Here is a 57671-nt window from a genome sequence, read left to right as displayed (position 1 = left end):
ACGCCGGTGTCCTTACCGTTTTCGGTGACGGTCAGGTTGTTTTGCAGGTTGTTGATCATCCCCAGCGTGGAGAATTTGGTGACGGTAAACTCCCCGCCCTCCTGGGCGTTGATCGCACTGACCATCATGCTGACGCCGTCTTTGCTCAGCATCTGTCCGACTTCACCGCGCGCGCTAAAGCCCGCGTCGCTGGTTAACTGATACTGTTTCGGGCCAAGCACCGTCAGGGTAAAGGTCTGATCGGCTGCCCCTTTTGGCAGTACGAAGTCAGTGACCTTCACCGTGTCGTTGCTTCTGCCCATCAGCCGATCCCAGCCCGCACCAAAGATTGGAAAGGTATTTTTGGTGACGGAGATATCGAGCCCAAGGTCGTGAACCGTTTTACCCAGCACCAGACGTGACTGGATGAGCTGGATTTCAGCGTCAGAGGCCGGCGGCTTGTTCGCCAGCGCGGAGCCAATGTCCTGCACCAGCGAGTTACCGGTATTCTGCTCGATCTGCACCAGCGCATCGGCGCTGTAGATAGGGGTGGCGAACAGCGTATAGACGACGGCCGCCGCGGCAAACACGGCGGTAATGCCCAGCACCCACCACTTTGCCTCGATAACCGTGCCAACCAGGCGCCCAATATCAATTTCATCACTGCCCGAAGTCGGGGCGGCAGAAGGTTTTGTTTTTTCTGTCATTGTTATCCCTGCTGAGCTTTCAGTGCCTGCGCCCACTGTTGGGCAGACTGGTCAAGTAAGGTGTAAACCGCCTCGAAAGCCTCATGGCTTTTGCGATATGGATCGGGAATTTCACGCTCATTGTCCCAGTGTCCAAACAGCATCACCTTACCGCGCATCTCCGGAGCGATATCGCACAGCGCTTGAATATGGCGTTTTTCCATCGCCAGAATCAGGTCATACTCACGGCACATGCGGCCAGTGACCTGGCGGGCAACATGCCCGTCGAGAGAGAGGTGATGGTCCCGCGCCACGCTCATTGCGCGCTCATCGGCACCTTTACCGACCAGTGCACCCAGCCCTGCCGAATCAACGGTCAGTTCGGGCTGGTAGTGTTTCAACAACCGTTCAGCCGTAGGGGAACGGCAAATGTTCCCCACGCATACCACCAGAATTTTGTTAAACATCGCGGATTACCAGGTATGAATGTCGCGCGCCGTATCCGTCATGTAGCGAACGCCACTGATGGTTGGCAGCAACTGGTTGATCAGACGGTTCCAGCGGGCAACCGGTGCGGTAGTGACATACACCACGTCGTATGGCTGGAGACGGAACTCCGTCGCCATCACCAGAGAGGTCGCATCGGACATATCCAGCTGGTAGATGTTGGCAATCTTGCCTTTCGCGCTGCCCTCACCTTTCAGCGGACGGATCACAAAGATACCGGTCGCGTTAGAGGTCGTCAGATCGATACCCTCAGCATTGCCCAGCGCTTCGGTCAGCGTCATACCGCTGAAGTCCATCTTGAGGGTGCTCTGTTTCTTCACTTCACCCATCACGAAGACTTTAAGATCGTCATTGCGTGGTACATAGAGGATGTCGCCCGGATAAAGCAGGCGGTTCTGGGTCAGATCGCCGTTTTGCATCAGCGCCTGCAGCGAAATGCGCTGCTCTTTCCCGTTGTGGGTCAGTACCACGTTGCGCCAGTCGGCGCCGTCGGTTAACCCGCCAGCGGCGTTAATGGCGTCCAGCACGGTCAGAGGAACGTTGGTGATGGCCTGCTGACCAGATTTGTTCACCTGGCCGGAGATATAGGCTTTTTGCGAGCGGAATGCGGCGATATTAACGTCCACCTGCGGATCGGCGATGTACTGCGCTAAGCGGCCGGTAATATCACTGCGGATCTCGGCAAGCGTTTTCCCTGCTACATGGACTTTACCAATGTAGGGATAGAACATGGTGCCATCTGACTGCACCCAGTTACCGGTGTCGCTTGAGCTGCGGTACTGGCCCGCTGGCGTGGTCAGTTCGGGGTGATCCCAGACGGTCACGTTAATGACGTCTCCAGGCCCTACGCGATACTGGTAGGAAGCAATTTCCTGGTCCAGTGACATATTTGGCTGGGCAACGTTTGGACGTGGGCGTAATTGTTCGACCAGACGAGGCGTAAGTGGATAAACATTCACCATTTTGTCGAGATCAAAATCGGCATCCTGTTGCTTGATCACATCCTTGCCCATTGTAGACATATTGCTTCCGGGAAAGACCGTGCAACCGCTCATCAAGGTCACAGACACCAATAATGGCATCAATTTCATTTTGGAGTTCATCATTGATTATTTATCACTTTGGCAGAGTAATTATCCTGTGCAATTTAAATACGTGTGAATCTAAAATGCATTAAGAATGTAGCTAATTAAATAAAAATATAAGTGGCATCATTCCTAAAAAAAACGCTATTTGGCCAGTCACTGTTGACAACGTAATCATGGCCCACCCACACACATTCAGGCACGCTACCGCCCTTGGCTTCCAGCTACCAATACGCTATAACACAATGAATTACAGGCAAAAAACCGCAATAATTTTTTGCTGGTGAAATAAATGAAGCATTCAAAATACGCAGGCACTATTTCGTTAATCGCCCAAAAAAAACATCAATCCTTAACGGGAGATATCCTTTTTTAGGCTAATAATCTTGTAACAGTTAATCCCAAAACAGGCAAGAAAACGGGTTCCGAACGTCAACTTTTAAGAATTTATTTAGAAATGCACTTTATTTTTAAGAATTTCTTTATGTTGACAGCGTTATGATTGACCATCTTTTAATGCGATATTTCTTAATTTTGTTATTTCGGATAAATACAGATTTTCTGGATAAATTAAAACTATTATACCCGGCAGTTTTAATTTAATGATTATTGAGAGAAATCTCATACTGACATTGCATTTTCCCACAGCTTTATCCATGATCGAATTGTGTCATTAGTCATGTTACAGAAGGTATTGCTACTACTATGGAATGGATTGCCGATCCCTCAATCTGGGCCGGGCTGGTTACGCTGGTTGTCATCGAGCTGGTGCTCGGGATTGATAATCTGGTTTTTATCGCCATCCTCGCTGAAAAACTGCCCCCTTCCCAGCGCGATCGCGCGCGCGTAACGGGGCTGCTGCTGGCGATGGTGATGCGCTTACTGCTGCTGGCCTCTATTTCCTGGCTGGTCACGCTCACTCAGCCTCTGTTCTCCATTCACGGTCTGAGCTTTAGCGCCCGCGATCTGATCATGCTCTTCGGCGGGCTATTCCTGCTGTTCAAAGCCACCGTGGAGCTCAACGAGCGGCTGGAAGGCAAAGACAGCGAGAACCCGACCCAGCGCCGCGGAGCAAAATTCTGGCCGGTGGTCGCGCAAATCGTGGTGCTGGATGCGGTTTTCTCCCTGGACTCGGTGATCACCGCCGTCGGGATGGTGGACCACCTTGCGGTGATGATGGCCGCGGTCATTATTGCCATCACGCTGATGGTCATGGCCAGCAAGGCACTGACCCGCTTCGTGAACAGTCACCCGACCATCGTTATCCTTTGCCTGAGCTTCCTGCTGATGATTGGCTTCAGCCTGGTGGCCGACGGTTTTGGCTTCCATATTCCGAAAGGCTACCTCTATGCCGCCATCGGGTTCTCCGTCATGATTGAAGCGCTTAACCAGCTGGCGATATTCAACCGCCGTCGCTTCCTTTCCGCCAATCAGACTCTGCGTCAGCGCACAGCCGACACGGTCATGCGTCTGTTAAGCGGCAAGAAAGAGGATGCGGAGCTGGACGCCGAATCCTCCGCCATGCTGGCCGACCACAGCGACGGGCAGATCTTTGACCCGCAGGAACGACGGATGATTGAGCGAGTGCTCAATCTGAACCAGCGTACGGTCAGCAGCATTATGACGTCGCGGCATGACATTGAGCATATTGACCTGACGGCCCCGGAAGCGCACATTCGCGCCCTGCTGGATAAAAACCAGCACACCCGGGTGGTGGTGACCGGCGGGGAAGCGGAAGAGGAGCTATTGGGCGTGGTACACGTCATTGATCTGCTCCAGCAGCAGCTCCACGGTGAGCCGCTCAATCTCCGCGCTCTGGTTCGCCAGCCGCTGGTCTTCCCGGAGGGGCTGCCGTTGCTTTCCGCCCTTGAGCAATTCCGTAACGCGCGCACCCACTTTGCCTTTGTGGTGGATGAGTTTGGTTCGGTGGAAGGGCTGGTAACGCTCAGCGACGTGATGGAAACCATTGCCGGTAATCTGCCAAACGAGGTGGATGAGATTGACGCCCGCCACGACATTCAGAAAAACGCCGACGGCTCGTGGACGGCTAACGGCCATATGCCGCTGGAAGACCTGGTGCAATATGTGCCGCTGCCGCTGGATGATAAACGGGAATACCACACCATTGCCGGTCTGCTGATGGAGTATTTGCAGCGTATCCCACAGCCGGGGGAAGAGGTTCAGGTCGGCGACTATCGGCTTAAAACGCTCCAGATTGAAAACCATCGCGTGCAGAAGGTTCAGCTGATACCGCTGCGGGAAGAGGAAGAACTGGATTTTGAGGTGTGAAAAAGCCGGGTGGCGTTTCGCTCACCCGGCCTGCGGTGTTCGGTTTTTGTAGGCCGGGTAAGGCGAAGCCGCCCCCCGGCGCAACAGGCATCAAAGCTTATCCAGCAGCTTCTTCACATCCTTGCCGTCCTGTGAATCTTTATTACGATCCGCCCAGCCGCTGAGTCGACGTTTCGCTTCATCCTGCAGATGCTTACGCAGGATCTGATCCACCTGCAGACTGTAATTCAGGGCCTGCCATTTGCCGTATACGCTCAATGGGACCGGCGTCTCTTTCAGGAAGTCAATGAGCTTGCTTTCGCCCTGCCAGCCGGAAAGTACCCGCACGTTAAAGCGCGTGTCCGCCGTCTCTTTGACCAGATCCAGCTTACCCTCGCCCGTTACTGATAAGAGTGAAGAGGTACCCTGCATTCCGTCGAGAGAGAGTTGTCCGTTGTTCAGCGTCAGGTCCGTGGTGAAGCTGTCGAGGCGCGTGGCACTGTCGTAGTCCTCCTGGGCCTTCACATCGCTGCTGCGCTCCACCGCCTGCTGCACCAGCTGCTGGAAGTTAAGCCCTTCCATACGGGAGTTTTTCAGATCAAGATGCGCCTGCCCCTGCCACTCGCGGCGGAAAGCATCGGCATCAATTTTCGTGCCGGAGAAATCACCCGCGAGCGTCAACTGCCCCGTCAGAGAGATCGGGTAGTTAAACGCGGTCAGGATGGTCCCTATCTCAACGTTATCGAGACGCGGCTGGAATTCGGCGCTGGCAACGTCTTTACGGACATCCAGCGTGCCGGGCATTGAGAGGTGTCCTGCGCCCATCTTGCCGCTCAGTTCGGAGATCACCAGCAAACCGTTATGGTTAAACATCTGGCTGCTCACGTCGGTAAAGTCCATGCCGCGCCAGCGCAGGCTGGTGGCTTTCAGCAGAATATCCGCCGTGAATCCGCGCAGAGCGTTATAGTCAGGTTGATCGAGATTCGACGAAATAACCGGACGTGATACCGGTGCCTGGCTTTGCCCCGTCTGCGTCGCCTCGCTGTCCGTGGCGCTGGCTGGCAGAGGTGGCATCAGGTTTTCCAGGTTGAGCTTGTCAAATTGCAGATTCAGCACCCACTTCGGCTTCTCTTCAAAGGTGACGCTCGCCTGCCCCTTCAGGCTACTGTCATTTGCCTGCAGGTTGAGATTATCCAGCTCCAGCTGTTTTTGTTCCTCACGCCACACGGCCTGCAGCGTCCCCTGACCGGCGATCCCCTGGGTGGGCAGATTGGCCCCCGTCAGCTGCCAGTTAAGCTGCTGGATGTTCGCCGTGAGCTGATGCGGATAGTCTGACGCATTTACATTAGCATTCAACGACAGCGTCAGATCCCGCTGATCGCGGTTCACGCGCCCGCTGAATTCCACCGATGCAAGATGGTGCTCATCCTGTTCCATCTGCAGATTAATGTTGCGAACGGTGACCAGCTCTTCGTGCTCATGCTGGAAAACCAGCACGCTATCGGCCACTTTCAGTTTGCCAATATCAAAGGACCAGCCAGTATCAGACGGTTCATCAGGCAGGGTATTTTCACGCGGTGCCACCGGCGCGTTGGCATCACGGACAGCTTCAGTTTGCGGGGTGAGCTGAATCACCGCGCCTTTCAGCATCACCTGATTCACCTGCAGCTGATGGGAAATGAGCGGGATCAGCGCCACATCAAGGCGCATGTTGTCTGCGGACACCAGCGGCTGGGACGCCCCCGGCGCCGTGAGCGACATGCGGCCAGAGAGAATGCTGAGCTGCGGCCAGACGTGCCAGCGCAGCGGCCCGTCCAGCTTCAGTTGATAACCACTGCGTGCCTCAACCTGCCGCACCATATACGCGCGGAAGTCGTTAGGGTTAACCAGCAGAACCAACGCCGAAAGGCCAGCCACCAGCACCACCAGCAAAATCATCAGCGTTGTCAGAACTCTTCTCATGGCATCCTCAATGGACTAACGATCAGTCTTTATCAATACGGCTGGCAACCGCACCCTGCTGGTCGCGATATTTTGCGTCCTGACGGCGGTTATACGGCCTGTCTGCCGGGCCTGACAGCGGTTCAAAACTTAACGCGCCGATCATCATCCCCGGACGAAGCGCCAGCGGCAATTTACCGGCATTGAAGAATTCCAGCACAATACGGCCCGACCAGCCTGGATCGATACGGTGCGCGGTCACGTGTACCATCAGTCCCAGTCGCGCCAGCGAAGAACGGCCGTCAAGCCAGCCGACGAGGTCCGCAGGCAGGGTGACGGATTCAAACGTTACCGCCAGCGCCAGTTCACCCGGATGCAGATAAAAGGCTTCGCCATCTTCGATTACGATTTCGTCACTCATCACGCGATCGAGCGCGGCGCTGACTTCGTCCTTCGGTCCGCTGAGGTCAATGAACGGTGCGGTATGGCCGCTAAAGGTGCGGAATTTATTCCCCAACCGGACATCGACGGTCACCCCATTGATACGCTCAACAGGTGGACGTGGGGTAATAGACAAACGGCCTTCATCCAGCCAGGCTTCAATATCGCGATCACAAAGACGCATGCCTTTTTCTCCTTTCATGCATCGTACCCTGAGCCGGTAAGCGCTCAGGGTAAAACCAGGTTATCTCTGAACGGTACACAATTCACGCGGCTTATTCAAAAAACTGGCTGATTTTCGCTTTTAAGATATCGATCGCGATGCGGTTTTTACCCCCGCGCGGCACGATGATATCGGCGTATTGTTTGGAGGGCTCAATAAACTGCAGGAACATCGGGCGGACCGTTTTCTGGTATTGCGCCATCACGGAGTCCATTGAGCGGCCGCGTTCATTAACGTCACGCTTGATGCGGCGCATCAGGCAAATATCCAGCGGGGTATCGACGAAAATCGAGAAGTTCATGGATTCACGCAGGCGGGCGTCGGTCAGCAGCAGGATGCCTTCAAGGATAATGACCTTTTTCGGCTCGATGCGGATCGTTTCCTGGGTGCGGGTATGTTCTACGTAACTGTAAACGGGCAGTTCGATCGCCTGGCCGCTCTTAAGCGCTTCTAAATGCTGGAACAGCAGGCTGTGATCCATCGCATTAGGGTGGTCATAGTTCGTTTTAACGCGCTCTTCCATCGACAGATGGGATTGATCTTTGTAATAGCTGTCTTCGGGAATGACGCCGATATGCTCATCACCTACTTGTTCACGCAGTTCGCGATAAAGCGTACTGGCAATTAGACTTTTACCTGAAGCCGATGCGCCGGCGATGCCTATAATGACGCACTGATGAGACTTATCAGTCATAAATTTAGCGACCTGATTAACCTGGATGTAAAGGAAGGACGACGCCGGAGCGTCAAACGCGGCAATTATAGGGATTTCGCGGGCGTGATACCAGTCGAATACTCAGGTTCTGCGAGACTGACCGAAAACTGGCGAGTTATTCCCTGAATGAAATTTAAATGCGCATTTTTTCGCCGCTTACCCGTTTTTTTTCACGGAGTAAGTATTTAATAAGTCTGTGTTGTCAAATTCTGAGCGGTCACCATATGAATTGTAAATTGTTTGTACTAGCATAAACCAAATTATCAAATTCACGCGTTCGGACATCTTCTTCCCTGACGGCATGGCGTCTCTGGATAAAGCGGTAATGAATAAACAATACCAGCGGGTTTTGGTGACCACCCCACATCCTTTATTACGACTTGTCTGTCTGGGCCTGGTCACCTTTATCTTTACCTTATTTTCGCTGGAGCTCACCCGCTTCGGCACCCTGCTGGCCCCGCTCTGGTTTCCCACCGCCATTATGATGGTGGCGTTTTACCGCCATGCCGGAAAAATGTGGCCGGGCATTGCCCTGGCCTGTTCGTTCGGCAATATTCTGGCCTCATGGATGCTGTTCTCCTGGGGGTCGGTCAGCCTCATCTACCCTGCGGTCAACGTCATTGAGGCCGTTATCGGCGCGCTGTTCCTGCGTAAATGGCTCCCGTGGTACAACCCGCTGCAGAATCTGAACGACTGGATCCGCGTGGCCATCGGCAGCGCGCTGGTGCCGCCACTGATGGGCGGCATTCTGGTGTCTCTGCTGGCACCCGGCTCTGAGCCCCTGCGTAATTTCTTCGTCTGGGTGTTGTCAGAAGCCATTGGCGCGCTGGCACTGGTGCCACTGGGGCTGTTATTTAAGCCGCATTATCTGCTGCGCCACCGTGACCCGCGATTGCTGCTGGAAACGCTGACCACGCTGGCCGTGACGTTAGCCCTCAGTTGGGCAGCCATCACCTGGCTGCCGTGGCCCTTCACCTGCGTGATCGTTCTGCTGATGTGGAGCGCCGTGCGCCTGCCGCGGATGGAAGCGTTCATGGTGTTTCTGGTCACCGTGATGGTGGTGTCGCTGATGATTGCCCGCAATCCTCTGGCGCTGACCACCCAGCACGCCGGGCCGATGCTGAACGCCCCCTGGCTGCCGTTCCTGATGCTGCTCCTGCCCGCTAACGTCATGACCATGGTGATGTACGCCTTCCGCGCCGAACGCAAACATATCACCGAAAGCGAAGAGCGCTTTCGTAACGCGATGGAATATTCCGCCATCGGAATGGCGCTGGTCAGCATTGAAGGCAAATGGCTTCAGGCTAACAAGGCGCTGTGCAATTTCCTCGGCTACAGCCAGACGGAGCTTCAGTCGTTGACCTTCCAGCAGCTCACCTGGCCAGAAGATCTGAATACCGACCTCGAGCAGCTCGAACAGCTGGTCAACGGCGAGATCAATACCTACTCCCTCGAAAAGCGCTATTACACCCGCGACGGGGAAGTGGTCTGGGCGCTTCTTGCCGTCTCCGTGGTGCGTCATGCCGACGGCTCGCCGCTCTATTTTATTGCCCAGATTGAAGACATTAACGATCTGAAGCAGACCGAATGGGTCAATAAGCGCCTGATGGAGCGCATTACGCTGGCTAACGAAGCCGGGGGCATCGGCATCTGGGAGTGGGATCTGGAACCCGACATTATCAGCTGGGATAAGCGGATGTTTGAGCTCTATGAAATACCGCCGCACATCAAGCCCACCTGGCAGCTCTGGCACGACACGATGCTGCCGGAGGATCGCGTCCACGCTGAGCAGGTGCTGCGGGACTCCCTGATTTCCCGCCTGCCGTTTAAGCTGGAATTCCGCATCCGCGTGAAGGAAGGCGTGCGTCATATTCGCTCCCTGGCGAACCGGGTGCTCAATAAGCAGGGGGAAGTTGAACGGCTGCTCGGCATCAACATGGACATGACCGAGGTTAAGCAGCTTAACGAGGCCCTCTTCCAGGAAAAAGAGCGTCTGCACATTACCCTCGACTCCATCGGTGAAGCGGTGCTGTGCACCGATATCAACATGAACGTCACCTTTATGAACCCGGTCGCGGAGAAAATGAGCGGCTGGCTGCAGACCGAGGCTATCGGCCAGCCGATCCTGAAGGTGTTACACATTACCTTCGGTGAAAAAGGACCGCTGATGGAGAATATTCACAGCGGCGATATGTCCCGTTCCGATATCGATCAGGATGTGGTGCTGAACTGCCGTACTGGCGGCAATTATGATATCCACTACAGCATTACGCCGCTCAGCACGCTGGATGGACAGAATATTGGCTCGGTGATCGTCATTCAGGACGTCACCGAGTCGCGCAAAATGCTGCGCCAGCTAAGCTACAGCGCCTCCCACGATGCCCTGACCCATCTGGCAAACCGGGTCAGCTTCGAAAACCATCTCAAACGGCTCTTGCAGACCGTTCGCGAAACGCGCCAGCGCCATGCCCTGGTGTTTATCGACCTCGATCGCTTCAAAGCCGTCAACGACACGGCTGGCCACGCCGCGGGTGATGCCCTGCTGCGGGAACTGGCTTCCCTGATGTTGACCATGCTCCGCTCCAGCGACGTGCTGGCGCGTCTGGGCGGGGACGAGTTCGGGTTACTGTTACCGGACTGCAACCTGGAAAGCGCGCGCTATATCGCCGGTCGCCTGATTCATGCCATCAACGACTATCACTTTATGTGGGAAGGCCGCCTGCACCGGATCGGCGCCAGCGCCGGCATCACGCTGATTGATGAAAATAACCATCAGGCGTCGGAGATCATGTCGCAGGCGGACATTGCCTGTTACGCCTCAAAAAACAGCGGGCGCGGCATTGTGACGGTGTATGAACCCCAGCAGGAGCGGGATCACCACACGCGCAGCATGATGTCGCTTGATGAACAGTGGCACATGATTAAAGACAATCATCTGATGATGATTGCCCGCAGCGTCGCCTCCCCGCGCATCCCGGAGAGCAGTAATTTCTGGCTGCTGTCGTTACGCCTGTGGACCAGCCAGGGCGAAGTTCAGGAAGAGCATGCCTTCCGCTCGGGTCTGGCGGAGCCTGAGCTTCTGCACGCCCTCGACAGACGGATCTTTAGCGAGTTTTTCCGCACCTATGCCACCCAGATCGCCAGTAAAGGCATGGGCGTGGCGCTGCCGCTCTCGGAGGCCGGTTTAGCCAGCGTGACGCTGGTCGATGAACTGCTCGACCTGCTGGATAAAAGCCCGATGCCGGGCCGTCTGCTGCATCTGGTTATCTCTGCCGATGTGGTGTGCAACCCGGATAAAAACCTGCATCGGGGTCTGCAAAAGCTTCGCCAGGCGGGCTGCCGCGTGATCTTCAGCCAGGTGGGACGCGACATGAACGTCTTTACCCACCTGACCGCGAATATGGCCGACTATCTGATGCTGGATGCAGAGGTGGTAACCAACGTGTATGGCAATCTGATGGATGAGATGATGGTGACCATTGTTCAGGGCCACGCCCAGCGTGTGGGAATGAAAACTATCGCGGGCCCCTGTAACCAGCCCATCATGATGGATACGCTCTCCGGCATCGGCATCGATTTTATCTTTGGTGACACCATCGCCGAGCCGCAGCCATTAGATCTTCTGCTCAACACCAGCTATTTCGCCATCAACTGACGGTGCCCAGCCGTCGGTATACCAGATGTGCAGCAGCGCGTAGGAGCGCCACGGCTTCCAGCGTTCGGCATAACGACGAATTTGCGCGGGCGTCATTCCGGCGAAGCGCTGTTTAATCAGGTAATCATCCGGCAGAAACACATCTTTCGCCTGCCAGCCGCGCAGGGCCAGATAATTTGCCGTCCAGCGCCCTATCCCCGGCCGCTGCTGTAACGCCTTCATCCCCTCTTCTGTATTCGCGGGCGGGGAAAGCGGAAACGTTCCGTCGATAACCGACTGCGCCAGATGAATCAGCGACTCCGCGCGCTTTAGCGGCATACCCAACGCCTTCAGCGCCAGCGGGTCCGCTGCCGCCAGCGCCTGCGGCGTGGGGAAGCAGAGATAGCCCGGACAGTCCGCCACCGGTTCGCCACAGAGCGCCACCACGCGTGACGCCAGCTTCGCCGCCATCGCCACGCTCACCAGCTGCCCGAGGATCGCCCGGACGCCCTGCTCGTACGCATCCATCGCCCCCGGTAAACGCAAGCCTGGCCTTGCAGCACCGAGTTCGCCCAGCGTTTCTGCTATTTGCTGCGGGTTACAGCGGAGATCGAACAGGCGTTCGATGCGTTCAAGACACGCCTGCGCAACCGGAATTAACCCCTGGCTGAGCGTCACGCTCAGCGTATGGCTGGCAATATCCGGCGTCACGCGGAAAATCCCCTGATGCCCCTCGCAGGCAAAACTGCGCTCATAGTAATCGTTGGTGACGGTTTCAATGCCCGTTACCGCGCGCGCGCCAAGAAAACCAAACATCCACTGCCAGTCATAAGGGGGAAGCCAGGTGAGGGTATACATCGTTGCTCCTTTTTTAGTGTAATCAGCATAAACGTAAAGACCCTGTTTTGCCTTGCTTTCATATTCCTGTTGTCGCCATGCAGACATTTCGTTAAAGTCTCGCCCCTTCTCACCGGCATGGGGATTCATCGTGTTTATTGGATTTGACTACGGTACGGCAAACTGCTCGGTTGCGATTATGCAAGACGGACAGCCACGGCTCCTGAAGATGGAAAAAGAGAGCACGCTGCTGCCGTCTATGCTCTGCGCACCGACGCGTGAAGCGGTGAGCGAGTGGCTGTTCCGCCACCATCAGGTTCCGGCCACGGCGGCGGAGACCCAGGCGCTGCTGCGCCGTGCGGTCAGCTTTAACCGCGAGGAGGACATCGACGTTACGCCCTCCAGCGTGCAGTTCGGCCTCGCCTCGCTCGGGCACTACATTGAAGACCCCGAAGAGGTCTACTTCGTTAAGTCGCCAAAATCCTTCCTCGGCGCCAGCGGCCTGAAGCCGCAGCAGGTCGCGCTGTTCGAAGATCTGGTGTGTGCGATGATGCTGCACATCCGCAACCAGGCGCAGACGCAGGTCTCCGACGCGATTACCCAGGCGGTGATTGGCCGCCCGATCAACTTCCAGGGGCTGGGCGGCGACGAGGCCAACCAGCAGGCGCAGGGGATCCTGGAGCGCGCGGCGCACCGCGCAGGCTTCCGCGACGTGGTATTCCAGTATGAGCCGGTTGCCGCAGGGCTGGACTTCGAAGCCACGCTGACGGAAGAGAAGCGCGTGCTGGTCGTGGACATCGGCGGGGGCACGACGGACTGCTCGCTGCTGCTGATGGGGCCGCAGTGGCATCGCCGTCGCGATCGTGAAAACAGCCTGCTCGGGCACAGCGGCTGCCGCGTGGGCGGTAACGATCTGGATATCGCCCTGGCCTTCAAGAGCCTGATGCCGCTGCTCGGCATGGGGGGGCAAACCGAAAAAGGCATCGCCCTGCCGATCCTGCCGTGGTGGAACGCGATTGCCATCAACGACGTGCCTGCGCAGAGTGATTTTTACAGCACCGCCAACGGCCGCTTCCTTAACGATCTGGTGCGCGATGCCCAGGACGGCGAAAAGGTCGCCCTGCTCTATAAAGTGTGGCGTCAGCGTCTGAGCTACCGCGTGGTGCGTACGGCGGAAGAGAGCAAAATCGCCCTGTCCGACCGCGCTGAACATGCGGTTTCCCTGCCGTTTATCAGTGACGAACTGGCCACCGCCATTTCGCAGGACGGGCTGGAGACGGCGCTCGCGCAGCCGCTGCAGCGCATTCTGGAACAGGTGCAGCTCGCGCAGGAGAACGGCAAAGAGAAGCCGGACGTCATCTACCTGACCGGCGGTAGCGCCCGTTCACCGCTGATTAAGAAAGCGCTGGCCGAACAGCTGCCGGGCATTTCAGTTGCGGGTGGCGATGACTTTGGCTCCGTTACCGCTGGTCTGGCGCGCTGGGCGCAGGTGATGTTTAGCTAGTGCGGTTGTGCCGGGTGGCGGCTTCGCCTTACCCGGCCGACAAAACGTGTGTTGTTGTAGTGCGGTCTGGTGCCCTCTCCCACAAAACACCAAAAACGGCAACATCCGTTGCCGTTCGCATTTACCTTGTAGGCCGGGTAAGCGAAGCGTCACCCGGCAACACTCAGACAATTCCCGACAGTCTTCCATATTTCCTCCATTTTTCCGCTGTGTTGCCTGACTAAACTAGTATCATTCCCCGAAGTATTCAGGATGAGAACGTATAACGATGAAAGGCAGTAACAAATCCCGCTGGGCAATCGCCGCTGGCATCATTGTGGTGGCCCTTGCCGCCGCCTGGTACTGGCACAGTCAATCCGCGAACACCGCCGCACCGGCCGGCGCCACCAGCCAGACCCAGCGCCCAACGGGTGGAGGTCGTCACGGCATGCGCGGTGGCGCGCTGGCGCCGGTTCAGGCGGCGACGGCGGTGAATAGAGCAGTTCCTCGCTATCTCACCGGTCTCGGGACCATTACCGCTGCCAACACCGCCACGGTGCGCAGCCGCGTCGACGGCCAGCTCATCGCGATCCACTTCCAGGAAGGTCAGCAGGTCAAAGTGGGCGATCTGCTGGCGGAAATCGACCCGAGCCAGTTTAAGGTCGCCCTTGCCCAGGCGCAGGGACAGCTCGCGAAAGACAACGCGACCCTCGCCAACGCCCGGCGCGATTTAGCCCGCTACCAGCAGCTGGTGAAAACAAACCTGGTGTCCCGTCAGGAGCTGGATACCCAGCAGTCGCTGGTCAGTGAAACGCAGGGCACGATCAAAGCGGACGAAGCCGCGGTGGCCAGCGCCCAGCTGCAGCTGGACTGGAGCCGCATCACCGCGCCGATTGACGGACGCGTCGGCCTGAAGCAGGTCGATATCGGCAACCAAATCTCCAGCGGCGACACCACGGGCATCGTGGTGATCACCCAGACCCACCCGATTGATTTAGTCTTTACCCTGCCGGAAAGCGATATCGCGACCGTCATGCAGGCGCAAAAAGCCGGTAAAGGCCTGGTGGTGGAAGCCTGGGACCGCACCAACACGCAGAAGCTGAGTGAAGGGTCCCTGCTCAGTCTGGATAACCAGATCGACACCACCACCGGCACCATCAAGCTGAAGGCGCGCTTTAACAACCAGGACGATGCCCTCTTCCCGAACCAGTTCGTCAATGCGCGCATGCTGGTGGCGACCGAAGAAAACGCGGTCGTGATCCCCACCGCTGCGCTGCAGATGGGTAACGAAGGTAACTTTGTCTGGGTGCTTAACAGCGACAATAAGGTCAGCAAGCACCTGGTGAAAACCGGTATCCAGGACAGCCAGACGGTGGTCATCAGCGCCGGGCTTTCCGCAGGCGACCGCGTGGTCACCGACGGCATTGACCGTCTGACCGAAGGGGCCAAAGTGGAAGTGGTGGAACCGGCGAAACAGGGAGCGACCTCCTGATGCAGGTGCTGCCGCCAGGCTCCACAGGTGGGCCGTCACGCCTGTTTATCCTCCGTCCTGTCGCCACCACGCTGCTGATGGTGGCGATCCTGCTCGCCGGGATTATCGGCTATCGCTTTCTGCCCGTCTCGGCGCTGCCCGAGGTGGACTATCCCACCATTCAGGTGGTGACGCTCTATCCCGGCGCCAGCCCGGATGTCGTGACGTCCGCCATCACCGCCCCGCTGGAGCGCCAGTTCGGCCAGATGTCGGGGCTAAAACAGATGTCCTCCCAGAGTTCCGGTGGGGCGTCCGTCGTGACGCTGCAGTTCCAGCTGACGCTGTCGCTGGACGTCGCCGAGCAGGAGGTGCAGGCCGCCATCAACGCCGCCACCAACCTGCTGCCGTCAGACCTGCCTAACCCGCCGGTCTACAGCAAGGTGAACCCGGCGGATCCGCCGATCATGACGCTGGCCGTCACCTCCTCCGCCATGCCGATGACCCAGGTCGAAGACATGGTCGAAACGCGCGTGGCGCAGAAAATTTCTCAGGTCTCCGGCGTCGGCCTCGTCACCCTCGCGGGCGGCCAGCGCCCCGCCGTGCGCGTGAAGCTGAACGCGCAGGCCATCGCCGCGCTGGGCCTCACCAGCGAAACCATCCGCAGCGCCATCAGCAATGCCAACGTCAACTCGGCGAAGGGCTCGCTGGACGGCCCAACCCGCGCCGTCACGCTCTCGGCGAACGACCAGATGGAGTCCGCTGACGAATATCGTCAGCTGATTATCGCCTACCAGAACGGCGCACCGGTGCGTCTGGGCGACGTGGCGACCATAGAACAAGGCGCGGAAAACAGCTGGCTGGGAGCCTGGGCCAACAAGCAGCAGGCGATCGTGATGAACGTGCAGCGCCAGCCGGGCGCAAACATCATCGAAACCGCCGACAGCATCCGCACCATGCTGCCGCAGCTGATCGAAAGCCTGCCGAAGTCGGTCAGCGTGAAGGTGCTTTCCGACCGTACCACCAACATTCGCGCGTCGGTCACCGACACCCAGTTCGAGCTGATGCTGGCGATTGCGCTGGTGGTGATGATCATTTATCTGTTCCTGCGCAACGTTCCGGCGACCATTATTCCCGCCGTCGCCGTACCGCTCTCGCTGGTCGGCACCTTTGCGGTGATGGTGTTCCTCGATTTTTCGATCAACAACCTGACGCTGATGGCGCTCACCATCGCCACCGGGTTCGTGGTGGATGACGCTATCGTCGTCATCGAGAACATCTCGCGCTATATCGAGAAAGGTGAAAAACCGCTGGCCGCCGCGCTGAAGGGCGCAGGGGAAATCGGCTTTACCATTATCTCGCTGACCTTCTCGCTGATTGCGGTGCTGATCCCGCTGCTGTTTATGGGCGATATCGTCGGGCGTCTGTTCCGCGAGTTTGCCGTGACGCTGGCGGTCGCCATTCTGATCTCCGCCGTGGTGTCGCTGACCCTGACGCCGATGATGTGCGCCCGCATGCTGAGCCATGAGTCCCTGCGCAAGCAAAACCGCTTCTCGCGCGCCTCCGAGCGCATGTTCGAGCGCATTATTGCCGCCTACGGTCGCGTGCTGGCGAAAGTCCTTAACCACCCGTGGGCCACGCTCGGCGTGGCGCTGGGAACCCTGGCGCTCAGCGTGATGCTGTGGATTTTCATTCCGAAAGGCTTCTTCCCGATCCAGGACAACGGCATTATTCAGGGCACGCTTCAGGCCCCACAGTCGGTCTCTTTTGCCAATATGGCGCAGCGCCAGCAGCAGGTATCTGACATCATCATGAAGGATCCGGCGGTAGAGAGCCTGACCGCTTACGTGGGCGTCGACGGCACCAATCCGTCGCTGAACAGCGCGCGTCTACAGATCAACCTTAAGCCGCTGGATGAGCGCGACGATCGCGTCAACGCCGTCATTGAGCGGCTGCAAAACGCCGTGGCCCGCGTGCCGGGCGTTGAGCTTTACCTGCAGCCGATTCAGGATTTGACCATCGATACCCAGGTCAGCCGCACGCAGTACCAGTTCACGCTGCAGGCCACCTCGCTGGACGCGCTCAGCACCTGGGTGCCGCAGCTGGTGGATAAACTCAAAACCCTGCCGCAGCTCGCCGACGTCAGCAGCGACTGGCAGGACAAAGGGCTGGCGGCGTACGTGAACGTCAACCGCGACGCCGCCAGCCGTCTGGGCATCACCATGGCGGACGTGGATAACGCCCTGTACAACGCCTTCGGTCAGCGTCTGATCTCCACCATCTACACCCAGGCGAACCAGTACCGCGTGGTGCTGGAGCACAACACCGACAACACGCCCGGCCTGGCGGGGCTGGACTCGGTGCGCCTGACCAGCAAAGATGGCGGCATTGTGCCGCTGAACGCTATTGCCACGGTGGAAGAACGCTATACCCCGCTGTCGATTAACCATCTGGATCAGTTCCCGTCCACCACCATCTCCTTTAACGTGCCGGACAATTACTCTCTGGGTGAAGCGGTGGAGGCCATTCAGGCGGCTGAGAAAGATCTCAGCTTCCCGTCCGATATTCAGACCCAGTTCCAGGGCAGCACCCTGGCGTTCCAGGCCGCGCTGGGCAACACCATCTGGCTGATCGTGGCGGCGGTCGTGGCGATGTACATCGTGCTCGGCGTGCTGTACGAAAGCTTTATCCACCCGATCACCATCCTCTCTACCCTGCCGACGGCGGGCGTGGGGGCACTGCTGGCATTAATGCTGGCGGGCAGCGAGCTGGACGTGATTGCCATCATCGGTATCATCCTGCTCATCGGGATCGTGAAGAAAAACGCCATCATGATGATCGACTTCGCCCTGGCCGCCGAGCGCGAGCAGGGCATGTCGCCGCGCGATGCGATTTTCCAGGCCTGCCTGCTGCGTTTTCGCCCCATCCTGATGACCACGCTGGCCGCCCTGCTGGGCGCGCTGCCGCTGATGCTCAGCACGGGCGTCGGCGCGGAGCTGCGCCGTCCGCTGGGTATCGGCATGGTCGGCGGTCTGCTGGTGAGCCAGGTGCTGACGCTGTTCACCACGCCGGTGATCTACCTGCTGTTTGATCGCATGGCGCTCTGGACCAAAAGCCGCTTCCCGAAACGTGAAGAGGAGGCATAAGTGAAGTTTTTCGCCCTCTTCATTTATCGCCCGGTGGCGACGATTCTCATCTCGCTCGCCATTACCCTCTGCGGCGTGCTGGGCTTCCGGCTGTTGCCGGTGGCCCCCCTGCCGCAGGTGGACTTCCCGGTGATCATGGTCAGCGCCTCGCTGCCGGGCGCCTCGCCGGAAACCATGGCCTCGTCCGTTGCCACGCCGCTGGAGCGTTCGCTCGGGCGGATTGCGGGGGTCAACGAGATGACCTCCAGCAGCTCGCTGGGCAGCACGCGCATTATTCTGGAATTCAGCTTCGACCGGGATATCAACGGCGCGGCGCGCGACGTGCAGGCGGCCATCAACGCCGCACAGAGCCTGCTGCCGAGCGGGATGCCGAGCCGCCCAACCTACCGCAAGGCCAACCCGTCCGACGCGCCGATCATGATCCTGACGCTGACCTCGGATACGTACTCGCAGGGGCAGCTGTACGACTTTGCGTCCACCCAGCTGGCGCAGACCATCTCACAAATTAACGGCGTCGGGGACGTGAGCGTCGGCGGGAGTTCCCTGCCCGCGGTGCGCGTGGGGTTAAACCCGCAGGCGCTGTTTAACCAGGGAGTGTCGCTGGATGACGTGCGCTCCGCCATCAGCAACGCCAACGTGCGCAAACCGCAGGGGGCGATAGAGGACAACAGCCACCGCTGGCAGATCCACACCAACGACGAGCTGAAAACCGCGGCGGAATATCAGCCGCTCATTATTCACTACAACAACGGCGCGGCGGTGCGCTTAAGCGACGTGGCCAGCGTCACCGACTCGGTGCAGGACGTACGCAACGCCGGGATGACCAACGCCAAGCCGGCGATTCTGCTGATGATCCGCAAGCTGCCGGAAGCGAACATTATCGAGACAGTGAACAGCATTCGCGCCCGTCTCCCGGAGCTGCAGGAGACCATCCCGGCAGCAATCGATCTGCAAATTGCTCAGGATCGCTCCCCGACGATTCGCGCCTCGCTGGAAGAGGTGGAGCAAACGCTGGTGATCTCCGTCGCGCTGGTGATCCTGGTGGTCTTCCTGTTCCTGCGATCCGGCCGCGCGACGCTGATCCCGGCGGTGGCCGTGCCGGTCTCGCTGATCGGCACCTTTGCCGCCATGTACCTGTGCGGGTTTAGCCTCAACAACCTGTCGCTGATGGCCCTGACGATTGCCACCGGCTTCGTGGTGGATGACGCCATCGTGGTGCTGGAAAACATTTCCCGCCATCTGGAAGCGGGCGTGAAACCGCTGCAGGCCGCGCTGCAGGGCACGTGCGAGGTGGGCTTTACGGTGCTCTCCATGAGCCTGTCGCTGGTCGCGGTCTTTCTGCCGCTGCTGCTGATGGGCGGGCTGCCGGGCAGGCTGCTGCGCGAATTTGCCGTCACCCTTTCGGTGGCTATCGGCATCTCGCTGATTATCTCGCTGACGCTCACGCCAATGATGTGCGGCTGGATGCTCAAGCGCAGCAAGCCGCACTCGCAGCCGCGCCGCAAAGGCTTTGGCCGCGTGCTGATGGCAATGCAGGAGGGCTACGGCAAATCGCTGAAGTGGGTGCTGAACCACACAAGGCTGGTCGGCCTGGTGCTGATCGGCACCATCGTGCTCAACGTGTGGCTGTATATTTCCATCCCGAAAACCTTTTTCCCGGAGCAGGATACCGGCGTGCTGATGGGCGGCATTCAGGCGGACCAGAGCATTTCCTTCCAGGCGATGCGCGGCAAGCTGCAGGACTTTATGAAGATCATTCGTGAAGACAAAGCCGTGGATAACGTCACTGGCTTTACCGGCGGGTCGCGCGTCAACAGCGGGATGATGTTTATTACCCTGAAACCGCGCGGCGAGCGCAACGAAACCGCCCAGCAGGTGATTGACCGCCTGCGGGTGAAGCTCGCCAAAGAGCCCGGAGCCAACCTGTTTTTGATGGCCGTTCAGGATATCCGCGTCGGCGGGCGACAGGCGAACGCCAGCTATCAGTACACGTTGCTCTCGGATGATTTAGCCGCCCTGCGCGAGTGGGAGCCGAAGATCCGCAAGGCGCTGGCCGCCCTGCCGGAGCTGGCGGACGTGAACTCCGATCAGCAGGACAACGGCGCCGAGATGGCCCTGACCTATGACCGCGAAACCATGTCGCGGCTGGGCATCAACGTTGAAGCCGCCAACAGCCTGCTGAATAACGCCTTCGGCCAGCGCGAGATCTCCACCATCTACCAGCCGATGAACCAGTATAAGGTGGTGATGGAGGTCGATCCGCGCTACACCCAGGACATCAGCGCCCTGGACAAAATGTTTGTGATTAACAACGACGGCAAGGCGATTCCGCTCTCGTACTTTGCCAGCTGGCAGCCCGCCAACGCGCCGCTGTCGGTGAACCACCAGGGGCTGTCGGCGGCGTCGACCATCTCCTTTAACCTGCCCGCCGGTTCGTCACTTTCCGAGGCCAGCGACGCGATCAACCGCGCGATGACCCAGCTTGGCGTGCCGTCCACCGTGCGCGGCAGCTTCGCCGGGACCGCGCAGGTATTCCAGGAGACGATGAACTCGCAGGTGATTTTAATTCTGGCCGCCATCGCCACGGTCTATATTGTGCTGGGCGTGCTGTATGAGAGCTACGTGCACCCGCTGACCATCCTCTCGACGCTGCCGTCGGCGGGCGTGGGGGCGCTGCTGGCGCTGGAGCTGTTCGGCGCGCCGTTCAGCCTTATCGCGCTTATCGGGATCATGCTATTAATCGGCATCGTGAAGAAAAACGCCATCATGATGGTGGACTTCGCGCTGGACGCCCAGCGCAACGGCAACCTCTCGCCGGAAGAGGCCATCTTCCAGGCCTGCCTGCTGCGCTTCCGTCCGATCATGATGACCACCCTGGCGGCGCTGTTTGGCGCGCTGCCGCTGGTGATCTCGGGCGGCGACGGCTCAGAGCTGCGCCAGCCGCTGGGGATCACCATTGTCGGCGGCCTGGTGATGAGCCAGCTGCTGACGCTGTACACCACGCCGGTGGTCTATCTGTTCTTCGACCGCCTGCGGCTGCGCTTTTCGCGTAAAAACAGAACTACGGTGACCGGATAAATGACAGAGCTTCCCAGCAACGTTCGCTGGCAATTATGGATAGTCGCCTTCGGCTTCTTTATGCAGTCGCTGGATACGACCATCGTCAACACCGCCCTCCCCTCCATGGCGAAAAGCCTCGGGGAGAGCCCGCTGCATATGCACATGGTGATAGTCTCCTACGTGCTGACGGTTGCCGTGATGCTGCCCGCCAGCGGCTGGCTGGCCGATAAGGTCGGCGTGCGGAATATCTTCTTTACCGCCATCGTGCTGTTTACCACCGGCTCGCTATTTTGCGCGCAGGCCAACACCCTCGACCAGCTGGTCATGGCGCGCGTGCTGCAGGGCATCGGCGGGGCGATGATGGTGCCCGTCGGGCGACTAACGGTGATGAAGATTGTGCCGCGCGAGCAGTACATGGCGGCGATGACCTTTGTCACCCTGCCCGGTCAGGTGGGGCCGCTGCTTGGGCCTGCGCTGGGCGGTATGCTGGTGGAGTACGCCTCCTGGCACTGGATCTTCTTAATCAATCTCCCGGTAGGCATCATCGGCGCGATGGCCACCCTGACGCTGATGCCGAACTACAAAATGCAGACCCGGCGCTTTGATTTCTTCGGCTTTATTCTGCTGGCGGCGGGCATGGCCACGCTTACCCTGGCACTCGACGGGCAAAAGGGGCTGGGGATTTCCACCCTGATGCTCGGGTTGCTGGTGGTTATCGGCATTTCCACCATTGCAGGGTATTTGTGGCATGCTCGTGGGAATGACCAGGCGCTGTTCAGCCTGAACTTGTTTAAAAACCCTACCTACCGTCTCGGGCTGTTCGGCAGCTTTGCCGGACGCGTCGGCAGCGGCATGCTGCCGTTTATGACGCCCGTGTTTCTGCAAATTGGCATGGGCTTTTCGCCATTCCACGCGGGCCTGATGATGATCCCAATGGTGCTCGGCAGCATGGGGATGAAGCGCATGGTGGTACAGGTGGTGAACCGCTTTGGCTACCGTCACGTGCTGGTGGCCGCCACGCTGGGGCTGGCGCTGGTCAGCCTGCTGTTTATGGCCGTGGCGCTGATGGGCTGGTACTACGTCCTGCCGCTGGTGCTGTTCTGCCAGGGGATCATCAACTCCATGCGCTTCTCGTCGATGAATACCCTGACGCTGAAGGACCTGCCGGACGATCTGGCGAGCAGCGGCAACAGCCTGCTGTCGATGATTATGCAGCTCTCCATGAGCGTGGGCGTGACGATCGCGGGGTTGCTGCTCGGCATGTACGGCCAGCACCATCTCAGCGTCGACACGCCGGTGGCGCATCAGGTCTTTATGTATACCTACCTCAGCATGGCGGTCATCATCGCCCTGCCCGCGTTCATCTTCGCCCGCGTGCCGGATGATACCAGCAAGAACGTCGTGATTAGGCGCGGCAAAAGGAGTGGCTCATGAAATTCTGGCGTCCGGGTATTACCGGCAAGCTCTTTCTGGCGATTTTTGCCACCTGTATCGTTTTGCTGATCACCATGCACTGGGCGGTGCGGGTCAGCTTTGAGCGCGGCTTTATTGATTACATCAAGCATGGCAATGAGCAGCGTTTGCAGGGCTTAAGCGATGCGCTGAGTGAACAGTACGCCCAGCACGGCAACTGGCGTTTTCTGCGCAATAACGACCGCTTTATTTTCCAGATCCTGCGCTCGCTGGAGCACGATACCGGTGACGACCGTCCGGGCCCGGGCATGCCGCCGCACGGCTGGCGCACCCAGTTCTGGGTGATCGACCAGGACATGCGCCCCCTGGTTGGCCCGCGCGCGCCGATACCGCCGGACGGCACCCGTCGGGCGATTAAAGTGAATAACGCCACCGTTGGCTGGGTGATCGCCTCGCCGGTGGAGCGCCTGACGCGCAACACCGACATTAACTTTGACCGTCAGCAGCGCCGGACCAGCTGGCTGATTGTCGCCCTCTCCACGCTGCTCGCCGCGCTCGCCACCTTCCCGCTGGCGCGCGGTCTGCTCGCCCCGGTGAAACGGCTGGTGGAGGGCACGCACAAGCTGGCCGCCGGGGATTTCACCACCCGCGTCGATACCCGTAGCCAGGACGAACTGGGCAAGCTGGCGCAGGACTTTAACCAGCTCGCCAGCACCCTGGAGAAGAACCAGCAGATGCGCCGCGACTTTATGGCCGATATTTCTCACGAGCTGCGCACCCCGCTGGCGGTGCTGCGCGGCGAGCTCGAAGCCATTCAGGACGGCGTGCGCCAGTTTACGCCCGAATCGGTGGCTTCCCTGCAGGCGGAGGTGGGCACGCTCACCAAGCTGGTGGACGATCTCCACCAGCTCTCCATGTCCGACGAAGGCGCGCTGGCCTACCAGAAGGCGCCCGTAGACGTCATTAACGTGCTGGAAGTGGCAAGCGGCGCCTTCCGCGAGCGCTTTGCCAGCCGCAACCTGAAAATCGACCTCTCCCTGCCGGACAGCGCGGTGGTGTTTGGCGACAAAGATCGGCTGATGCAGCTGTTCAACAACCTGCTGGAAAACAGCCTGCGCTACACCGACAGCGGCGGCGGGCTGCATATCTCCGGCAGGCAGGACAACGGGCGCTTTGCCCTCACCTTCGCGGATTCCGCCCCCGGCGTGCAGGACGCGCAGCTGGAAAAATTGTTCGAGCGCTTTTACCGCACCGAAGGCTCCCGCAATCGCGCCAGCGGCGGCTCCGGCCTGGGGCTGGCGATTTGCGTTAACATCGTCGAGGCGCATAATGGCACGATCCGCGCCGCCCATTCGCCTTTTGGCGGGGTTAGCATTACAGTAGAGTTACCTCTGGAACGGGATTTATCGAGAGAAGTATGACCGAGTTACCGATTGACGAAAACACGCCGCGCATTTTGATCGTCGAAGACGAACCCAAGCTGGGACAGCTGCTGATCGACTATTTACGCGCGGCCAGCTATGCCCCGTCTCTGATCGGCCACGGCGACCAGGTGCTGCCGTACGTGCGCCAGACTCCGCCGGATCTGATCCTGCTGGATTTAATGCTGCCAGGGGTTGATGGATTGACCCTGTGCCGGGAAATTCGCCGCTTCTCCGACGTACCGATCGTCATGGTCACCGCCAAAATTGAAGAGATTGACCGCCTGCTGGGGCTCGAAATCGGCGCGGACGATTATATCTGCAAACCCTACAGCCCGCGTGAAGTGGTCGCCCGCGTGAAAACCATCCTCCGCCGCTGTAAGCCGCAGCGTGAATTGCAGGTGCTCGATGCGCAAAGCCCGCTGATCGTCGACGAAAGCCGCTTCCAGGCGAGCTGGCGCGGCAAGCTGCTGGACCTGACGCCTGCGGAGTTCCGCCTGCTGAAAACCCTCTCCCACGAGCCGGGAAAAGTCTTCTCGCGTGAACAGCTGCTGAACCACCTGTACGACGATTACCGCGTGGTGACCGACCGCACCATCGACAGCCACATCAAAAACCTGCGCCGCAAGCTGGAGGCGCTGGACGCCGAGCAGTCGTTTATCCGCGCGGTGTATGGCGTGGGGTATCGCTGGGAAGCGGATGCGTGCAGGATTGCCTAGTGAGCCGCTGGTCAATCCAGGCCGGGTAAGGCGAAACCGCCACCCGGCACAATAACTTTACCTCCCTGCCCCGCAGCGCTACAATGCCCGCCCTTAATGTGGGGGATCTCCCCTTACCGCTGCACCAGGTGCACGCGGATCTGACCTGTCATCAGAACGAGAACAAACATGTTTAAACCGGAACTCCTTTCCCCGGCGGGAACGCTGCAAAATATGCGTTACGCTTTCGCCTATGGCGCCGACGCCGTGTATGCGGGCCAGCCGCGCTACTCGCTGCGCGTGCGTAATAACGAATTCAACCACGAGAACCTGCAGCTCGGCATCAACGAGGCGCATGCTCTGGGTAAAAAATTCTACGTGGTGGTCAACATCGCGCCGCACAACGCCAAGCTGAAAACGTTCATCCGCGACCTGAAGCCGGTGGTGGATATGGGGCCGGACGCGCTGATCATGTCGGACCCGGGTTTAATCATGCTGGTTCGGGAGAACTTCCCGGAGATGGATATTCACCTCTCCGTACAGGCTAACGCCGTCAACTGGGCGACGGTGAAGTTCTGGAAGCAGATGGGGCTGACCCGCGTCATCCTGTCCCGCGAGCTTTCGCTGGAAGAGATCGAAGAGATCCGCACCCAGGTGCCGGATATGGAAATCGAAATCTTCGTTCACGGCGCGCTGTGCATGGCCTACTCCGGCCGCTGCCTGCTCTCCGGCTATATCAACAAGCGCGACCCGAACCAGGGCACCTGCACCAACGCCTGCCGCTGGGAATATAACGTCCAGGAAGGCAAAGAGGACGACATCGGCAACATCGTCCACAAGCATGAGCCTATTCCGGTGACCAACGTTGAGCCTACGCTGGGCATCGGCGCGCCAACCGACAGCGTGTTTATGATTGAAGAAGCCAAACGTCCGGGCGAGTACATGACCGCCTTTGAAGACGAGCACGGCACCTACATCATGAACTCGAAGGATCTGCGCGCCATCGCCCACGTTGAGCGCCTGACCCAGATGGGCGTGCACTCCCTGAAGATTGAAGGGCGCACCAAATCCTATTACTACTGCGCGCGTACCGCGCAGGTGTACCGTAAAGCCATCGACGATGCGGCAGCCGGTAAACCGTTCGATACCAGCCTGCTGGAAACGCTGGAAGGCCTGGCGCACCGCGGCTATACCGAAGGCTTCCTGCGCCGTCACACCCACGACGACTACCAGAACTACGAGCACGGCTACTCCGTTTCCGAGCGCCAGCAGTTTGTCGGAGACTTCACCGGCGAGCGCAAAGGCGCGCTGGCGGCCGTGGCGGTGAAAAACAAGTTTACCAAAGGCGACAGCCTGGAGCTGATGACCCCGCAGGGCAACATGAACTTCACGCTGGAGCATCTGGAAAACGGCAAAGGCGAAGCGATTGAGGTCGCGCCGGGCGACGGGCACACCGTCTGGCTGCCGGTTCCGGAAGAAGTGGAGCTGACGTTCGCGCTGCTGATGCGTAACTTCAACGGTGAAAGCACACGTAATCCACACGGCAAATAGTTAATCAGGGAAATTTTTTCGCGCTGGGATAATTCTTAGAATCGGATCACATACCGCTTCGTTCAATACGGGTATTATCCCCCCGCTGAAAAACATAACCCATAAATGCTAGCTGTACCAGGAACCACCTCCTTAGCCTGCGTAATCTCCCTTACGCGGGCTTATTTTTTGCCTTCTCTCTTCTCAATCCAGGCAATGAGTTCGTCGATTTGCTTCTCTGAGAACACGGCGATCCCATTCTCAGCGAGCAACGACGCAGCAACCCCCCTCCCCGCTTTCTGTATACCGCGAAAAGATCCGTCATAAATAAACTCACTGCCGCACGTTGGGCTGCCATCGGTTAGCAATGCAGCGCTACACCCCGACGCCTGAGCAGCGCGTAGCGCAAGCCAGGCTGCAAGCTGATAATGTACGGTCACATCCTGCCCGGTATTTTCCATAATTCTGGCTTGCCCGTTCATCACGTCTTTGCCATCAGCGAATTTAATCTCTGCCGGAGGACGCGGTACAGGCAGCCCGGCAGCCAATTCAGGGCAGTGGATAACCAGACGTTGTTCCTGTTGCCAGCGAGCGAGTTGCGCGTTCATTCGCGCTTTTTCACTTCCGTTATAACGGACCCTGAAGCCCATCAGGCAAGCGCTTACCAAAATTTTATTCATCATCACTTTCCTGTGATTACATTAAGCTCATCGCTGAAGTGTAACGCGCTTTTGTGCCTGTTTTGTTCCTTTCATCCTGTTCTTACCCGCTTTTTCCCTCTCTGCTATACACTCTTACTAACGCTAAAAAAGGGAGCAGCGCGGATGGCAACCTATCCAGACAGTTTATTGATTCTCAACGGCAAAAGTGCAGGCAACGATCTGCTGCGTCAGGCCATTCAGGGTTTGCGTGACGACGGGGCGCGCATCCACGTAAGGGTAACCTGGGAAAAAGGCGACGCGGCACGCTATATCAATGAAGCCCTCGGGCTTGGCGTTGAGACCATCATTTCCGGCGGCGGCGATGGCACCATCAATGAGATCGCGTCAGCGCTGATCGACCTGCCCCCGGCAGACCGCCCGGTGATGGGTATTTTACCGCTCGGCACCGCCAATGATTTTGCCACCAGCGCCGGGATCCCCGAGGCGTTAGAGAAAGCGCTTCAGCTGGCGATCCTCGGTAAAGCGACCGCGGTAGATATTGCGCAGGTGAATGACAAAACCTGCTTTATCAATATGGCCACCGGCGGGTTCGGCACGCGCATCACCAGCGAAACGCCGGAAAAACTCAAGGCGGCGCTGGGCGGCGTGTCGTATCTGATCCACGGTCTGATGCGCATGGATACCCTCAAGCCTGACCGCTGCGAAATTCGCGGCGAAGATTTCCAGTGGCAGGGCGACGCGCTGGTCATTGGCATTGGCAATGGGCGTCAGGCAGGCGGCGGGCAGCAGCTGTGCCCGGAGGCGCTGATCAATGACGGTCAGCTACAGCTGAGGATTTTCACGGGCGACGGCCTGCTGCCCGCGCTGTTTACCACGCTGACGCAGCCGGAAGAGAGTCCGAATATCATTGACGGGAAATCCGCATGGTTTGAGGTAAATGCTCCGCACGGGATGACCTTTAACCTCGACGGGGAACCGCTCAGCGGGACGCAGTTCCGCATTGAGGTGTTGCCCGGCGCGCTGCAGTGTCGGTTGCCGCCAGACTGTGTGCTTTTGCGCTGATGGTATTGCCGGGTGGCGGCTACGCCTTACCCGGCCTACGCTTAGCCCTCAGGTCAGGCAATCGTGACTTTGCTGTCCAGATAGACGTCCTGCACCGCATTGATCAGCTTCACGCCGTCAGCCATCGATTTCTTAAACGCCTTACGGCCAAGGATCAGCCCCATGCCGCCCGCGCGTTTGTTGATAACCGCAGTACGCACCGCGTCTGACAGGTCAGTATCGCCGCCCGCCGCGCCGCCGGAGTTAATCAGCCCTGCGCGGCCCATGTAGCAGTTCGCCAGCTGGTAGCGCACCAGGTCGATCGGGTTATCGCTGGTCAGTTTGCTGTAAACGCGGTCATCGGTGTAACCAAAGTTCACTGCTTTATATCCGCCATTATTCTCGGCCATTTTCTGCTTCACGATATCCGCGCCAATGGTCGCCGCCAGATGGTTCGCCTGGCCGGTCAGGTCAGCCGACACGTGGTAATCCACGCCGTCTTTTTTGAACGCCGAGTTGCGCAGGTACGCCCACAGCACGGTCACCATACCCAGCTCGTGCGCGCGCTCAAACGCCGCAGAGATCTCTTCAATCTGACGACGAGACTGTTCTGAGCCGAAATAGATGGTCGCCCCAACGGCAACCGCCCCCATATTGAACGCCTGCTCGACGCTGGCATAGAGCGTCTGGTCATATTCGGTGGGGTAGCTCAGGGTTTCATTGTGGTTCAGCTTCACGAGGAACGGAATGCGGTGGGCATAGCGACGCGAGACGGAGGCCAGCACGCCGTAGGTGGACGCCACGCAGTTACAGCCCGCTTCAATCGCCAGCTCAACAATGTTCTTCGGATCGAAATAGAGCGGATTCGCCGCGAAGGAGGCGCCCGCCGAGTGCTCAACGCCCTGGTCTACCGGCAGAATAGAGAGATATCCGGTGCCGCCGAGCCGCCCGGTGTTATAGAGCGTCTGCATATTTCTTAGCACGGCAGGCGGACGGTTGTTATCGACCATCACGCGGTCAACGTAGTCATGACCAGGCAGGTAAAGCTGGTCGGCTGGAATGGTCATACAACGATGCTGTAAAAGGCTGTCGGCGTCTTTGCCAAGCAACTGCGCAATATCAGTCATGTGATACTCCCGTAAGTTCGACGTCATGTCGGTGTGCGTTTATCCAGTCCCATCTTTTATGGGCAGACTAAGCCTGGTACCGACTTAACAGATTTTCCACCCTTTGCAATTTTTTTCAGCACAATCTGCTGGCTCGATTCGTGTACAACAAAACTGTTACATTGATCAAACAATCGCCACAAAGGTATTTAAAAGGTATTATTGAATGGTATGTTAAAGGCGTACCCTCTCTGACATGCAGGATTAAAAAATGAAAACGAAAGTCCAACTGTCATTCATGATGTTTGTTGAATGGTTTATCTGGGGCGCGTGGTTTGTGCCGCTGTGGCTGTGGCTGAGCAAAAGCGGTTTTACCGCCGGGGAAATCGGCTGGTCTTATGCCTGTACCGCCATTGCCGCTATCCTCTCCCCAATTCTTGTCGGATCGCTGACGGACCGCTTCTTCGCCGCACAGAAAGTACTGGCGGTGCTGATGTTTGCCGGCGCGATTCTGATGTACTTCGCGGCACAGCAAACCCAGTTCAGCACCTTCTTCCCGCTGCTGCTGGTTTACTCCCTGACCTACATGCCCACCATCGCGCTGACCAACAGCATTGCCTTCGCGAACGTGGACGACGTCGAGGCCGACTTCCCGCGTATCCGCGTGATGGGCACCCTCGGCTGGATCGCCTCCGGGCTGGCGTGCGGCTTCCTGCCGCAGATGCTGGGCTATAGCGATATCTCCGATACTAATATTCCCCTGCTGATGACCGCCGCCAGCTCCGCCCTGCTCGGCGTCTTTGCCCTGTTCCTGCCGAATACGCCGCCGAAGAGCACCGGCAAGCTGGACTTCAAAGTGATGCTGGGGCTGGACGCGCTGATCCTGCTGCGCGACAGAAACTTCCTCGTGTTCTTCTTCTGCTCGTTCCTGTTCGCCATGCCGCTGGCCTTCTACTACATTTTCGCCAACGGCTATCTCACTGAAGTGGGGATGAAAAACGCCACCGGCTGGATGACGCTCGGCCAGTTCTCTGAAATCTTCTTTATGCTGGCGCTGCCGTTCTTTACCAAACGCTTTGGTATTAAGAAGGTCTTACTGCTGGGTCTGATTACCGCCGCCATCCGCTACGGGTTCTTCATTTACGGCGGTGCGGAACAGTACTTCACCTACGCCCTGCTGTTCCTCGGCATTCTGCTGCACGGCGTGAGTTACGACTTCTACTACGTCACCGCGTATATCTACGTGGATAAAAAAGCGCCGGTGCATATGCGCACCGCCGCGCAGGGCCTGATTACGCTCTGCTGTCAGGGCTTTGGTAGCCTGCTGGGTTACCGCCTGGGCGGCGTGATGATGGAAAAAATGTTCGCCTACAAAGAGCCAGTGAAGGGACTGACCTTCAACTGGGCCGGAATGTGGACATTTGGCGCAATCATGATTGCCGTGATTGCCGTGCTGTTTATGCTGTTTTTCCGCGAATCGGACAAAGAGATCGCTGCAATTGCGGTGGTTGATGGCGATGCCGCGCTGACACAAGGGGAAGTTAAATGAAACAAGAACGTATTCTCGGTGCCCTTTACGGGCAGGCGTTAGGGGATGCGATGGGCATGCCGTCGGAGCTGTGGCCGAGAAAGCGCGTCAAGGCGCACTTCGGCTGGATCGACCGCTTTTTACCCGGCCCGGCAGAAAATAACGCGGCCTGCTATTTCAGGCAGGCAGAGTTCACCGACGATACCTCAATGGCGCTGTGCCTGGCCGATGCGATTATCGAGTGCGACGGGGAAATTAATGCGGACGTTATCGGCAAGCATATCCTGAACTGGGCGCTCGATTTCGACGCGTTCAACAAGAACGTGCTCGGCCCCACTTCCAAAATCGCGCTGAATGCGATTCGAGACGGGAAGCCGGTCAGCGCGCTGGAGAACAACGGCGTAACCAACGGGGCGGCGATGCGCGCCTCCCCGCTGGGCTGCCTGCTCCCGGCGACGCGGCTGGAACACTTTGTTGAACAGGTGGCGCAGGCCTCCAGCCCGACCCATAAATCGGACCTCGCGATTGCCGGCGCGGTGGTGATTGCCTGGGCGGTTTCCCGCGCCATCGACTGCGAAAGCTGGCAGAACATCGTTGATGCCCTGCCGGGGATCGCCCGCTATGCGCAGGAGATGAAAACCACCACCTTCAGCGCGTCGCTGGCGGCACGTATTGAGCTGGCGCTTAAGACCGTACGGGAAGCCAACGGTATTGAGTCCGCCAGCGAGCAGGTTTATCAGCTGATTGGCGCGGGAACCAGCACCATTGAGTCCGTTCCGGCGGCCATTGCAATGGTGGAACTGGCGGGAACCGACCCGAACCGCTGCGCCATCTTATGCGCCAATCTGGGCGGTGATACGGACACTATTGGCGCCATGGCGACGGCCATCTGCGGCGCGCTCCACGGCGTGCAGGCGATTGATCCGGCGCTCAAAGCCGAACTCGACGCCGTCAACCAGCTCAACTTCGGCCATTATTGCGAGAAACTGCTGCACTTCAGGGAGCAAAGGGAGGGCGTATGAAGGCATTTGCCCAACGTCTCGAAAATCTGCACGCCACGCGCCCGATGACGGTGCTGGGCGCCGCGGTGATTGACGTCATCGCCGACGCCTACGCCCTGCCCTGGCGCGGGTGCGATATCGAACTTAAGCAGCAGGGCGTGAATATTGGCGGCTGCGCGCTGAACATTGCCATCGCCCTGAAACGCCTCGGGATCGCCGCGCAAAATGCCCTTCCCGTCGGCCATGGCGTTTGGGCGGATATTATCCGCAACGCCATGGCGAAGCAGGATCTGCACAGCGCCGTAGAGGCTGAAACCGGCGACAACGGCTGGTGTCTGGCGCTGGTGGAGCCAGACGGCGAGCGCACCTTTATGTCCTTTAGCGGCGTGGAAAACCAGTGGCAGCAGCGCTGGCTGGATGCGCTTCACGTTCCGCAAAACAGCCTGGTTTATCTCTCCGGCTACCAGCTGGCCTCGCCGTGCGGCGAGCTGCTGACAGGCTGGCTGGAGGGATTACAGGACGTGACGGCCTTTATCGATTTCGGCCCACGCATCGCGGATGTTCCTGATGCGCTGATGGAGAGAATCATGGCCTGCAGGCCAATCGTGTCGCTCAATCGTCAGGAAGCGGGGCTCGCGGCTGAAAGACTGGGTGTGGAGGCTGAAAACCTGGGTGAAGTGTGGCAGCAGCGCTTTGGCGCCGCGCTGATCGTGCGCCATGATAAAGACGGTGCTACGTGGTATGACGGTGACGCCTCGGGCGTTGTTCCGGCGTTTCCGGCGACGGTTGTGGATACCATTGGTGCAGGCGACAGCCACGCGGGCGGCACGCTGGCCGGGCTGGCTGCGGGATGGTCACTGGCAGATGCCGTTCTGCTGGGGAATGCCGTGGCGTCATGGGTGGTCAGCCACCGCGGCGGCGATTGCGCCCCGACGCGCGAGGCACTACTCCTCGCACACAAAGACGTATAGATCGCTGCGACAGTAGCTGATGCTGTACTCAATCGGCCGGTGCTGCTGGTCAAGCGCGACCTGCTTGATCACCAGCACCGGTATTTTTTCATCCATCTTAATGTGCGTCTGAAACTCGCTGTCGGGCATGCGGGCGCTCACCCTTGAGCGGGTGCGCTGCGGGTAGATATTCTGACTGCGGAAGTAGTCATAGAGCGAAATGCCAATCGCATCCGGGTCGGGAATTAACCCGACGGGGACCCAGGACTCTTCAATCGACACCGCATCGTCATCGACATAGCGAATGCGCTTGAGCAAAAAGACCTCGCTGTCCGGGGAGATCGACAGGTGGTTGGCCACCTCTTCCGGACACTTCACCACCCGCTTGTTGACCCAGAGCGTATTCGGCTTCTTGCCGCGCAGCACCACCTGCTGGGAAAAACCGCGCGCCTCTTTAAGCGAATATTCGAAGATATTGTTGATTTGCGTGCCATAGCCACGGGCGCGCGTCACCACGCCCTCTTCTTCCAGCGCCTGCATCGCTTTACGCACGGTAATGCGCGACACCCCGGTCAACTGGCTCAGATCGCGCTCGCCGGGCAAAATATTCCCGTGCTCCAGCACCCCGCTGCGCACCGCGTTTTTTACCGTTTCGGCAAACTTCAGGTACAGCGGCGTGTTATCGGGCGCGGCGATCCGTTCATTCAGATGAGCGATTAACCGGGTATGCGCTTGTTCCATCTCTGTTTTCTCAGGCGTGATGTATTCTGCCAGTATACTGGCTTACCACCATGCATGAAAATGGTGTACCGGCCCAATACCGTGACCGACTTCCAGAGTATCGGCTTTTGCCAGCGCCGCCGAGAGCCAGGCTTTTGCTTCGCTAACCGTATCGGCCCAGCTTTCATGACGTGGGCGCAGCGCCGCCAGCGCGGCCGAGAGCGTACAGCCCGTGCCGTGGGTATTTTTGGTCTGCACGCGCGGCGCGGTAAAGCGTAGTTCGCCGTCGCGGGTGAAGAGCCAGTCCGGACTTTCCGGATCATCAAGATGCCCGCCCTTCATCAGCACCGCCCCGCAGCCCATCGCCAGCAGCGCATTGCCCTGCTCTTTCATTTCCCGTTCAGTTTGGGCGTGCGGCGCGCCCAGCAGCGCGGCAGCTTCCGGCAGATTGGGCGTGATGAGCGCTACCTGCGGCAGCAGCTTATTGCGCAGCGTCTCGACGGCGGAGGCGGAGAGCAGCGGGTCGCCGCTTTTTGCCAGCATGACGGTATCCAGCACCACGTTTTGCACCTGATAGCGCTTAAGCCGTTCGGCCACCGCTTCCACAATGTCCGTTTCGGCCAGCATGCCGATCTTGGTGGTATCAATACGCACGTCGCTGAACACCGAATCCAGCTGCGCGGCAACAAAATCTGGCTCGATGCGGTAGACCGACTGCACGCCGCACGTGTTTTGCGCCACCAGCGCGGTGATGACCGAGCAGCCGTACGCGCCCAGCGCCGAGAAGGTTTTCAGGTCTGCCTGGATACCCGCGCCGCCGCTGGGATCGGTGCCGGCAATGGTCAGGGCGTTAATCCGTTTCATGCCTGCTCCTCCAGCGTGTAGAGCGCGTCGAGGAACGCGCTGGCAAAACTGCCCGGGCCGCGCGAGTGCGCAACGGCCACCGTTCCGGCCCGCTTCATCCATCCGCAGGCGGCGGCGATGTTATCCAGCCGGTCACCCGGCAGCGAGCAGCTCGCCGCCACAACGGCAGAGAGCGCGCACCCGGTTCCCACCACGCGCGTCATCAGCGGGTCACCGCCGGTTACCGTTCGGGTGCGTTGCCCGTCCGTGATGTAGTCCACCTCGCCGGTGACCACCACAATCGTATTGATCTGCCGTGCCAGCGCCTGGGCAGCAGGCACCGCGCTGGCGGCGGTATCGGTCGTATCGACGCCGCGCCCGCCCGCGCTCATCCCGGCGAGGGCAAGGATTTCGGAAGCATTGCCGCGAATGGCCGCCGGTTTCAGGGCAAGGATTTGATGGCAAAACCGGGTGCGGAACGCCAGGGCACCCACGGCAACCGGGTCCAGCGTCCAGGGTTTGCCTGCCGCTACCGCACTTTCAATAGCACGACGCATCGACTGGGCGCGCGGCGCGGTCAGCGTGCCAACGTTAACCAGCAGCGCATCGGCTATCGCGGCAAACTGCTCGGCCTCTTCGGCCTCGATCACCATCGCCGGAGATGCGCCAAGCGCCAGCAAAATGTTGGCCGTAAAGGTCTGTACGACGTCATTCGTCATACAGTGGGTCAGCGGAGAACGGGTTCGGAAGTGGTGTAAAACGTGTAAATCGAGCAGGTCAGGCTGCATGGGTTCGCTCCTGCCTTGCGTGAAGAAGCGATGACCGGGAAGGCATCTGACTTCCCTACGCTGGCATTATCCAGATCAGGTAATACGGGTATTTCTCAGCCTTCACAAAGAAGGGCACCCCGAGTCAAAATACTTTTAAAACAATGATTTATTAAAATCAATGTTCTCAATCAGTGTAACCGTGGCCACTGGCCAGGCGCAAGGAGTTTTGATTTATCACGGCAGCGTTCGCGTTATGAATCTCCCTAAACACGTTTTCGCTAGCATCTTCAACATAAATATTTTTTCCTGGTATATCCCGGAACAAAAATGAGCTGAGTTCATTTTCATTCGAAACTGACGAAAGGTTCGATAATAAATAATCGGCAAAAACCCATAAATTTACATAAACTGTTATGTGTATTATTAACCCATTTTAATCAAAACAGTTAAATACAATTAATGTATTGGTGTTTTATATCTAATTTCACCCTCATCCATTATGAACGGCTATCTTATTGTATTATAAGATTATTAGTCCGGGCCTTTCTGGATCGACTCGTTTAGCTATTCCTGCTATTTATGATTTAGATCAATAATCAAAATTACACATTCATAGATAGTTACTGCACGTTACGAAATAAGTTATCAAACCAAAATTTCCACCGTTAATCGTGAATTAATTCAGATATAACAAGACGTTGTATCTTCCCGCCAGGATAGCGCCCTTACTTTATTTTTTCTTGTAGTGATGATGAGAGCTTTAAAATGAACTATTTAAATACAACAGCTATCGCTGTTTTTGGTTTTGTGTTCGCTGGTTCAATGAATACCGCAAATGCTGCGGAAGTAAACGTAAACCTTGACGATAACGTCAATAATCCAGGTGCTCACATTCAAATTCAGGGTACCGATAAAACCGCCTATAACCTTGATAACATCGAGGGGAGTAACATTAAGCAAGACGGGCAAATCTATAACCTTCAGGGCGATATTGACAGAGCAAATACAGCTATTAATAAAGCACAAGATACAGCTAACACCGCTCAAGATGGCGTAAACGCTAACACTCAAGCTAACGCTATCCTTAATCAGAAAGTCGACGATAACAAAGCAGATCAAACAATCATTGATAACAAACAGAATATATTGATTGATAACACTAATAATAAAGCAGATGCGGCTTTACAAGGCGTTGTTACTAACGGTCAAGCAATCATTGATACAAACACAAGAGTAGATAAAGCTGAACTCACCGCTACCAATGCGAACAACAAAGCAGACGCTAACACTCAAGCGCTGGCAGGTAAGGTAGATAAAAGCATTTTCGACGCCGATCAGGATAGACAAGATCACGCTCTTCAGGATGCCTCTGACAAAGCGACTCAGGCATTTAATACGGGCGCTTATGCGCAATCTTTAGCGGTTGATGCACAAACGGTAGCCGCTGCTAACAAAGCTGCTGTTGCTAACGTTCAGTCACGCCAGCAAACGCAGGAAACGACGATTCAGAATCACAGCGCACAATTAGCGAATCATGAATCACGTATTACTGCGTTAGAGAGTCAAAATAACGCTAAGTTCTCTTCTCTGGAGAATCAGCAGAATGAGGATCGCAAGGAATATCGTGCTGGTATCGCTGGCGCTGCTTCTCTTGCTGGTTTGCATTACGTTGATACAGATAACGCGGTTGCCGTCGGTGCTGCCAACTTCAAAGATGCGCAAGGTTACGCAGTCGGTTACCGTCATAAGTTCGCTGAGAATATAGCCGCTACCCTCTCTACATCAGGTACATCCAACGGTGATGAAATTGTTGCGGCGTCCGCATCTTACGGATGGTGATTTAACAATATTAAATTAAAATGCCAGCAAATCGCCAATCAGCTAAAAAACTCACCATTGAGTTTAATTAGCTGGCTATAACTCAATACATTGCTGCTAGCACAAAAATGACAAAGTACATTTTTATCTCCGCTGTTTTGTATCTCACTTTTATTTTATTAGGGATATGGATCGGCTTGATGTTAGGCACCTATATTTATAATTGTAATTACTGAGGCAATAATGAAAAAGTTAATGATGGTAGCGACTATATTATCTCTTGCTGCGTGTTCCTCACCAGCTCAACGGATGGCTGATTGTCAAAGCAAAGGAGTGAGTAAAGATGCTTGTTATATTGCAGAGCAAAACCGCACCACAGCCATTAACGCTGCGGCTGAAAAACAGGCTTTAGAGAATGCTGCTCAACTTGCACAGTCAGCGCACAGGCGCCTTCCTGAAGGCTGCACTCAGGTTATGGATGCTGCCGGTCGTTGTGATAGCAAGGCAGCCAAAGTAAGCGGTGATTTAAAAAAGTTATCAGGTGATGCGGATCACGTTATGAATAAGCCTGTCTCTGATGCTGCTGAATATCTGCTTTCGAAAGGCTGGAAGCCAAATAAAGGTTCATGGCACAAGGGTAGCTATATTATGCAGCTGGTTGTCGAAAAAGAGAGAGTTGTAAACGCACAATTATCAAAAATGTGATCTTTGCAGGACGCTACCACCTGATAAGATTTACGTAGCCCCATGTTTATGGGGCTTTGTTTTAGCTCGTTAATAGATTTACTCCAGCTGCCACGCCCCGCCATGAATAAGTGATGCTCCTCCCGTCCAGGCAAATAACGCCAGCTCGCGGCAGTCGGCATCAGGATATATACGGCTGCTGAGGCACGCCTCACCCTCGTTAACAAACACTTCCACGGAGGAGCTATCAAAGAACAAACGAAGATTAAGCGCGTTGCTAAGGTTAAGCGCGACGCTTCGGGTCCCGCACAGGCCATACTGCGGATAGTCTCGCTCCAGCACCAGGCGCTGCATCTGGGCATCAACATAAAGACGTAACCCGTCGCCAAGACGAATGCCGTACTGCTCCGCACTGCTGTTGGCGCAATCCCACTGCAGAATGACCTCCATCGCATCGCAGTGTTCCACCAGCGTCATCTGCTGGTTATTAAGCGTACTTATCGGCCAGGGGAACCACGCCCCGCGCAGGCTTTCCACTTCTCGGGCTGGCCGCATCTGCAGGCGGTTATCCGCGCTCAGCGTCAGTTCGCGCGGTAAAGAGAGCATGCCAGCCCAGCCATCCTCCTGTTCCGGAAGGGGAGATTCCCACATGTCCAGCCAGCCGATAACGAGGCGTCTGCCATCCGGCGTCAGGAAACTTTGCGGCGCATAGAAATCATGCCCGTAGTCCATCTCCACAAATTCACCTTCACGCATAAAGGGCTGACCAGGCTGCCATTCGCCTACCAGATAGCCGCTCTGGAAGAGATTGCGATGTTTAAATCCGTCTGCCGCCAGCCCCTGAGGCGAAAACATCAGCACGCGTTTACCATTGAGAGTGAAAAAGTCCGGGCATTCCCACATATAACCCAGCTCTTTTTCAGCCACCGCGAGCACGCCCCTGTCCTGCCACTCAAGCAGATCGGCAGACCGGTACACACGCACCTGGCCCGTATCCCCCTCGCGCGCGCCAACGACCATGTACCACCACGCCCCTTCACGCCATACCTTCGGATCGCGGAAGTGATGCAGCCCGGGCGGTGTATCAATGACTGTCCCGTGCCGCACAAAATGGATGCCGTCACGGCTGGTTGCCAGGCACTGAACCTGGTAGAGATTAGCCTCATCGCCGGGATCGCCGTGGAATTTGTGGCCGGTGTAAATCAGCACCAGCGTGTCGCCATCCACCACCGCTGAGCCGGAAAAACAGCCGTCCTTGTCGTCTGGCCCTTCCGGGGCCAGCGCAACCGGGAGGTGCTCCCAGCGAACTAAATCTTTGCTGCGCGCATGGCCCCAGTGCATCGGCCCCCACTGGGTCGAATACGGATGGTGTTGATAAAAGGCGTGATACCAGCCGTCAAACCAGACCAGGCCGTTCGGGTCGTTCATCCAGCCAGCGCGCGCGGCGAGGTGGTAACGGGGATACCAGCGCAGATTAAGCCCTTCGCGTCTGGACTGCAGTTCCTGTTCTGCTTTCGTAATGGAATACATCATTTCTCTACTCTTTCGATCAGATGGTGGAAGGTTGCGGCATGAGCGGGTCAGAAGAGGACTTACCCGAGCGCAACAGGAAGATGGAGATAAACGTGGTGCTGAAGACCAGTAGCCCCATGATGAGATAGGACTGGGCAAAGCCGTATTTCTCATAGCTGTAACCTGCCAGCGGCGACAGCACCGAGGCAATCACCGAGCTTGTACAGGCAAAGCCCACCAGATAGAGGGTGGAAGAGAGTCGCTTATCAAAATGCAGGCTGTTGTATTTAAAGATGGAGACCAGCAAAACGGGCAGTTCAACCGCGTGCAATAGCTTGGTAATGGAGATCAATACCGATCCCTCAACCAGACCCGATGCCACCATACGCATCGCCATCACCATTCCGGCGAAAATCAGGCCGTTTTTCGCACCGAGGCGATTCACCAGCCACGGGGCGCAGAACATGCCCGCCGCTTCCAGGAAAACCTGGAAGGAGTTGAGATAGCCGTACATGGCGTTTCCTTCCTGCAGCGTCGGGAACTGTGAGGAGAAATAGACCGGGAACTGCTGGTCGTAAACGCCGTAAATACAGGTGCCAATAACGAAAAACACCAGCGCCCAGAAGCGCGGCAGCGTCAACAGGCGTAAGGCATCCTCCAGCGTGACCTTACCGCCGGATACCGCCTCCTGCATGGCGTGCGGCGCGGAAGAGACTCTTAGGCGCGCCAGCAACACAAAAAACACCAGCCCGGCGCAACTCGCCACCGCGAAGTTCAGCTTCGGATTGATGTTGAACAGCAGACCGGCAAAAAAGGTTGCCACCGCCCAGCCAAGGGATCCCCACATCCTCGCCTTGCCAAACTCAAACTGACTCTGGCGGGCCACGCGCTCGGTATAGGATTCCAGTACACCAATCCCGCCGTTAAACGTCAGCCCGATATAAATCCCGCCGAAAATACTGCCGAGTAACACGTTAATCTGCAGCAGATAACCAAACAGCAGGAAGGCCGGACCGGAAAGAATGAGCAGGCTGGTCAGAAACCAGAGCAGGTTTTTTCGCAGGCCGAGTTTGTCCTGAATGAAGCCGTAGCAGATTTGCGCGCACAGCGCGGAGACAGACAGCACGGCATAGATGACCCCCGTATCCCCTGCCTTTAACCCCACCTCCTGGTGAAGCCAGATAGAGAGCAACGAGCCGGAAGATGACCACGTGACAAAAAAGAAAAACAGTAATGCGCTTAATAAAGGGTAGCTGTGAGAGTGATGCGTTTTCATCATGACATTCTCATGTTGGAGTAATGACGCAATGGTAACGTTAACATTTACGTTTTCTCATGCTGTTTGGCTGAAATTTAAGATGTTAATCACGAAAGTTAACGTTAACATTAAGAGAATGAGATCGCGATCAAATATTCATCACTGAGGTAAACATGACCCGGCCTGGGCATCAGCCTTTCTTTTACATCAGCGACTTAGTTGTATACCCTTTCACGCAGAGCATTCACGGAGTAAGACAATGGCTTCCCTGAAGGACGTCGCAAAGCTGGCTAACGTATCGCTGATGACGGTCTCCCGCGCGCTGAACAGCCCGGAGCGCCTTAAGCCGGAAACGCTGGCGCGCGTTCAGCTGGCTATCGAGCAGACCAGCTACGTGCCCGATCTGTCCGCCAAGAAAATACGCGGCGCGCATGCCTCGCCTAAAACCATAGGGGTACTGGCGCTCGATACGGTGACGACGCCGTTCTCGGTGGAGATCACGTTGTCTATTGAAGAAACGGCCAGAATGCACGGCTGGAACAGCTTCGTGATGAATATGTTTACCGATGACAATCCGGACGCCATTGTCGACCTTCTCCTCTCTCATCGGCCCGACGGAATTATCTACACCACCATGGGGTTACGTCAGGTTCCTCTCCCGGCCAAACTGCTCACCCTTCCCTGCGTGCTGGCCAACTGCGAAAGCGACGGCGAAAAGGTCGCCAGCTATATTCCCGATGATGAGCAAGGGCAATATACCGCCGTGCGGGCGTTACTCGCGGAGGGTTATCGACGCCCTCTCTGCCTGCATTTACCTGAGGGGCATCTGGCCACAACCCGCCGTCGTCAGGGGCTGGAGCGTGCATGCCGTGAAGCGGGGCTCGATCCGGACAGCCTGGAGCACTGCTATATGGCACTCGGCGATGATCACTATCGCGACATTCCGGCCGTGTTGCTGGCGCACATGCAGAATGGCATTCCCAGGTTCGACGCCGTTATCTGCGGTAACGATCGTATCGCGTTTATGGTGTACCAGACGCTACTGGGACAAGGGCTTCGTATACCGGACGACGTCGCGGTGATCGGCTATGACAATATGGTGGGCATTGGGGAGTTGTTCCTTCCTCCTCTCACGACGGTACAACTGCCGCACTATGAAATTGGTCGCCTGAGCGCCCTGCATATTATTAACGGTGAAGAACATCAGGAAACCACGCGCGTAGAAAGTCCATTTTTACTGCGTGATTCCGTTGCACAGGCAACGTGAGCACCGTTTTCTGCACCTGCCGGATAAACAGGGAAAGCTTCCCTCCTTTTATGCCGTTCAATGGCACGATTTGTCACACTCTTTTCTGCGGCTTTACACACCGGGCAAATAGCCTGTAACTAGCTGTTTTTATTTGGCATAAAATACAATTTTCATTTTAAAAAAGGGGATATTTCCTCGCTATACACACGTGTCACAAAACAGTAAACAAATTAACCATTGAGCCCCGTGGCAAAAGGCTCTATATTGGCGGCGTTTTTTTCAGGCCCCTTCTGTTTTTTAACTTTTTATTCAATCGTGGCTCATAACGAAGCGGCGGTTGTAGGAGTGATATGATGACGGATAAAGTCCGTATTGACACCGTAGATGCCCACAAAAGCAACGAAACCTATCTGGCCCGTCAGGCCGAGTTTGAATCTAACGTCAGGAGTTATCCGCGCAAACTGCCTTTAGCCATCACTAAAGCAGAAGGCGTGTGGATCACCGATGCAGATAATAAAGAATACCTTGACTGTTTAGCAGGTGCAGGGACCCTTGCGCTTGGCCATAACCATCCTGATGTGCTGAAAAGCATCCAAAATGTCATTACCAGCGGCTTGCCGTTACATACTCTGGATCTGACTACGCCTCTGAAAGACGCGTTTTCCGAATACCTGCTCTCTCTGCTGCCTGGTCAGGGCAAAGAGTACTGCCTGCAGTTCACCGGTCCATCCGGGGCTGACGCCGTTGAAGCAGCGCTGAAGCTGGCGAAAAAAGTGACCGGCCGTAGCGGTATCATCAGCTTCTCTGGTGGTTACCACGGTATGACCCACGGCGCACTGTCCGTGACCGGCAACCTGTCTCCGAAAGAAGCGGTAGACGGTATGATGCCAGAAGTGCAGTTCATGCCTTACCCGCACGAATACCGCTGCCCGCTGGGTATCGGTGGTGAAGCGGGCGTGAAAGCGCTGACTTACTACTTCGATAACCTGATCAACGACGTTGAAAGCGGCGTGCGTAAACCTGCTGCGGTGATCCTGGAAGCGGTTCAGGGCGAAGGCGGCGTGAACCCGGCTCCGGCTGAGTGGCTGCAGCGCATCCGTAAAGTGACTCAGGAACACGGCATTCTGCTGATCCTCGACGAAGTTCAGGCTGGCTTTGCCCGTACCGGTAAATTCTTCGCCTTCGAACACGCGGGCATCGAGCCAGACATCATCGTGATGTCTAAAGCCGTCGGTGGCGGTCTGCCGCTGGCCGTGCTCGGCATCAAAAAGCAGTTCGACGCATGGGCGCCAGGTCACCACACCGGTACCTTCCGCGGCAACCAGCTGGCGATGGCAACCGGTCTGACGACGCTGAAAATCCTGAAAGACCAGAACATCGCAGGCAAAGTGGCGGCACAGGGCGAATGGCTGAAAGGCCAGCTGAAAGAGATGGCGAAACGTTATCCGGTTATCGGCCACGTGCGCGGTCTGGGCATGATGATCGGTATTGAGATCGTTAAGCCGCACGAAGCCGCTGACCACATGGGCTGCTTCCCGGGCGACGGCGAGCTGTCTGCACTGATTCAGAAGAAGTGCTTCGAAGCCGGTCTGATTCTGGAGCGCGGTGGTCGTAACGGTATCGTTCTGCGTCTGCTGCCTTCTCTGCTGATCAGCGATGAAGAGCTGAAGATCTTCCTGGATAAATTTGAGCAGGCACTGCTTGCTGCGGGCGTTCGCCCGGCGTAACCGGAGTTATTGATTACGATGTCTGATTCAAACCCAATTTTGTTCTCCTCTGCGCAGAGCATTGAAGCTTACCAGCAGGCGATTGAACAAAGCACTCAGGCTGTGATGCAGTGGCTGAAACAGCCTGAGATGTACCAGGGCAAAACGGTCGCGGAACTGCGCGACCGTATTAAGCTGGATTTCAACCCGAAAGGGCTGGGCAACGAAGCGGCGATTGAACGCGCCGTGGAGTTCTTCCTGAAAGACAGCCTGTCCGTTCATCACCCGCAGTGTGTGGCGCACCTGCACTGCCCAAGCCTGGTCGTAAGCCAGGCGGCGGAAGTGCTGATCAACGCCACTAACCAGAGTATGGACTCCTGGGATCAAAGCCCGTCCGCAACCATCATCGAGATCAAACTGATCGAGTGGCTGCGTACCCGCGTGGGTTATCAGGCTGGCGACGCCGGTGTCTTCACCAGCGGCGGAACCCAGAGCAACCTGATGGGCCTGATGCTGGCGCGCGATGCGTTCTTTGCGCGTCAGGGTCACTCCGTTCAGCAGAACGGTCTGGTGGGCGATCTGCGTAAGATCCGCGTACTGTGCTCTGAAAACGCGCACTTCTCCGTGCAGAAAAACATGGCGCTGATGGGTCTGGGCTACCAGTCCGTGGTGCAGGTGAAAACGGACGAATTCTCCCGCATGGATCTGACCGATCTGGCGGCGAAAATCGAACAGTGCAATGCGAACGGCGAGCAGATTCTGGCGATCGTCGCAACGGCAGGTACCACCGATGCCGGCGCTATCGATCCGCTGCGCGCCATTGCTGAACTGGCGGCGAAGCAGAACATCTGGGTACACGTTGATGCGGCCTGGGGCGGCGCGCTGCTGATGTCTGAGCAGTATCGTCACTACCTGGACGGCATTGAGCTGGTGGATTCCGTCACCCTGGACTTCCACAAGCAGTTCTTCCAGACCATCAGCTGCGGCGCGTTCCTGCTGAAAGAAGCGCGCCACTATGAGCTGATGCGCTATCAGGCGGCTTACCTGAACTCTGAGTTCGACGAAGAAGCCGGCGTGCCGAACCTGGTCTCCAAATCTCTGCAGACCACCCGTCGTTTCGACGCGCTGAAGCTGTGGATGAGCCTGGAAGCGCTGGGTCAGGAGCAATACGCGGCGATCATCGATCACGGCGTGACCCTGGCACAGCAGGTTGCGGCGTACGTGAAAGCGCAGCCTGCGCTGGAACTGGTTATGCAGCCGCAGCTGGCAAGCGTGCTGTTCCGCTTCCGTGGCGAGGTGCAGGCAGATGATGCCGGTATCGCCCTGCTGAACCAGAAAATTGGTGATGCGCTGCTGGAATCCGGCCGTGCAAACGTCGGCGTGACCGAGCATAACGGCGTGACCTGCCTGAAGCTGACGCTGCTGAACCCAACCGTGACGCTGGAAGATATCAAAATCCTGCTGTCTCTGGTTGAGCGCACCGCGCAGGAAGTTCTGGCTAAGTAATATAAAACCCCTCTCCCGCCGGGAGAGGGGTTATTCTTATAAGCCCGCCCACCACATCCTGATTTTTAATCCCCAGTAGCTCGTCCAGCCCGTTGTGGTACTGACCACGTTCCCCTTCGATACAATGACTAACGTCGGCGTCACGCTCACCTGCCACGCCTGCGACAGCGCACCGTTTTCATCGTTTATCACCGGCATTTTAAGCTGTTTCTTGTCAACCCAGCGTGCAAGCTTTGCGTTATCACCAGAGCGCATGGCGATACTCACCACGTTCCCGCCCTCTTCTGCCAGCTGATTAACCGCAGGCGTGGTGTAACGGCAAATGCTGCACCAGGTCGCCCAGACGTAGATCAGCAGCGGACGCTCCTGGCTGAGCGCCGCAATATCATGCATTTTTCCGTCGATGCTCGTCATCGGCGTTGCACTAAAACTGGCGGGGAGTGTCGGTTTTCGGTATTGATCAACTCCCCACGCCACGGCCAGCGTCAGCAGAACGAGTATTACCCCTTCCCGCGCCCAGCGGCGCAGTCGATTGAATTTGCGGTTATCCATTGTGACCTCGCGTTTTAACGAAGGTCATCTTAACGGGCAATACACCATCACGCTGTAAAGAAATGTCGCATCAGGGTTACTCCCGGGTATAGCCATAGTCGTAAGCGCTATACCCCGAGTTGTAATAGAGCGCCGCCGATTTCACAATGTCATTAAGGATCACGCCATTCACCTTTACGTTCATCCGTTCCATACGCTTAAGGCTGGTCTCGATCTCTTTCACGCTGGTTTTACCAAAGCGGGCGACCAGCAGCGTAGTGGCTGCTGCTCTGGCGATCAGCAAAGCATCCGTCACTGCAAGCACAGGTGGAGTGTCGATAATCACGATGTCATACCGCTTTTCAATCTGCGCCATCACATCCTGGAAGCGATCACTCATGAGCAGGTCAACAGGATGCGTAGGTTGAGGTCCGCAGGTCAGTACATCAAAACCGCCTTTCTCAAAGCGTTGAACCGCCTCCTGCCACTCAACGGTTCCGTCGAGCACGCAGGACAACCCCCGATGATTGTTCAGCCTGAACACATTGTGGACATACCCTTTGCGCATATCCGCATCAACAAACAGCACCCGCTGTCCGGCCTGTGCCACAATCGACGCCAGTGAAGTACTGACCAGCGTCTTTCCGCAGTCCTGCGTGGGGCCAGACACCACGACAACCCGGTTTGCGGTATCCATCATGGTAAAATGCAAACTGGTGCGCAGCCCACGCATCGCCTCGACAAACGTATCAGCCGGACGGTCAATGGGCAGGAAAGGCACGTTCGATATCCTGTGCTTCCAGTGGGAAGTAAACAGGTTTCTCCTGCGCAGGTGCGTTTTTTTCCATAACCATACCGAGCGCGGAAGCGTTACCAGCAGCGGCATCCCGAACTCTTCCAGTTGTTCTGACGACGTAATGCCCCGCTTGAAGGCGGAACGCACTAAAACCGTTCCGGCAGAGAGGAGCAGCCCTATCATCATACCAAACAGAATGATGAGGGCTTTGCGCGGTTTGACAGGGGCCGGCTGCGTCACCGCCGGGTCTATGATCCGCACATTCCCGATAGCGCTGGAGCGCGAGATGCTCAGCTCTTGCTGACGCGTCAGCAACTGCATGTATACGGCGCGCCCGGATTCAACATCACGACTCAGGCGTAATATTTCCTGCTGCGTGGATGGCATGGAGGAGACGCGGCTATACAGGCGCGCGCGTTCCCGCTCAAGCGTTTGTTTTTTCTCCAGTAAAGCACGGTAGGTGGGATGGTCCTTTTTGAACAGCTGAGAGACCTCTGCCTCGCGAAACGTCAGCTCGTTAAGCTGATTTTCCACGTTAACCACCTGATCAAGAACCGACTTTGCCTCAAGAGATAAATCGACCGAATCGCTTTGCTCTCGATAAGCATTCAGTCGCGCCTCGGCTTCATCCAGTTCGCGACTGATTTTAGGTAACTGATCCTGTAAGAACGTGAGGCTACGGGAATCTTTAGCTTCCTGGCGCGCAATGTTCTGGCTGAGAAAATTTTCGGCAATCGTATTAAGTACCGTAGCGGTCTTGCCGGGATCGTCACCCGTTAACGTTAAGGCGATCATTCCACTCTGTTTCGACGACTCCACAACCGTCAGTCTGCTCTGAATGGCGTTGATCGCCTCAAGCCTGGTAACGATGCTGAGGGTAAACTGGGTTCCCGGTGCCGCATTGAGGGAGGTCACCAGAAGAGAGACGCCCTCTTTAAGTAGCGCTTTTCCAACAACGCCCTCTGCCTCAAGCGTTTGTCCCTCAAGACGATATCGCCCTTGCTCGAGAACAGTGAGTAAAAGCGTTTGTGGATCCCCCTCCACAGACGGAATATTCAGCGAGCCAATCGTGATTTCAGCGGGGTTGCGCCCGTGAACGTGCTCCCAGAAAGCCCCAATGACGGGGAACAAGCGCCTATCAGCCTCGTAGGTCAGCCCTAACCGATCAACGGTCTGTCCGAGGACCATCCGTGATTTAAGGAGTAAAAGTTCTGGAGCGACATCGGGTGAGAGATCGGATCTGAGCGAGGTCAGGTTCTTGAGCAGCGCGTTGCCCTGCTTCGCTTCGACCTGCACCAGGGCATCAGCCTGATAAACCGGCGTGACGCTGAAGGCGTAGATCCCCGCACATACCGTGAACAGAAGCGTAACGCACGCGATCATTACCCGGTGATCGAACATCTCAGCAAGCAACTGAATGAGATCCATTTCGTTATTCTGCGGTGTCGCAGCACTATATTTGTCTGATTTAGAAGACGACATTACGGCTTCATTCCTTGTTAACTCAAACGACGAGCCCATTCCTGACTGGCTTTCCCCAATTGCCCGAAAACATATTCAAAGGCTTCACGGCTTTTGCGATACGGGTCGGGAATGTCCTGGGTTTCCAGCCATTGTCCAAATAGCAGCGATTTTCCCCGGTTCTCCGGGGCCATTGTGGCAATAAAACGAAGGTGTTCCGGCTCCATCACCAGAATCAAGTCGGACTGTTGCAACAGACTGCACGTCACCCTGCGGGCAACGTGCCCCTCCAGCGAAAGGCCGTGACGCAAGGCCACAGCCTGCGCACTCGCATCCGCCGGGCGTCCTTCTAGTCCGAAAATACCTGCAGAGGTGACCTGCCTGCCGGGTAATTGCTGACGCAATAGCCGCTCACCAATGGGTGAGCGGCAAATATTGCCGGTGCAGACCACTAAGATTGAATGGAACATGACTACGGCCACGATCTGATGTTACGAACGGTTTCGGTCAGGTCATGTACGCCGCTGATGGTGGGCACCAGTTGGGAGATCACGCGATTCCAGCGCGATAGCGGTGCCGTGGTGACGTAGACAATGTCATACGGCTCAAGCTGGAATTCCGTACCCAGCACCATGGCTGAAGCATCTTCCGCATTCAGCTGATAGATATTGGCGATTTTGTCGGTGTCACTTTTTTTCGATACCTGGCGAATAACAAAAATGCCGGTTGCATCGGCCATATTTTGGTTAAGCCCCCCGGCATTGCCCAGGGCCTCGGCCAACGTCATGCCGCTACGATCCATCTTAAGGGTGCTCTGTTTCACCACCTCGCCCATTACGAACACTTTCAGCGCGTCGTTCCGGGGAACAAACAGGATATCGCCAGGATAAAGCAGCTTATTTTGGGTCAAATCGCCATGCTGCATCAGGGCATAGAGTGAGAGGTGGGCGTCCTGTCCATTGTGTGTGAGCACGACGTTACGCCAGTCGGCATCCGCCGAGAGCCCACCCGCGGCGTTAATCGCATCCATCACCGTCAGCGGAATATTGGTTATCGGCTGTTGACCCGATTTTTCCACCTCTCCGGTGACGTAGGCTTTTTGTGAACGGAAGGAGGCTACGCTGACGTCCACCTGCGGGCTCTCAATGACGCTATCCAGTCGAGCCGTAATCTCTTCACGTACCTGTGAAACCGTTTTTCCTGCCACCCGCAGTTTACCGACATAGGGATAAAAGAGCGTACCGTCAGCGTTGACCCAGTTGCCTGTATCGCTCGCGCTACGATATTGTCCTGCGGGCGTTGTTAATTCAGGGTGATCCCAGACGGTGACCGTCAGGATGTCGCCTGCACCAATACGGTATTCCCAGTTTTTGATCTGCTTGTCCAGATTAGGATTTGCCTGAGATTTCGACACGGGCGGACGCAGTTTTTCAATCCACTCCGGGGTCAGCGGAAAAATTTCCACGCGCTTATCAAGCTGATAATTTGCCTCTTCCGCCGAAATAACTTTCTTACCTGACACACTTAAGTTCTGACCAGGTGAAAAAACACACCCTGTTAACTGACTAATACTGAGAAATAACAGCGAAAATGCAGTTGTACTTTTCATTAATATAAATGTTTCTTTTTAACGTTGCGTTTATCGTTAAGCCTGTAAAAAGACCCAATCCAACCCCATGAAATGTAATAAATTATGCTTATGAGAGATGAACTTCCTGTCCTTATAAAACACACCTCACCCGCGTTTTAAAAACAGATCCTATACTCGACCTGGTTAAAAAAACGGATGTCAGCACGCTTCATCCGGAGGCAATATTAAATGCTCTTCAGAGAGAAAGCATTCGCCTCGCTTTCTAACTTTGATATGGAAAGTTATTTTCAGAATTAATTAATGAAATGATAAATATTAAAAATATAATGCATCGACAATATTCCCGATACTGATAAACATCACGCAATTGGGCTACACAAAACCGTCCACTTTTGTTACATTTTTTTTCAAACATACCCTGCGTTGATACTTAAAATGGACTGTCTGCTTCGCTTTCGACGTCCCGCAGACGAAAAGTATCTGTAACGATATCACTGGAGAAAAAATGGCTAAGCGTAAACTGCTGCTTCTGGGTGTATTACTGTCTCTGGCGGGATCCGCATTCTCTGCCCCGCAAACGGCCGCTGCACCCTCCGGCATCAAGGCCTATGAAGAACAAGAGTTCATCGCTGACTTCACGAAATTCAAGATTGGCGACACGGCGCCGGCGCAGTATCAAACGCCGGAGTACACCATCAAACAGTACCAGCTGCGTAACCTGCCGGCTCCGGATGCCGGAACCCACTGGACCTACATGGGCGAGAACTACGTGCTGATCGGCGATGCGGACGGCAAAATCTACAAAGCCTATAACGGAGATATTTTCTATCACCGCTAAGACCATTCTGATCCGCCCCTGGCAGGAAAGCGATCGTCCTTTCCTGCGCACGCTCTTTCTCCACGCCCGGCGTGAGGCCTGGCCATGGCTGGACAGCTCAGACTGGCAGCTGGAAGACTTTGACGCGGCCACCCGTGACGAAGTGATTTGGGTTGCCACGCAGAAAGGCCATCGCCTGGGCTTTGCCTCCGTCTGGGCGAACGATAATTTTCTGCACAACCTCTTTGTTGACCCGCAGTATCAAAGCCACGGCGTCGGGAAAATGCTTCTGGAACAGGTGCAGAAGACGTTTACCAGTACAGGTTCGCTTAAGTGTCTGGTGAAGAATGCGCGGGCTGTCGCGTTTTACCAGCGGCACGGCTGGCACATTGAGGCGACGGGGGATTCTCCGGAGGGAGAGTATTATTTGATGCACTATCGGCTTGGGTAAAGTCAGGTGGCGCTTCGCTTACCTGACCTACAAAACCGTATTTCGTAGGCCGGGTAAGGCGAAGCCGCCACCCGGCACTAAGCGAAGAGGTATTACACCGCGCGGAACGCGATTTCGCCCGGGATGACTTCGCCCTGCCAGTAAAGCTGCGCCGCAACGCGTCCCGCCAGCTGACGATACATCTCTGCAAATTCGCTATCCGGACGGCTGACGACCGTCGGCTTGCCGCTGTCCAGATCTTCACGCAGGGTAATGTGCAGCGGCATCTGTCCCAGCAGTTGGGTGTGATACTTCGCAGCCAGTTTTTCTGCTCCGCCCGTACCGAAGATAGGTTCGTGGTGACCGCAGTTGCTGCAGATGTGCATGCTCATGTTCTCAACGATACCGAGCACCGGCACTTCCACCTTCTCGAACATCACAATGCCTTTTTTGGCGTCGATCAGCGCGATATCCTGCGGCGTGGTCACCACAACGGCACCCGTCACCGGAATGTTCTGCGCCAGCGTGAGCTGGATGTCACCGGTCCCCGGCGGCATGTCCAGCACCAGATAATCCAGATCCGGCCACATCGTCTCCTGCAGCATCTGCAGCAGCGCTTTGCTGGCCATCGGGCCGCGCCAGACCATGGCGTTATCGTCAGTCACCAGGTAACCGATGGAGTTGGTCGCGAGACCGTGCGCCATGATCGGCGCCATGTGGGTCCCATCGGGCGAGGTTGGACGCTGGTTTTCCGCGCCCAGCATGTTTGGAATAGACGGGCCGTAGATGTCGGCATCAAGAATACCGACCTTTGCCCCTTCCGCTGCCAGCGCCAGCGCCAGGTTTACGGCAGTAGAGGATTTCCCCACCCCGCCCTTGCCCGAGCTGACGGCAATGATGTTTTTCACGCCGTTGACGCCAGGCTGGTTTTTCACGCGCTTCAGCGTGGCGATGCTGTGGCTCAGCTTCCAGTCGATCGCCTTCGCGCCGGTAATGCGCAGCAGCTCGGCGCTGGTCTGCTCTTTCAGCGCGTCAAAGGCGCTGGTCCAGACGAACGGCATCTGCAGCTCAACGTGCAGCGTGTCGTCCAGCCAGGCAACGTGGTGTAACGCTTTCAGCGTAGTGAGATTGTGCTTCAGGGTTGGATGCTGAAAGTTAGCCAGCGTCCCGGCGACCATTGCTCGTAAGGCTTCCGGTGATTTGGCCTGGGATTGAGAACTCATCCCGACTCCTTTGTTCTTGTGAATAAGACCTTAGATGAACAAGTTTACCTGAAAGGCCGTGGTTTGTGCTTACTTAATAATGCCCCTTTTGGTAATATCAAAAACCCTTTTCACAGTTAAAAGAAGTAATGCCTACTATGACTCAAGTCGCGAAGAAAATTCTGGTAACGTGCGCACTGCCGTACGCCAACGGCTCAATCCACCTCGGCCACATGCTGGAGCATATCCAGGCTGATGTCTGGGTCCGTTACCAGCGAATGCGCGGCCACGAGGTTAACTTCATCTGTGCGGACGATGCCCACGGCACGCCGATCATGCTGAAAGCGCAGCAGCTGGGGATCTCCCCGGAGCAGATGATTGCCGAAATGAGTCAGGAGCATCAGACCGATTTTGCTGGCTTTGACATCAGCTATGACAACTATCACTCCACGCACAGCGACGAAAACCGCGAGCTGTCGGAGCTGATCTACACCCGTCTGAAAGAGAACGGTTTTATCAAAAACCGCACCATCTCTCAGCTGTACGATCCGGAAAAAGGCATGTTCCTGCCGGACCGCTTCGTCAAAGGCACCTGTCCGAAATGTAAATCCCCGGACCAGTACGGCGATAACTGCGAAGTGTGCGGCGCGACCTACAGCCCGACCGAGCTTATCGAGCCGAAATCCGTGGTTTCCGGCGCCACGCCTGTGATGCGTGACTCCGAGCACTTCTTCTTCGACCTGCCGTCCTTCAGCGAAATGCTGCAGGCATGGACCCGCAGCGGCGCGCTGCAGGAGCAGGTAGCGAACAAGATGCAGGAGTGGTTCGAATCCGGCCTGCAGCAGTGGGATATCTCCCGCGATGCGCCGTACTTTGGCTTCGAAATCCCGAACGCGCCGGGCAAATACTTCTACGTCTGGCTGGACGCGCCAATCGGCTACATGGGCTCTTTCAAGAACCTGTGCGACAAGCGTGGCGACACCGTCAGCTTCGACGAATACTGGAAGAAAGACTCTACCGCCGAGCTGTACCACTTCATCGGTAAAGACATCGTTTACTTCCACAGCCTGTTCTGGCCGGCCATGCTGGAAGGCAGCAACTTCCGCAAGCCAACCAACCTGTTTGTTCACGGCTACGTGACGGTGAACGGCGCCAAGATGTCCAAGTCCCGCGGGACGTTCATCAAGGCCAGCACCTGGCTGAACCACTTCGACGCGGACAGCCTTCGCTACTACTACACCGCGAAGCTCTCTTCCCGCATCGACGATATCGACCTGAACCTGGAAGATTTTGTGCAGCGCGTGAACGCGGACATCGTGAACAAGGTGGTGAACCTGGCGTCCCGTAACGCGGGCTTTATTGCCAAGCGCTTTGACGGCGTGCTTTCTGCCGAACTGGCCGATCCTGAGCTGTATAAAACCTTCACCGATGCCGCCGCTGCGGTTGGCGAAGCCTGGGAAAGCCGTGAATTCGGTAAAGCGATTCGCGAAATCATGGCGCTGGCCGATGTTGCCAACCGCTATGTGGACGAGCAGGCTCCGTGGGTGGTCGCGAAACAGGAAGGCCGTGACGCCGACCTGCAGGCGATCTGCACCATGGGTCTGAACATGTTCCGCGTGCTGATGACCTGGCTGAAGCCGGTTCTGCCGCAGCTGGCAGCCCGCGCTGAAGCGTTCCTGAACACCGAACTGACCTGGGATGCTATTCAGCAGCCGCTGCTCGGTCACAAGGTCAACACCTTCAAAGCGCTGTACAACCGCATCGAGATGAAGCAGGTTGAAGCCCTGGTAGAAGCATCCAAAGAAGAAGTGAAGGCGGCTGCGGCACCGGTCACCGGCCCGCTGGCGGACGATCCGATTCAGGAAACCATTACCTTTGACGATTTCGCCAAAGTCGACCTGCGCGTGGCGCTGATCGAGAACGCGGAGTTTGTGGACGGCTCTGACAAGCTGCTGCGCCTGACGCTGGATCTGGGCGGCGAGAAGCGCAACGTCTTCTCCGGCATCCGTTCTGCCTATCCGGACCCGCAGGTGCTGATCGGCCGTCAGACCGTGATGGTCGCCAACCTGGCGCCGCGCAAAATGCGCTTCGGCATCTCTGAGGGGATGGTGATGGCCGCAGGCCCTGGCGGGAAAGATATCTTCCTGTTAAGCCCTGACGAAGGCGCGAAGCCTGGCCAGCAGGTGAAATAACAAAAAAGCCGGAGATTATCTCCGGCTTTTTTGTTGCCCGGCGGCGCTACGCCTGCACGGGCCTACGGGTTTTGTAGGCCGGGTAAGGCGAAGCCGCCACCCGGCTAAACATCACGCCTTCGGGTGATGCACCCGGTGGGTCAGCCCGCGCAGGAAATTACGCAGGAACTGGTCGCCGCACTCGCGGTAGTTTTTATGATCCGGCGCGCGCATCATGGCGGTCACTTCCGGCACGGATACGCGGAATTTTTGCTCGGTCATGATCGCCACGATATCGTCCGTTTTCAGCGAGAACGCGATACGCAGCTTTTTCAGCACCGTGTTGTTGTTCACCCGACGCTCCAGCGCCAGCTCTGGCGCGGCCGGATCTTTGCCGCGCTTATCGTAAATCAGGCCGTTCAGGAAGCCCGACAGAATGATATCAGGACAGCGGACAAACCCCTCTTCGTCTTCTTTGGTCATCCACGTGTCAAAACTCGCAGACGTGGATTCCATGTCGGACAGCGCAAGAATGCGCACCATGTCGTTATTGTTCGCTTTCAGGGTGTAGCGCAGGCTACGAAGAATATCGTTACTTAGCATAGAGCCTTCGAATGTCGATGATGCAATGGCGCGCAGTGTACCAGCTTTACAGCCCAATCGCCTCTTTCAAACTCTTCAGGTAGCGGCGGCTGACCGGGACGGTTTGCCCGGCGCGCAGCACCAGCTCGGCCTGGCCGTTATCTTCCAGGCGGATCTCCTTCAGATGCGCCATATTCACCAGGTACTGGCGGTGACAGCGAATCAGCGGCGTGCGGCTCTCCAGCGTGCGCAGGGTCAGCTCGGTAAACCCTTCGTTCCCTTCCGCGCTGGTAACAAATACCCCGCTCAGGCGGCTGCTGACAAAGGCCACATCATCCATCTGCAGAAGATAGATCCGGCTGTGCCCGGTGCAGGGGATAAACTTCAGCGGCTGCTGGTTCTCCGCCAGCAGCGTGACGTCCTGCACGATGCGCTCCTGGCGTAAACGGGTGAGCGTTTTATCCAGACGCTTCTCTTCAATCGGCTTGAGTAAATAATCAAACGCATGCTCCTCAAAGGCCTTAACGGCATATTCGTCGAACGCCGTCAGAAACACGATGTAGGGGCGATGTTCCGGGTCAAGCATGCCGACCATCTCCAGCCCGCTGATGCGGGGCATCTGAATATCGAGGAACAGCACGTCCGGGCGCAGCTTGTGCACCGCGCCGATAGCCTCAATGGCGTTCGCGCACTCCCCCACAATCTCAATATCCGGCTGCTCCTGCAGCAGAACGCGCAGGTTTTCCCGTGCCAGCGGCTCGTCATCCACAATCAGCACTCTTAACATGCGTTTTCCTCCAGCGGCAGTCGTAGGGTAATACGGGTAAATCGGTCGGGCTCGCAGGCGACGGTAATGCCACAGTCATCGCCAAAATGGGCGCGCAGGCGTTTATCCACCAGGCTCATCCCTAAACCGCCGGAGGCGGAAGGCTGATAAAGCCCGGCATTATCTTCAATATCCAGCACCAGGTGATGGTTGAATCGGCTGGCGGCAATGGTTATCTCCCCCCTTCCCAGCAGCTGCGATGTACCGTGCTTAATGGCGTTTTCGACAATCGGCTGCAGGGTAAAGGCCGGAAGATGCTGATACGCCAGCTCGTCCGGCACGGAGAGCGACACCTGCAGACGCGACTGGAAACGCGCCTGCTCAATCTGCAGATAGGCATTCACGTGCTCAATCTCATCGGCGAGGGTCACGATCTCCGACGGCCGCTTCAGGTTCTTGCGGAAAAAGGTCGACAGAAACTGCACCAGCTGCGCGGCCTGATCGCTGTCGCGGCGGATCACCGCTTTAAGCGTATTGAGGGCGTTGAACAGGAAATGCGGATTGACCTGCGCATGTAGCAGCTTAATCTCCGACTGCGTCAGCAGGGCTTTCTGCCGCTCATACTGCCCGGCGAGGATTTGCGCGGACAGCAGCTGGGCGATCCCCTCCCCCAGCGTGCGGTTGATGGAGCTGAACAGACGGTTTTTCGCCTCATACAGCTTGATGGTGCCCATCACCCGCTGATTCTCGCCGCGAAGCGGAATCACCAGCGTGGAGCCCAGCTTGCACTGGGGATGCAGCGAACAGCGGTAAGGCACTTCGTTACCGTCGGCATACACCACCTCGCCGGTTTCGATGGCGCGCAGCGTATAGGCTGAGGAGATCGGTTTGCCCGGCAGATGGTGATCGTCGCCCGTACCGGTAAAAGCCAGCAGCTTTTCCCGATCGGTTATCGCCACCGCGCCGATATCCAGCTCCTTGTAGAGCACCTGGGCCACCTTCATGCTGTTCTCTTCGTTGAACCCCTGGCGCAGGATCCCTTCGGTCGAGGCGGCAACCTTCAGCGCCGTGGCGGAAAAGGCCGAGGTGTACTTCTCAAACATGGCGCGCTTGTCGAGCAGAATGCGCATAAACAGCGCCGCGCCCACGGTATTGGTCACCATCATCGGAGCGGCAATGCTGCTGACCAGGTGCAGCGCATCCTCAAACGGACGGGCAATCAGCAGAATGATCGCCATCTGCGCCATTTCAGCCACAAAGGTAATGGCTCCGGCGGTGAGCGGGCTGAAAACTTTATCCGGGCGACCGCGCTTGATCATATAGCTGTGCACCAGGCCGCCGAGAAGCCCTTCAACGATCGTGGAGATCATACAGCTCAGCGCCGTCATCCCGCCCATGGAATAGCGATGCAGCCCCCCGGTTAAACCGACAAGCCCCCCGACGACGGGACCGCCGAGCAGCCCGCCCATCACCGCGCCGATAGCGCGCGTATTGGCAATAGAGTCTTCGATATGAAGACCAAACCAGGTCCCCATAATGCAGAATATGGAAAATACGACGTAGCAGAGGAATTTGTGCGGCAGACGGACGGTGACCTGCATCAGCGGGATAAACAGGCGCGTTTTGCTCATCAGCCAGGCAATGACCAGAAACACACACATCTGCTGAAGCAACAGCAGCACCAGGTTAAACTCGTACATACTCAAAACCGCACACGCTAAAAAACGCGTAACATACACGGATGCGGCTCAACTTTCTTTGAAGCATCCCAAAAAAGCGCAAAATCGTGCCCGTTATCACACCTTTTTCAGAATATCGCATACGCTTCGCATTCTTTGCGCAAAAAACAATCAATTCTTCCTGGTTCGGCAAAGTGGGTCTACAGTTAAGCTGGGGACGCGTAAGCCAGGGGGCGAATATGGCGCTTTACACGATCGGTGAAGTGGCACTCCTTTGTGATATCAATCCCGTTACCCTACGGGCGTGGCAGCGACGGTATGGATTACTCAAACCGCAGAGGACCGACGGTGGGCATCGCCTTTTTAATGATGACGATATCGACCGCATTCGCGAAATCAAAAGCTGGATCGACAACGGCGTGCAGGTTGGGAAAGTGAAGTCCCTGCTGAGCCACGACGACCCGGATACGCAACATCTCTGGCGCGAACAACAGGAAACCCTGCTGCGGCTCCTGCAGGCGGGCAACCTGCAGCGCCTGCGTGGATGGATAAAAGAGCAGGGTCGCGATTACCCGGCGCAGACGCTGATATCCCATCTTTTCATTCCGCTCCGGCGACGCCTGCAGTGCCAGCAGTCCACCCTGCAGGCGCTGCTCAGCATGCTCGACGGCGTGCTGATCAACTACATTGCCGTCTGCCTTGCCTCAGCGAAGAACAAAGCCGGAAAAGATGCGCTGGTGGTGGGCTGGAACGTAC

At 56.9% G+C, this 57671-nt stretch carries 45 protein-coding genes and 1 riboswitch (2 of these 46 running past the window's edge); of the genes, 23 read left to right on the top strand and 22 right to left on the bottom strand.

Annotated features, from left to right (window positions below; genetic code table 11):
• The 3 genes in view from wzc to LLF79_RS02300 are tightly spaced (at most 6 nt apart) and all read right to left on the bottom strand, a layout consistent with a single transcriptional unit that may run on beyond the window.
• Nucleotides 1-686, bottom strand: the beginning of a protein-coding gene (gene wzc / locus LLF79_RS02310) for a tyrosine-protein kinase Wzc (protein ID WP_008499415.1). The gene continues 1477 nt to the left of window position 1, outside the view; 686 of the gene's 2163 nt are visible here — the first part of the coding sequence; the start codon lies at nt 684-686; its stop codon lies beyond the left edge, outside the window.
• Between the two features lie 2 nt (nt 687-688).
• The gene (gene wzb / locus LLF79_RS02305) at nt 689-1132 is read right to left on the bottom strand and encodes a low molecular weight protein-tyrosine-phosphatase Wzb (RefSeq protein WP_021241460.1); all 444 of its coding nucleotides are present in this window, start codon (nt 1130-1132) and stop codon (nt 689-691) included.
• A gap of 6 nt (nt 1133-1138) precedes the next feature.
• Nucleotides 1139-2278 (bottom strand): polysaccharide export protein, encoded by a 1140-nt coding sequence (locus tag LLF79_RS02300; protein WP_008499413.1) that lies wholly within the window; start codon nt 2276-2278, stop codon nt 1139-1141.
• Between the two features lie 684 nt (nt 2279-2962).
• Between LLF79_RS02300 and LLF79_RS02295 the strand changes: the two genes are divergently transcribed.
• Complete coding sequence (locus tag LLF79_RS02295; protein WP_008499412.1) at nt 2963-4546, top strand: TerC family protein; 1584 nt, start codon at nt 2963-2965, stop codon at nt 4544-4546.
• Between the two features lie 90 nt (nt 4547-4636).
• Here LLF79_RS02295 and asmA read toward each other — a convergent pair whose 3' ends face one another.
• The 3 genes from asmA to udk form a co-directional block, all read right to left on the bottom strand.
• Nucleotides 4637-6487 (bottom strand): outer membrane assembly protein AsmA, encoded by a 1851-nt coding sequence (asmA, locus tag LLF79_RS02290; RefSeq protein WP_227879056.1) that lies wholly within the window; start codon nt 6485-6487, stop codon nt 4637-4639.
• Between the two features lie 22 nt (nt 6488-6509).
• Nucleotides 6510-7091 (bottom strand): dCTP deaminase, encoded by a 582-nt coding sequence (gene dcd / locus LLF79_RS02285; protein WP_008500854.1) that lies wholly within the window; start codon nt 7089-7091, stop codon nt 6510-6512.
• 91 nt (nt 7092-7182) lie between these two features.
• The gene (gene udk, locus LLF79_RS02280) at nt 7183-7824 is read right to left on the bottom strand and encodes a uridine kinase (RefSeq protein ID WP_008500855.1); all 642 of its coding nucleotides are present in this window, start codon (nt 7822-7824) and stop codon (nt 7183-7185) included.
• A 346-nt stretch (nt 7825-8170) separates the two neighbouring features.
• On the opposite strand from udk, the gene LLF79_RS02275 reads away from it, so the two are divergent.
• On the top strand, nt 8171-11500 hold the full coding sequence (locus LLF79_RS02275; RefSeq protein WP_227879055.1) for a diguanylate cyclase: 3330 nt from the start codon (nt 8171-8173) through the stop codon (nt 11498-11500).
• Here LLF79_RS02275 and alkA read toward each other — a convergent pair.
• Complete coding sequence (gene alkA, locus LLF79_RS02270; protein WP_039025011.1) at nt 11459-12337, bottom strand: DNA-3-methyladenine glycosylase 2; 879 nt, start codon at nt 12335-12337, stop codon at nt 11459-11461. The genes LLF79_RS02275 and alkA overlap by 42 nt on opposite strands.
• 130 nt (nt 12338-12467) lie before the next feature.
• Between alkA and yegD the strand changes: the two genes are divergently transcribed.
• The 8 genes from yegD to yegQ all read left to right on the top strand — a co-directional run bounded on the left by yegD (nt 12468) and on the right by yegQ (nt 26556).
• Nucleotides 12468-13820: a molecular chaperone gene (yegD, locus tag LLF79_RS02265; RefSeq protein ID WP_227879054.1), complete on the top strand. Its 1353-nt coding sequence runs from the start codon at nt 12468-12470 to the stop codon at nt 13818-13820.
• A gap of 268 nt (nt 13821-14088) precedes the next feature.
• A complete protein-coding gene (locus LLF79_RS02260) occupies nt 14089-15291 on the top strand; it encodes an MdtA/MuxA family multidrug efflux RND transporter periplasmic adaptor subunit (protein WP_227879053.1) in 1203 nt (400 codons plus the stop codon).
• Nucleotides 15291-18413 (top strand): MdtB/MuxB family multidrug efflux RND transporter permease subunit, encoded by a 3123-nt coding sequence (locus LLF79_RS02255; protein WP_227879052.1) that lies wholly within the window; start codon nt 15291-15293, stop codon nt 18411-18413. Before LLF79_RS02260 ends, LLF79_RS02255 begins: the two co-directional genes overlap by 1 nt.
• On the top strand, nt 18414-21491 hold the full coding sequence (gene mdtC / locus LLF79_RS02250; RefSeq protein WP_227879051.1) for a multidrug efflux RND transporter permease subunit MdtC: 3078 nt from the start codon (nt 18414-18416) through the stop codon (nt 21489-21491).
• Nucleotides 21492-22907, top strand: a complete 1416-nt coding sequence (locus tag LLF79_RS02245; RefSeq protein ID WP_123923710.1) for an MFS transporter — start codon at nt 21492-21494, stop codon at nt 22905-22907.
• Complete coding sequence (gene baeS / locus LLF79_RS02240; protein WP_021241469.1) at nt 22904-24307, top strand: two-component system sensor histidine kinase BaeS; 1404 nt, start codon at nt 22904-22906, stop codon at nt 24305-24307. The genes LLF79_RS02245 and baeS overlap by 4 nt, the downstream gene beginning before the upstream one ends.
• The gene (gene baeR / locus LLF79_RS02235) at nt 24304-25026 is read left to right on the top strand and encodes a two-component system response regulator BaeR (RefSeq protein ID WP_227879050.1); all 723 of its coding nucleotides are present in this window, start codon (nt 24304-24306) and stop codon (nt 25024-25026) included. Before baeS ends, baeR begins: the two co-directional genes overlap by 4 nt.
• 168 nt (nt 25027-25194) lie before the next feature.
• Nucleotides 25195-26556: a tRNA 5-hydroxyuridine modification protein YegQ gene (gene yegQ / locus LLF79_RS02230; protein ID WP_058654335.1), complete on the top strand. Its 1362-nt coding sequence runs from the start codon at nt 25195-25197 to the stop codon at nt 26554-26556.
• A 161-nt stretch (nt 26557-26717) separates the two neighbouring features.
• On the opposite strand, the gene LLF79_RS02225 is transcribed toward yegQ, so the two are convergent.
• Nucleotides 26718-27218: a DUF523 domain-containing protein gene (locus LLF79_RS02225; RefSeq protein WP_227879049.1), complete on the bottom strand. Its 501-nt coding sequence runs from the start codon at nt 27216-27218 to the stop codon at nt 26718-26720.
• A gap of 141 nt (nt 27219-27359) precedes the next feature.
• On the opposite strand from LLF79_RS02225, the gene yegS reads away from it, so the two are divergent.
• The gene (gene yegS / locus LLF79_RS02220; RefSeq protein ID WP_021241471.1) at nt 27360-28259 is read left to right on the top strand and encodes a lipid kinase YegS; all 900 of its coding nucleotides are present in this window, start codon (nt 27360-27362) and stop codon (nt 28257-28259) included.
• A gap of 53 nt (nt 28260-28312) precedes the next feature.
• Here yegS and fbaB read toward each other — a convergent pair whose 3' ends face one another.
• A complete protein-coding gene (fbaB, locus tag LLF79_RS02215; protein WP_008500869.1) occupies nt 28313-29365 on the bottom strand; it encodes a class I fructose-bisphosphate aldolase in 1053 nt (350 codons plus the stop codon).
• A gap of 250 nt (nt 29366-29615) precedes the next feature.
• Between fbaB and LLF79_RS02210 the strand changes: the two genes are divergently transcribed.
• From LLF79_RS02210 to LLF79_RS02200, 3 genes are read left to right on the top strand one after another with little or no spacing between them, the layout of a single operon-like run.
• The gene (locus LLF79_RS02210; protein ID WP_227879048.1) at nt 29616-30893 is read left to right on the top strand and encodes a nucleoside permease; all 1278 of its coding nucleotides are present in this window, start codon (nt 29616-29618) and stop codon (nt 30891-30893) included.
• Nucleotides 30890-31894, top strand: a complete 1005-nt coding sequence (locus LLF79_RS02205) for an ADP-ribosylglycohydrolase family protein (RefSeq protein ID WP_227879047.1) — start codon at nt 30890-30892, stop codon at nt 31892-31894. Before LLF79_RS02210 ends, LLF79_RS02205 begins: the two co-directional genes overlap by 4 nt.
• Nucleotides 31891-32844: a PfkB family carbohydrate kinase gene (locus tag LLF79_RS02200; RefSeq protein WP_227879046.1), complete on the top strand. Its 954-nt coding sequence runs from the start codon at nt 31891-31893 to the stop codon at nt 32842-32844. The genes LLF79_RS02205 and LLF79_RS02200 overlap by 4 nt, the downstream gene beginning before the upstream one ends.
• Here LLF79_RS02200 and LLF79_RS02195 read toward each other — a convergent pair.
• The 3 genes from LLF79_RS02195 to thiM are packed head-to-tail and all read right to left on the bottom strand — an operon-like array spanning nt 32818 to nt 35174.
• Nucleotides 32818-33564 (bottom strand): GntR family transcriptional regulator, encoded by a 747-nt coding sequence (locus LLF79_RS02195; protein ID WP_227879045.1) that lies wholly within the window; start codon nt 33562-33564, stop codon nt 32818-32820. The genes LLF79_RS02200 and LLF79_RS02195 overlap by 27 nt on opposite strands.
• A gap of 42 nt (nt 33565-33606) precedes the next feature.
• Nucleotides 33607-34407 (bottom strand): bifunctional hydroxymethylpyrimidine kinase/phosphomethylpyrimidine kinase, encoded by an 801-nt coding sequence (thiD, locus tag LLF79_RS02190; RefSeq protein WP_058673313.1) that lies wholly within the window; start codon nt 34405-34407, stop codon nt 33607-33609.
• Nucleotides 34404-35174: a hydroxyethylthiazole kinase gene (thiM, locus tag LLF79_RS02185; protein WP_063435782.1), complete on the bottom strand. Its 771-nt coding sequence runs from the start codon at nt 35172-35174 to the stop codon at nt 34404-34406. The genes thiD and thiM overlap by 4 nt, the downstream gene beginning before the upstream one ends.
• Nucleotides 35175-35209: 35 nt before the next feature.
• Nucleotides 35210-35306, bottom strand: a riboswitch (TPP riboswitch).
• Nucleotides 35307-35921: 615 nt separating this feature from the next.
• Here thiM and LLF79_RS02180 point away from each other — a divergent pair.
• Nucleotides 35922-36995 carry a YadA C-terminal domain-containing protein gene (locus LLF79_RS02180; RefSeq protein WP_227879044.1) on the top strand — a complete coding sequence of 358 codons (1074 nt, stop codon included), beginning with the start codon at nt 35922-35924 and terminating at the stop codon, nt 36993-36995.
• 222 nt (nt 36996-37217) lie between these two features.
• Nucleotides 37218-37679 carry a hypothetical protein gene (locus LLF79_RS02175; protein ID WP_227879043.1) on the top strand — a complete coding sequence of 154 codons (462 nt, stop codon included), beginning with the start codon at nt 37218-37220 and terminating at the stop codon, nt 37677-37679.
• Between the two features lie 78 nt (nt 37680-37757).
• On the opposite strand, the gene LLF79_RS02170 is transcribed toward LLF79_RS02175, so the two are convergent.
• Nucleotides 37758-39191 (bottom strand): glycoside hydrolase family 32 protein, encoded by a 1434-nt coding sequence (locus LLF79_RS02170; RefSeq protein WP_227879042.1) that lies wholly within the window; start codon nt 39189-39191, stop codon nt 37758-37760.
• Between the two features lie 16 nt (nt 39192-39207).
• Nucleotides 39208-40449 (bottom strand): MFS transporter, encoded by a 1242-nt coding sequence (locus LLF79_RS02165; protein ID WP_065102681.1) that lies wholly within the window; start codon nt 40447-40449, stop codon nt 39208-39210.
• Nucleotides 40450-40687: 238 nt separating this feature from the next.
• On the opposite strand from LLF79_RS02165, the gene LLF79_RS02160 reads away from it, so the two are divergent.
• The 3 genes from LLF79_RS02160 to LLF79_RS02150 all read left to right on the top strand — a co-directional run bounded on the left by LLF79_RS02160 (nt 40688) and on the right by LLF79_RS02150 (nt 44889).
• A complete protein-coding gene (locus tag LLF79_RS02160) occupies nt 40688-41695 on the top strand; it encodes a LacI family DNA-binding transcriptional regulator (protein ID WP_126348420.1) in 1008 nt (335 codons plus the stop codon).
• A 332-nt stretch (nt 41696-42027) separates the two neighbouring features.
• On the top strand, nt 42028-43404 hold the full coding sequence (locus tag LLF79_RS02155) for a diaminobutyrate--2-oxoglutarate transaminase (protein WP_014884533.1): 1377 nt from the start codon (nt 42028-42030) through the stop codon (nt 43402-43404).
• 18 nt (nt 43405-43422) lie between these two features.
• Nucleotides 43423-44889 carry an aspartate aminotransferase family protein gene (locus tag LLF79_RS02150; RefSeq protein WP_045351908.1) on the top strand — a complete coding sequence of 489 codons (1467 nt, stop codon included), beginning with the start codon at nt 43423-43425 and terminating at the stop codon, nt 44887-44889.
• A gap of 36 nt (nt 44890-44925) precedes the next feature.
• On the opposite strand, the gene LLF79_RS02145 is transcribed toward LLF79_RS02150, so the two are convergent.
• From LLF79_RS02145 to LLF79_RS02130, 4 genes are all read right to left on the bottom strand, one after another.
• Nucleotides 44926-45441 carry a protein disulfide oxidoreductase gene (locus tag LLF79_RS02145; RefSeq protein WP_047747975.1) on the bottom strand — a complete coding sequence of 172 codons (516 nt, stop codon included), beginning with the start codon at nt 45439-45441 and terminating at the stop codon, nt 44926-44928.
• Between the two features lie 76 nt (nt 45442-45517).
• Complete coding sequence (locus LLF79_RS02140) at nt 45518-47698, bottom strand: polysaccharide biosynthesis tyrosine autokinase (RefSeq protein ID WP_227879041.1); 2181 nt, start codon at nt 47696-47698, stop codon at nt 45518-45520.
• A gap of 17 nt (nt 47699-47715) precedes the next feature.
• Complete coding sequence (locus LLF79_RS02135; RefSeq protein WP_021241484.1) at nt 47716-48147, bottom strand: protein-tyrosine-phosphatase; 432 nt, start codon at nt 48145-48147, stop codon at nt 47716-47718.
• A 2-nt stretch (nt 48148-48149) separates the two neighbouring features.
• The gene (locus LLF79_RS02130; RefSeq protein WP_179367135.1) at nt 48150-49286 is read right to left on the bottom strand and encodes a polysaccharide export protein; all 1137 of its coding nucleotides are present in this window, start codon (nt 49284-49286) and stop codon (nt 48150-48152) included.
• 487 nt (nt 49287-49773) lie between these two features.
• Between LLF79_RS02130 and LLF79_RS02125 the strand changes: the two genes are divergently transcribed.
• Together LLF79_RS02125 and LLF79_RS02120 are read left to right on the top strand one after the other, a co-directional pair.
• A complete protein-coding gene (locus LLF79_RS02125; protein ID WP_008500887.1) occupies nt 49774-50106 on the top strand; it encodes an RcnB family protein in 333 nt (110 codons plus the stop codon).
• Nucleotides 50051-50536: a GNAT family N-acetyltransferase gene (locus LLF79_RS02120; protein ID WP_227879040.1), complete on the top strand. Its 486-nt coding sequence runs from the start codon at nt 50051-50053 to the stop codon at nt 50534-50536. Before LLF79_RS02125 ends, LLF79_RS02120 begins: the two co-directional genes overlap by 56 nt.
• 92 nt (nt 50537-50628) lie before the next feature.
• Here LLF79_RS02120 and apbC read toward each other — a convergent pair whose 3' ends face one another.
• Nucleotides 50629-51738, bottom strand: coding sequence for an iron-sulfur cluster carrier protein ApbC (apbC, locus tag LLF79_RS02115; RefSeq protein ID WP_008500889.1), 1110 nt, complete (start codon nt 51736-51738; stop codon nt 50629-50631).
• Nucleotides 51739-51875: 137 nt separating this feature from the next.
• On the opposite strand from apbC, the gene metG reads away from it, so the two are divergent.
• Nucleotides 51876-53909 (top strand): methionine--tRNA ligase, encoded by a 2034-nt coding sequence (metG, locus tag LLF79_RS02110; protein WP_032663202.1) that lies wholly within the window; start codon nt 51876-51878, stop codon nt 53907-53909.
• Between the two features lie 111 nt (nt 53910-54020).
• Here metG and LLF79_RS02105 read toward each other — a convergent pair whose 3' ends face one another.
• The 3 genes from LLF79_RS02105 to LLF79_RS02095 are packed head-to-tail and all read right to left on the bottom strand — an operon-like array spanning nt 54021 to nt 56936.
• Nucleotides 54021-54491: a DUF1456 family protein gene (locus LLF79_RS02105; RefSeq protein ID WP_008500891.1), complete on the bottom strand. Its 471-nt coding sequence runs from the start codon at nt 54489-54491 to the stop codon at nt 54021-54023.
• A gap of 46 nt (nt 54492-54537) precedes the next feature.
• Complete coding sequence (btsR, locus tag LLF79_RS02100; RefSeq protein ID WP_227879039.1) at nt 54538-55257, bottom strand: two-component system response regulator BtsR; 720 nt, start codon at nt 55255-55257, stop codon at nt 54538-54540.
• The gene (locus LLF79_RS02095; RefSeq protein ID WP_032622865.1) at nt 55251-56936 is read right to left on the bottom strand and encodes a sensor histidine kinase; all 1686 of its coding nucleotides are present in this window, start codon (nt 56934-56936) and stop codon (nt 55251-55253) included. The genes btsR and LLF79_RS02095 overlap by 7 nt, the downstream gene beginning before the upstream one ends.
• A 218-nt stretch (nt 56937-57154) precedes the next feature.
• On the opposite strand from LLF79_RS02095, the gene mlrA reads away from it, so the two are divergent.
• Nucleotides 57155-57671 carry the 5' portion of an HTH-type transcriptional regulator MlrA gene (gene mlrA, locus LLF79_RS02090; protein ID WP_008500894.1) on the top strand. 224 nt of this gene lie beyond the right edge of the window, so the window shows 517 of its 741 coding nt (coding positions 1-517); its start codon is at nt 57155-57157; its stop codon lies beyond the right edge, outside the window.

Origin of the sequence: Enterobacter cloacae complex sp. 2021EL-01169 (assembly GCF_020733125.1) — a bacterium.
In the GTDB taxonomy this organism is placed as follows: domain Bacteria; phylum Pseudomonadota; class Gammaproteobacteria; order Enterobacterales; family Enterobacteriaceae; genus Enterobacter; species Enterobacter roggenkampii.
Note: the sequence above shows the minus strand (reverse complement) of the source record. Positions and strands in the feature narration are given on the sequence as shown.

Excerpts from the sequence above, each read along its gene's own strand:
- wzb (WP_021241460.1), bottom strand. The coding sequence starts at position 1,132 with ATGTTTAACAAAATTCTGGTGGTATGCGTGGGGAACATTTGCCGTTCC.
- LLF79_RS02300 (WP_008499413.1), bottom strand. The coding sequence starts at position 2,278 with ATGATGAACTCCAAAATGAAATTGATGCCATTATTGGTGTCTGTGACC.
- LLF79_RS02295 (WP_008499412.1), top strand. The coding sequence starts at position 2,963 with ATGGAATGGATTGCCGATCCCTCAATCTGGGCCGGGCTGGTTACGCTG.
- asmA (WP_227879056.1), bottom strand. The coding sequence starts at position 6,487 with ATGAGAAGAGTTCTGACAACGCTGATGATTTTGCTGGTGGTGCTGGTG.
- dcd (WP_008500854.1), bottom strand. The coding sequence starts at position 7,091 with ATGCGTCTTTGTGATCGCGATATTGAAGCCTGGCTGGATGAAGGCCGT.
- udk (WP_008500855.1), bottom strand. The coding sequence starts at position 7,824 with ATGACTGATAAGTCTCATCAGTGCGTCATTATAGGCATCGCCGGCGCA.
- LLF79_RS02275 (WP_227879055.1), top strand. The coding sequence starts at position 8,171 with ATGAATAAACAATACCAGCGGGTTTTGGTGACCACCCCACATCCTTTA.
- alkA (WP_039025011.1), bottom strand. The coding sequence starts at position 12,337 with ATGTATACCCTCACCTGGCTTCCCCCTTATGACTGGCAGTGGATGTTT.
- LLF79_RS02260 (WP_227879053.1), top strand. The coding sequence starts at position 14,089 with ATGAAAGGCAGTAACAAATCCCGCTGGGCAATCGCCGCTGGCATCATT.
- LLF79_RS02255 (WP_227879052.1), top strand. The coding sequence starts at position 15,291 with ATGCAGGTGCTGCCGCCAGGCTCCACAGGTGGGCCGTCACGCCTGTTT.
- LLF79_RS02245 (WP_123923710.1), top strand. The coding sequence starts at position 21,492 with ATGACAGAGCTTCCCAGCAACGTTCGCTGGCAATTATGGATAGTCGCC.
- baeS (WP_021241469.1), top strand. The coding sequence starts at position 22,904 with ATGAAATTCTGGCGTCCGGGTATTACCGGCAAGCTCTTTCTGGCGATT.
- baeR (WP_227879050.1), top strand. The coding sequence starts at position 24,304 with ATGACCGAGTTACCGATTGACGAAAACACGCCGCGCATTTTGATCGTC.
- yegQ (WP_058654335.1), top strand. The coding sequence starts at position 25,195 with ATGTTTAAACCGGAACTCCTTTCCCCGGCGGGAACGCTGCAAAATATG.
- LLF79_RS02225 (WP_227879049.1), bottom strand. The coding sequence starts at position 27,218 with ATGATGAATAAAATTTTGGTAAGCGCTTGCCTGATGGGCTTCAGGGTC.
- yegS (WP_021241471.1), top strand. The coding sequence starts at position 27,360 with ATGGCAACCTATCCAGACAGTTTATTGATTCTCAACGGCAAAAGTGCA.
- fbaB (WP_008500869.1), bottom strand. The coding sequence starts at position 29,365 with ATGACTGATATTGCGCAGTTGCTTGGCAAAGACGCCGACAGCCTTTTA.
- LLF79_RS02210 (WP_227879048.1), top strand. The coding sequence starts at position 29,616 with ATGAAAACGAAAGTCCAACTGTCATTCATGATGTTTGTTGAATGGTTT.
- LLF79_RS02205 (WP_227879047.1), top strand. The coding sequence starts at position 30,890 with ATGAAACAAGAACGTATTCTCGGTGCCCTTTACGGGCAGGCGTTAGGG.
- LLF79_RS02200 (WP_227879046.1), top strand. The coding sequence starts at position 31,891 with ATGAAGGCATTTGCCCAACGTCTCGAAAATCTGCACGCCACGCGCCCG.
- LLF79_RS02195 (WP_227879045.1), bottom strand. The coding sequence starts at position 33,564 with ATGGAACAAGCGCATACCCGGTTAATCGCTCATCTGAATGAACGGATC.
- thiD (WP_058673313.1), bottom strand. The coding sequence starts at position 34,407 with ATGAAACGGATTAACGCCCTGACCATTGCCGGCACCGATCCCAGCGGC.
- thiM (WP_063435782.1), bottom strand. The coding sequence starts at position 35,174 with ATGCAGCCTGACCTGCTCGATTTACACGTTTTACACCACTTCCGAACC.
- LLF79_RS02180 (WP_227879044.1), top strand. The coding sequence starts at position 35,922 with ATGAACTATTTAAATACAACAGCTATCGCTGTTTTTGGTTTTGTGTTC.
- LLF79_RS02175 (WP_227879043.1), top strand. The coding sequence starts at position 37,218 with ATGAAAAAGTTAATGATGGTAGCGACTATATTATCTCTTGCTGCGTGT.
- LLF79_RS02170 (WP_227879042.1), bottom strand. The coding sequence starts at position 39,191 with ATGATGTATTCCATTACGAAAGCAGAACAGGAACTGCAGTCCAGACGC.
- LLF79_RS02165 (WP_065102681.1), bottom strand. The coding sequence starts at position 40,449 with ATGATGAAAACGCATCACTCTCACAGCTACCCTTTATTAAGCGCATTA.
- LLF79_RS02160 (WP_126348420.1), top strand. The coding sequence starts at position 40,688 with ATGGCTTCCCTGAAGGACGTCGCAAAGCTGGCTAACGTATCGCTGATG.
- LLF79_RS02155 (WP_014884533.1), top strand. The coding sequence starts at position 42,028 with ATGATGACGGATAAAGTCCGTATTGACACCGTAGATGCCCACAAAAGC.
- LLF79_RS02150 (WP_045351908.1), top strand. The coding sequence starts at position 43,423 with ATGTCTGATTCAAACCCAATTTTGTTCTCCTCTGCGCAGAGCATTGAA.
- LLF79_RS02145 (WP_047747975.1), bottom strand. The coding sequence starts at position 45,441 with ATGGATAACCGCAAATTCAATCGACTGCGCCGCTGGGCGCGGGAAGGG.
- LLF79_RS02140 (WP_227879041.1), bottom strand. The coding sequence starts at position 47,698 with ATGTCGTCTTCTAAATCAGACAAATATAGTGCTGCGACACCGCAGAAT.
- LLF79_RS02135 (WP_021241484.1), bottom strand. The coding sequence starts at position 48,147 with ATGTTCCATTCAATCTTAGTGGTCTGCACCGGCAATATTTGCCGCTCA.
- LLF79_RS02130 (WP_179367135.1), bottom strand. The coding sequence starts at position 49,286 with ATGAAAAGTACAACTGCATTTTCGCTGTTATTTCTCAGTATTAGTCAG.
- LLF79_RS02125 (WP_008500887.1), top strand. The coding sequence starts at position 49,774 with ATGGCTAAGCGTAAACTGCTGCTTCTGGGTGTATTACTGTCTCTGGCG.
- LLF79_RS02120 (WP_227879040.1), top strand. The coding sequence starts at position 50,051 with ATGCGGACGGCAAAATCTACAAAGCCTATAACGGAGATATTTTCTATC.
- apbC (WP_008500889.1), bottom strand. The coding sequence starts at position 51,738 with ATGAGTTCTCAATCCCAGGCCAAATCACCGGAAGCCTTACGAGCAATG.
- metG (WP_032663202.1), top strand. The coding sequence starts at position 51,876 with ATGACTCAAGTCGCGAAGAAAATTCTGGTAACGTGCGCACTGCCGTAC.
- LLF79_RS02105 (WP_008500891.1), bottom strand. The coding sequence starts at position 54,491 with ATGCTAAGTAACGATATTCTTCGTAGCCTGCGCTACACCCTGAAAGCG.
- btsR (WP_227879039.1), bottom strand. The coding sequence starts at position 55,257 with ATGTTAAGAGTGCTGATTGTGGATGACGAGCCGCTGGCACGGGAAAAC.
- LLF79_RS02095 (WP_032622865.1), bottom strand. The coding sequence starts at position 56,936 with ATGTACGAGTTTAACCTGGTGCTGCTGTTGCTTCAGCAGATGTGTGTG.